Below are 57,671 nucleotides of genomic sequence, written 5' to 3'. Positions count from 1 at the left end.
CTCATCTAAAAATAAAAGCGGCGGGTTATGAATTAATGCCGCTGCCAATTCACAACGCATTCGTTGACCAAGCGATAATTTACGCACCGGTTTATCTAACAACGGTCCAATATCTAATGTTTCAATAACATGCTCCATATGTTCTTTATACTGGCTATCCGATACACCGTACACTTTCTTTAATAGACGAAATGATTCTTGCACTGCGATATCCCACCAAAGCTGAGAACGTTGTCCAAATACAACACCAATTGTTCTTACAAATTCTTCTCGCTGCTTATGCGGATTCATACCATTCACTGTAATTTGTCCAGACGTTGGTGTTAAAATCCCAGTTAACATCTTAATAGTGGTTGATTTTCCAGCACCATTTTCCCCAATATACCCAACCATTTCACCTTGCTTTATAGTAAACGAAACATCATTCACTGCTGGTACTATTTTATAGTTACGATTTAATAAATCGCGAAAAGCACCCTTTAAGCCCGAACGACTTGAATAGGTTGTAAATTCTTTACGTAATCCTTGTACCTCAATTACCGATTTCATAACCGGACCTCCTCCCTAAATATCACAACGAATAGTTTACCCAACTACTATCCCTATCACAAACAATACGTCTTTTTGAAAAACATGTTAAAATAATACATAGATTTTTGTAAGGAGATGAATTGTAGTGAATTTCACAAAGTCAGAAGCATTACATAAAGAAGCGTTAGAACATATTGTTGGTGGTGTTAATAGTCCTTCACGTTCTTTTAAAGCCGTTGGCGGTGGTTCACCTGTTGCAATGGAACGTGGGAAAGGTGCTTATTTTTGGGATGTAGATGGTAATAAATATATCGACTATTTAGCAGCATATGGTCCAATTATTACAGGGCATGCTCATCCTCACATAACGGAAGCAATTAAAACAGCTGCTGAAAATGGTGTACTATACGGAACACCGACAGCACTAGAAGTAAAGTTTGCAAAAATGTTAAAAGAAGCAATGCCTGCTTTAGATAAAGTTCGTTTCGTAAACTCTGGTACAGAATCTGTTATGACAACGATTCGCGTAGCTCGTGCTTACACAGGTCGCACAAAAATCATGAAATTTGCTGGTTGCTACCATGGTCATTCAGATTTAGTACTTGTAGCAGCTGGTTCAGGTCCTTCTACTCTTGGCACTCCTGATTCAGCCGGAGTACCACAAAGTATCGCACAAGAAGTTATTACCGTTCCATTTAATAATGTAGAAACATTAAAAGAGGCACTAGATAAATGGGGACATGAAGTAGCAGCTATTCTTGTGGAACCAATCGTTGGGAACTTCGGAATTGTAGAACCTAAACCTGGTTTCCTTGAAAAAGTAAATGAACTTGTTCACGCGGCTGGCGCACTAGTTATTTACGATGAAGTTATTACTGCTTTCCGTTTTATGTACGGCGGCGCTCAAGATTTACTTGGTGTAACCCCAGACTTAACAGCGCTTGGTAAAATAATTGGCGGCGGTCTTCCAATCGGTGCATATGGTGGTAAAAAAGAAATCATGGAACAAGTTGCCCCGCTTGGACCTGCTTATCAAGCTGGTACAATGGCCGGAAACCCAGCTTCTATGGCAGCTGGTATCGCATGCCTAGAAGTCCTAAAGCAAGAAGGCGTATATGAAAAACTAGATGAGCTTGGAGCAATGCTTGAAAAAGGTATTTTAGAACAAGCCGCAAAACATAGCATCGATATTACAGTAAATCGTCTAAAAGGTGCATTAACTGTGTACTTTACAACAGATACAATTGAAGATTATGATGCTGCTCAAAATACAGATGGTGAAATGTTCGGCAAGTTCTTCAAGCTTATGCTCAACGAAGGAATTAACTTAGCACCATCCAAATATGAAGCATGGTTCTTAACAACAGAACATACAAAAGAAGATATTGAATATACAATTGAAGCTGTTGGCAGAGCATTTGCTGCCTTAGCAAAATAAAATTGCAACGCATAAGAAAAGGAAGAAATAGAGGCTGCCCTCTATTTTTTTCTTTTTTCTATTTCATAAATCCCGCATTAATAGTATAATTATTCATAATTATCTGTTTTGTTTTCATCTATATTTGTTATTAATTTCGTATACAAAGCGCTTCACGCTTTGAATAGTAAGACTATTCTTAATGTTACATCTCAAAGGGGGGATTGACGGATGCTAAGTACAACAAATACATGGACACCGTCTTTATTTCGAAATTATGTAAATGCAGAACATGATGCGTGTGGAATCGTTTCCGTTATGGAAAAACAAAAAATTCCTACGAAAGAAAACATCGACCTTTGTATACAATCGCTTGTTAAAATGAATCATCGAGCTGGCTTCATTAATGGCGAAGGAGATGGAATTGGTATTCACATTGATTTACCAACAGCACTTTGGAAAGAGAAACTAAAAAAGAATGGATATAATCCAGCGATTGTGGATCATCCCCACTTTATCGTTGGACATTTTTTTCTAAGCAAAAAAGAAAATGTAAATCATTTAAAAAATAGCATTCGTACAAAACTAGAAAATGAAAATTTCACAATTGTCTTCGAGGATGAGGAGATTATAAATTCTGATGCACTCGGTCCTCTTGGTAAACAAGAAGAACCTTTATTTTGGCAAATTGCACTTATTGCAGAAAGCGAAAATAAAAATATTGACCAAATACTATTCTCTTTAACAATTGCAATCGAAGAAAATGAAGCGATTCATGTGGCGTCATTAAGTCACAATCATGTTGTCTATAAAGTTCTTGGTGCTGGCGATACACTTGTTGCCTACTACGATGACTTACAACATCCCCTTATCGCATCAACAATGACACTAGGGCATAATCGCTATTCTACCAATACATTATCAAATTTTTTTCGTGTACAGCCATTTAGTATCCTCGGACATAATGGTGAAATTAATACCATTGCCAAGTTACGTGATCAAGCTAAGATGATTGATGTACCACTTACTAACGGAGGCAGTGACTCTCAAGATTTAAACCGCACCTTAGAAACACTTCTCGTTCACTATAACTACAGCTTATTTGAAGCAATGGATATATTATTCCCACCAATTATTAATGAGATAAAATTATACGAACCTCACTTGCAAGATCTATATACGTATATTCGTGAAGCATGGGGGCATTTTGCTCAAGGACCGGCTGGCATTATTTCACGTTATAAAGATGAAGCTGTTTTTAGTGTTGATTCACTTGGTTTACGACCGGTTTGGAAAGTAGAAACAGAAACTTCCTATATCTTTTCATCTGAACCAGGTGTTGTATCTCCAACTGAATACGTAGCAGAGCCAAAACCACTTGCTCCTGGAGAGAAAATAGGTTTAAAGTGGAACGAACAAGATAACCTTGTTCTCTATGAATATGAAAGATACCAAGACGAAGTATATAAACGCCTAAAACAGCGAATTGATTTCACTGACTATCATTTTAATTTATCTATCCCATCTGTAGAAAAAATCGAGGGGTTATCAGATTATACACAAGTTGAAACAGAACAATACGTGGCTTTCGGATGGGATCGTGAACATATTCAGCTTCTTGAACAAATGGCGACAAAAGGCGTCGAACCAATCCGTTCTCTTGGGCACGATGCCCCCCTTGCAGCGCTTGATACTGATAGACGGAACATCGCTGATTTCATAAAAGAAAGTGTAGCAGTTGTTACGAACCCAGCAATTGATCGGGACAGAGAAATTGAACACTTTTCTACACGTACAGTGTTAGGAGAACGCCCAAATTTATGCCGGCCATCCCAATATCCTTTTGTCGCTGAACTTCTATCACCAATTATACTAGAGGGAAATTTAGCACAATCCATCGCTGAAAATTTAGAAACAATTACACTCGAACAACTTACACAACTATTCGTTACCCATAGTGCTGTCTACAAACTAGACATTACCTTTACAGCATCAGAGACTTTATATGATGCATTAAATCGAATTAGCTCTGAAGCTATAACAGCCATTAAAAAAGGAGCTACCCTTTTAATATTAGATGATGCGAAAGCACACCAAAATGAACAATTATGGATTGATCCACATTTAATTACAGCAAAAGTCCATCAAGTATTAACTGACAACAAATTGCGCCGGAATTGCTCTCTTGTTGTAAGATCTGGTGCTCTTCGCTCTTTACACGATATTGTTACGCTATATGGTTTAGGAGCAGATGTTATGAATCCATATTTAATGTTTGCAACTGTAAACGACGGCACTAAAGCAGCAATCGCTAATTTGTATAACGCATTAAACAAAGGACTAGAGAAAGTAATTTCAACAATTGGAATCCATGAATTACGTGGTTATGGTCGTCTCTTCTCTTCTATTGGCTTACACGAAGAAATCGCAAATATATTACAAATTACTAATTTCTTTGGATCAAACAATTTGGCTTTCTCACTTGAATCACTTACAGAGGATGCGAAAGCTCGGGCAATTGATTATAGTAATCCAAAAGTTAAAATGCGCAAAACATTCCATATATTCCCGCGGATTTGGAAAGCAATTGGTGATGTGGCAAAAGGCAATAACTATGATGATTACCGCGAGAAATTAACTGAGCTAGAAGACAAAAATCCAATGGCAATTCGTCATCTTGTCCAAATAAAAGAAGCGCAACAAACCGTTCCAACTGAACATGTTTCTATTGGAATTAAGAATCATGATTTACCATTTATTATTAGTTCCATGTCGTTTGGTTCTCAAAATGAAATCGCCTTCCGCGCCTATGCAGAGGCTGCAAATCGCCTGAATATGATTAGTTTAAATGGTGAAGGCGGAGAAATTAAAGATATGATTGGCAAATATCCACATACACGCGGCCAACAAATCGCCTCTGGTCGCTTTGGAGTGAATGCCGAACTACTCAACTCATCGAATTTAATTGAAATAAAAATCGGGCAAGGCGCAAAACCTGGTGAAGGTGGACATTTACCTGGATCAAAAGTGACTTTAAAAATTGCTGAAGCACGTAATGCAACAATTGGTTCGGACTTAATTTCACCATCTAATAACCATGATATTTACTCAATTGAGGACTTAGCACAAATGATTACAGAAATTAAAACCGCGAATCAACTCGCAAAAGTCGCTGTCAAAGTTCCAGTTGTCCCTAACATCGGAACAATTGCCGTAGGAATTGCCAAAGCGGGTGCCGATTTTATTAATATTAGCGGATTCGACGGCGGAACTGGTGCCGCACGTATTCATGCCTTGCAACATGTTGGTCTTCCTGTAGAGATTGGCGTCAAAGCTGCTCATAACGCCCTATTAGAAGCAAATATGAGGCACAATGTAGAAATTTGGGCAGATGGCGGTATTCGTAGTGTAAATGATGCACTTAAAATTATGCTTCTTGGTGCAAATCGAATTGGCTTCGGTACCCTATCAATGATTGCCATTGGTTGTACAACTTGTCGTGGCTGCCATCTAGATACATGTCATGTCGGAATCGCCACTCAAATCGAATCAGAAGCCCAAGCAAAAGAACATGGCCTGCGTCGCTTTGTCCCGCGCCAATTTGAACATGCTGTAAAAGGCTTATTACACTTATTCACTACTTTTGGTACAGAACTTAAACGTTTAACAGGACAACTCGGCCATACGAATTTACAAGAAATTGTTGGACGTTCAGATTTGCTAGAACAAACTCGTGGTACAGACCTATTAGACTTACACAATTTACTACAAATTTTAGAAAACTCATCGTTAACTTCTATAGAATCCGTAGAGCAAAAGCAACATAAAATAGCTGACTTTTTCCAATCAAAAGAATTAGTTGGTGTCGGTGTAGATCAGCGAGTGATGGGCGGTTTAGAGTCATGCTATCGCGTCCGTAGTAAATTGTATGAAAACACTAGCCTTGAACCACTTACATTAAAGTATACAAATGGTTCTGTTCCTGGAAATGGATTAGGTGCTTACAATAGCGAAAACTTATTTATCCACGTTAACGGCGGTGCACAAGATGGCATCGGAAAAACTTCATTTGGTGGTGGTATTTACATTACAAAAGCAAAAGGAAAAGATGGTGTATACTACAACGGCTCTGTCGGAAAAGGATTTGGATATGGTGCACAAAAAGGAGCTTTATATGTGCAGGGAAACGCTGATGCACGTGCAGGTATCCGTCTCTCTGGAGCAGATATGATTATTGGAGGTAGAGTCACAAAAGCACTTCGTGAAAAAGAACATGGAAACCTTGGTTCTCATTCTAATATAAAAGGCTTTGCCTTCGAGTATATGACAAATGGCCGCGCCCTTGTGTTAGGGGATCCTGGTCCATGGATTTGCGCTGGTATGACTGGCGGTGTCGTTTATTTACGTCATCAACCTGAACTCAGTTTAACAGAACCTGCCTTAAAAAGAAGAATTGCCAAAGGAGCCAATGTCACATTACAACCACTTAGCAAAAATGGTAAATCAGACGTTACAGAATTATTGTTAGACTATATTCGTATACTAAATGAGCATGAGCAATATGAAGAAGTCGCTCTCTTAACACCATTACTAGATGACATTCAGCTTCATTTTTATGAAATCATTCCGAAAAAAGAACAAGCAGATCCATCTGTTTCAACTGAATGATTTTACTACATTTTATAGCCACTGGACAGTTGACGAAGTGAGCATCACATAGTAATCTATAATAACAATTTGAAACCTGCTGAAATTCAGCAGGTTTTTTCACTAAAATAAGCAGTAAAACAGTAGGATGAATAGAGCCGAGCAGTTCGAGGCGCAGAAGTTAGAAGGGTACGGAGTGTAGATGAAACTACATGAATACCGAACTGGCGACGCAACGAATAAATCGGACAACTATCTTTATCGGAATTTTTGCACATCCACTAAAATATCACTTGCTAACATATTGTAATGGATGTATAGTATCATGTTGTACATTCATTATGACAAGAGAGAAAGGATATTAATAAGGGTATGAAACTTGGTGCTCGCATTTTAAAAACGGGTATTGCCATTACATTAGCTTTATTTGCTTCTACCTTGCTCCACCTGCCAAGTCCAGTATTTGCGGGGATTTCAGCAATTTTCGCTGTTCAACCATCTGTATACCGCTCATATTTGACAGCACTTGAGCAAATTCAAGCAAACGTAATTGGTGCGGTATTCGCTATCGTATTTGCTTTTGCTTTTGGAAATAATCCTTTTATTATTGGATTAACTTGTATATTAGTTATTGCTATCACACTACAATTGCGTTTAGAAAACACAATATCAATTGCTTTAGTAACGGTCATCGCTATTATGGAATATCAAGGAGCAAATTTCTTTGATTTCGCACTACTCCGCTTTGCAACTATTATGACTGGGATTATTGCTGCTTCACTTGTGAACTTAGTATTTATGCCGCCAAAATACGAAACCAAACTGTATCATCGCATCGTTGATGATACGGAAGAAATTGTGAAGTGGATTCGTATGAATAGCAGGCAAGCTTCTGATTTTACAACGTTAAAAACAGATATTGATCGTATGAAAGAAAAAATGATTAAACTCAATCATTACTATTTGCTTTATAAAGAAGAAAGAAGTTATACAAAAAAAATACAATTCGCCAAAATTCGTAAGCTTGTTTTATTCAGACAAATGTTAGCGACAACAAGTCGCGCTCTAAGTACATTAAAGTCACTACATCGAACTGAAAACGAATTACGGTATATGCCTGAATCATTTCAAGAATCCATTCAAAACGAGCTTGATTCATTAACGCACTACCATGAACAAGTTTTATTAAAATTTATTGGTAAAGCGAAAAAACAACAATCCGTTGAAATGCTTGATGAAGTTGAAACAGGTAAGCAGGAACTAATTGATATCTTTATGGATTATCAGGATAAAGATGATGAAGAGTCCTACGAAATATGGTTACATCTCTTTCCACTTATTTCTTCCATCATTAATTATAGTGAGGAAGTTGAGCATTTAGATTTACTTGTGGATAGTTTTTACACATACCACAAACCAGAAGACGAACTACAAATTGATGAAAAAAAAGAAGATGAATAAAAAACAACCCCTTTTACGCTAAAGGGGTTGTTTCTGCTACATGCTGAATTTGATACAAATTATAATACAATCCTCGTTTTTTCATTAACTGCTCATGAGAACCTTTTTCCTTTATTTCACCATTTTCGATATAAATAATTGTATCGACATGTGTAATAGTTGCCAATCTATGAGCAATAATAATTGTTGTTCGATCAGCCGCCAATGTTTGAAGAGCCTCTTGAATATATCTTTCGTTCTCCAAATCTAAAGCTGATGTTGCCTCGTCTAATATAAGCAACGATGGATTTTTTAGAAATACCCGGGCAATCGCGATACGTTGTCTCTGCCCACCAGACAACTTCACCCCTCGTTCTCCAACAATCGTATCATAACCATCTGGCAAACCGACAATGAAGTTATGAATCTGTGCAGCTTTTGCAGCAGTGACCACTTCTTCTTCCGTAGCTTCCGGATTTCCATATAAAATATTAGCTTGAATCGTATCGCTAAATAATAAATTATCCTGCAACACAATACCGATATGACTACGTAAATTTCTCATATCATACTCTCTTACATTTACACCATCTACATAAACGGCACCGCCAGAAATATCATAAAAACGTGGAATTAAACTAGCAAGGGATGACTTTCCGCCTCCACTTGCTCCAACAAGCGCAACTTTTTCTCCTGGGCGAATGGTAAACGAAAGATTATGCAATACATCTGTTTCATTGACATTATAACGAAATGAAACTTCATCAAATACTATTTCACCGTTTAACTTTTTGACCTGTATTGCGCTAGGTTCATTCACAATATCATATTTTTCATCTAATAACTCAAAAACACGATCCATAGACGCAAAAGATTGTGTTAGTGTCGTAGAAGAATTCACGAGGCGCCGAAGCGGACTATATAAGCTATCCATATACCCCACAAAAGCAACCATAGTTCCGAGTGTCAATGAACCTTGAATCACCTCATATGCTGCAAATGCAATAACAAGTAATGGTCCTAAATCCGTTAACGTATTCACTGCTGAGAATGTCTTTGCCGTCCAACTTGTATGTGTCAACGCTTTCGTCAGAAACTCATTATTTCTTTTTTTAAACTGCCCTTTTTCATATTCCTCTAATGCAAAACTGCGTGTTACTTGCATCCCTTGAATACGCTCATACAAATACCCTTGCATCGTTGCTAAAGCTTGCGAACGCTCTCTCGTCAATTTACGAAGACGTCCAAAAAAATATTTAACTGCCACTGCATAGATTGGTAAAATCAGCAATGCAACAAGCGTTAATTTTATATTCATAGAAAGCATAACTACAATCGCAATAAAAATCGTAGCTGTATCGAGCCAAACATTCATTAGTCCCGTAATAACAAAATCCTTCGTCTGTTCTACATCATGAATTACACGTGAAATAATTTCACCTGTTTTTGTGTTTGAATAATATCGTAAACTTAACTTTTGCAGATGGTCAAAAATATGTTTACGCAAATCATAAAGTATTGTATTACTAATACGCTGTGCAAAATATTGACGATAATATTCAACTGGTGGTCTTATTACTGCAAAAATAAAAAAAGTAATTCCAACTGCCGTTATTAACCCCGATGTTTTTTCCTGAAGAGATCCTCCTCCTTGAATCACATCATCAATAATATACTTTAATAACCATGGCATAATAAGTGGAATTCCGAACTTAACGAGTCCAATAATAATTGTGATGACAATAAGCCAACGATATGGTTTCACAAATTGTAAATATCGTTTGATTCCCTGCATGTAATTCCCCCCTCAATAGGACAAACCTGCCGGGAAATCCCCTGCAGGTTTGCTTTAATCTCTATACATTAAATATCGCTCATACCACATATCTACAAAGTCCGGTGCGAATGGCCCTTTTCTTTGATGAATCCACTGCGTTAAATACTCTACATTTCTTTTTAGAATCGTATCAATTACAGGAGGATACTTCATAATTTGGCTATGCTTCTCATACTCATCTTCATCTAAAAGAGTATATGTCATATCTGGATATACTTTAATATCCAAATCATAATCAATATACTTTAACGCTTCTGAATCGTATGCAAATGGAGAGCTTAAATTACAATAGTAGTATACTCCATCTTCCCTTAACATACCGATTACGTTAAACCAATAGTTTGCATGGAAATAACAAATCGCAGGTTCACGAGTAACCCATGTCCGGCCATCTGATTCTGTAACTACTGTCCGATCATTAGCACCGATTACAAGACTTTGTGTCCCTTTTAAAATTGTAGTCTCTTCCCACATTCTATGAATGGAGCCATTATGTTTATAACTATGTATTTGTACTTTTTCTCCTTCTTTGGGAAATCCCATACATACTCCCTTCTTTCACTGCAAATGCTCTTCTAAAATTGGCACAACTAGTATTGAACTGCATTCACTTTTTTTCTATTATAACTTTTTTGTCAAAATTTTAAAACTAAACTGATGGCATCCAGTTTTCGTAGCACCAGCAAAGGCTCTTCTCATTCCTATAAATTTGGTTCATCACCAAAAGACGGGGGTAACATATAGGTAATGTACACTTCACTCCGAGTGGACGCTTTCCGCGGGCGAGAGCGAGCCTCCTCGGCAAGCCTGCGGGGTCTCACTTTCCCCGCTATTCCCGCAGGAGTCGCCACTCTCCGTTCCGTGTATGAAAAATGATTCTTTTTCAAAAAATCAACCCCATGTTACGGTGATGAACCATAAATTTAAATTTCAACTATATATATCCATTTTGTTTTTCTAACATATAAGTCACGGCTATGAAGAACAAAAGGTGATCGCTACTTATTTTCTCTCTTTGTTTTCACTTGGCATGGGCAGGAAAAGGATCTGACCGCTTCTATGCATAGCCGGATGCTCTCTTCCACCTAAAAGAAAGGTTGTATGTTGATTTTTCAATTTGGACTTATATAGCGACTTTTTCTTCCCCACCTAACTTTTTTACTTTTGCTAGCAGCTAAGCGGAGAATATCACTAAACAATGTATGATGAGAAAAAACCCTTCTTCAATCATGAAGGAGGGGCATTTCTAACTAAATCATCCAAATACATCCCATCTTTAGTTAGAAGTAATTTTTTCTGTTTCAAAAGAATGAATCACTTCATTTGTTTGTTGCTCAAATTTTTCATGTAACAACTTTAATGCCAATTCTGTTTTATATATTTCTTGCCGAATAAAATACAATTCTTTTTTATCACACTTTTCTTGTTCACTCATTTCAAGCTGCTGGTATTTCTCCAAATGTGCTTGCAGTTTCAACAATTCATCCATTGTTTGTAACTGCTCCCCTACCAACTTATCAAATGAATTCATTACTTGCCCCCTTTATACCTTCCACTCATTAATACAAGATACATCTTCTACTAAATATTTTCTAATCTTTCACTTCTTTCTCCTTTGACTACATTTGTTGACTTATTAGAAGTTATGTCGGTATCTACAGTAAAATTACAAATGCTATCCTGCTGAGTTATTTCTCTTAGAAGACAATAATTCTCCATACAAAGAAAACACTTCTCTTGAACCGAGAAGTGTTTTTCTTTCGTTACTGATTTGTGCTAGAAGATTGTGATTTTTTTGCTGCTGATTGTGCGTTTTGCTTTTTCACAGCTTGTACATCTGTTTCAGTAGCAAACTCTGTACCATAGCTAGCATTTGCACTTTGAGCAGCACTAGAAGCTTGCGCTTTCTTTGCTTCTGATTGTGCGTTTGCTTGTTTTACTGCTTGTGCATTTGTTTCAGTTGCGAACTCTGTACCATAGCTAGCATTTGTGCTTTGAATGCTAGCGCCAGAAGTTGCTTTGTTGTATCCTTGTTGTTTGTTCATTTTTCTCACCTCCACAACCAATAATGTAACCAATCCTTCCAAAAGCTATCCGTAATTTCATTTTTTAATTCACGCATATATTTTTCATTGCTTATTCAAACTACATACGATGGAGGTGTGAACATGTACGCCGGACGTGATATGACAGAACTATCTATGATTTCGAAAGAAGAATGGAAACAAGATGAATTAGCTTATTTTCATCATTCCTTGCAGCAAATCATGCCTTATTTAAATGTAGAAGGCCAAACTATTTACAAAGAAATTATTAAAGAAATTGAGTCACGAGGTGGTTTACAAAAAAACGAAGCTATATAAATGCCAATTAAAAAACCGACATAAAAGCCCTTCTTTTAGGTGGAAGAGAGCATCTATTCATGCATAGAAGCGGTCAGGGCCTTTTTCTGCCACATGCCATGTTTAAAACAAAGGGAGTAAGTGAGTGCAGGTCATGTTGTATTCTGCATAGCAGCAACTTAGATGTCGAAAAATCAAAATGGATTTATATAGTCGGGTTCATGGCACAAGAGTTTCGTCCGATTAAAAAAACGTGTTCCTGAGCTTGGGAACACGTTCTCTCATCAATTATTTAACAGAGATTTTTTCAACACATTCTTCATAAATCGTACGATGCGATTTAGAAAAAGGTAATTTCTCAAATTCTTCTTTAGATACAACTTTTAATGTATCTGTTTCTTTAATAGCACTTGTTACTTTTCCATAAAATACAAATATATCCCATGTACGGTGCGTGAATGTATGTTGGACGTTCAGCGCGTATTCATCAACTGAAACAGAAAGAGAAAACTCCTCTTTCATATAATCAGTAAGCTGTTGTTTATGACTCCGAATCCCTTCACTTATTTCAACATTTGGGAATTCCCACATGTTTGCAAGTAATCCTGTACTCGGTCTTTTGTTAATTACATAATTCCCATCCGCTGTTTGAAGCACCCCTGCAACAAGCGGCACCATTTTAGGAGCTTTTGCCTTACTTTTAACTGGTAATTCTTTTTGCACACCTTCTGCATGTCCACGGCAATGCTCACGAACAGGACAAAGTAAACAAGCTGGATTTTTAGGAATACAAATCAGTGCACCTAATTCCATTAGCCCTTGATTAAAGTAGGATGGATTTTCTTTTGAAATGATTTCACGTACAATATCTTCAAATATTTTTCGTGTCTTCGGTTTCGCAATATCATCCCAAACTGATAAAATGCGAGATAAAACTCGCATAACATTTCCATCAACAGCTGGTTCAGGTATTCCATATGCAATACTTAAAATCGCACCTTTTGTATATGGACCAACACCTTTTAATTTTTCAATTTTTTTCACATCACTAGGTACTTTCCCGCCGTATACTTCTTTTACTTCTTTTACTGCTGCATGTAAATTCCGTGCTCTAGAATAATAACCGAGGCCTTCCCATGCTTTTAATACCTCTTCATCCTCTGCCGCTGCCAATGCGTCTAACGTTGGGAACTTTCCCATAAAATTTGCGTAATATGGTTTTACAGCTTCTACTCGTGTTTGCTGCAACATAATCTCAGAAACCCAAACACGATACGGATCTTTATTTTTACGCCATGGTAAATCGCGTTGCTCTTTTTCAAACCAACTAATTAAATCATTTTGAAATTGCTCTATGTTAAATTCATTTAATATTTCAAGTGTCAAACCGGGTCCCCCTCATTTTTTGCATATACGTACTATTATAAAGATTTTAGGAAAAAATTTAAGTAAGATGATGTAGGAAATAGAAGGCAAATGACTTGAGGTATCGAATAAAAAGAGTTACATTAATAAAAAAACGGAGGTGTGTTTTTATGGACACAGCCACTCACCTTGTTATGGGCGTCACATTAGGTAGTTTAGCAACATTAGATCCAGCCATATCTCAAAGTGATTTTGGACCACAAGCAGTTATGCTTGCAACGATTGCTGGCTCCAATATTCCTGATATAGATACTGTCTTGAAGTTGCGAAATAACGCAAAATATATACGAAATCATCGCGGGATTACCCATTCCATTCCTGCAGTTATTCTTTGGTCATTCCTTATAAGTGGAATTTCCTTTGCCTTCTTTTCAGAAGCTCCTTATCTTCACCTGCTACTCTGGTCATTTATTGCCGTCTTTCTTCATGTATTTGTTGATATTTTTAACGCTTATGGTACACAAGCATTGCGGCCTTTTACAAAAAAATGGGTGGCACTTGGCGTAATTAATACATTTGATGCTATCATTTTCTTTATCCATATACTCGCTATCGCCTGTATGCTTGTTGGCTCCGATAAAGGATATACTGCTTTAGCCGCATATATATTAATGTTTGTCTACTATGTCGGTCGATTTGTAATGAGACAAAATGTCAAAAGTGTAGTGTACAAACGATTTGAAGATGTAGAGGAAGTCATTATTTCTCCTTCCTATCGCTTTTATCACTATCATTTGGCTATTGTAACAAAAAAACACTATTATGTTGCTCGTTGGCACCGCGGCCATATTATGGTACATGATAAATTTGATCGTATTCCACTCCCAGATAATAAAATTATCCGGGCTGCACAAAAAGATGAAAACATTTCTGCTTTTTTATCTTTTTCACCCGTATACCGTTGGGATATTTTTGATTACGACAACTATTATGAAGTGCGCTTTATCGATTTACGCTACCGTAGTAAAGATTATTATCCATTCGTCGCAATCGTTCAACTAGATCAAAATTTAAATATCATTAATTCTTATACAGGCTGGATTTTCAGTGAAGAAAAACTTCGAAAAAAATTGGAATTGCTTCCACATTAAGAAAAGCGACCCCCTTTGGTCGCTTTTCTTAATGTTTTAAATGATCTTCTTGATTAATTAAATGGCTATATTTAGGATTATTTGTACGAATTTCATGAAGACGTTCACCATGATTATGAATCCACTTTCTTACTACCTGCTCAGTCATTTCTTCTCCTTGATAACGACCAGATTTTGCATATGTTACTTGAAAATCCTCCCATAATAATTCAACCCATGCGCGAGCCTGAGCATAAGAAAGAAAGTTGTTTTTTGCTAATAATTCTTTTGTTAATGTTTCATAAATATCATTCATGTTATATTCTCCTTTTATTCATTTCTGGTGCATCACCAAAAGACGGGGGTNNTGTATGAAAAATGATTCTTTTTCAAAAAATCAACCCCATGTTACGGTGATGAACCTCATTTCTTCCTTTAATTTCTAAAGGATATTTTCTTCTATTTTGCACATTCTATAATTGATACTTCTTAACAAGTATCAATTTATAATGAGGGGGCGTTCTTCTTGGGTAGACAAGCCGAATTTTGGTCTGAATCAAAAAACAACAGCAAAATCGAAGGTCAACCGAAAGCAAAGTCTCGCTTTGCTTCAAAGAGACCTAACGGCACAATTAACACGCACCCGCAGGAACGTATGCGTGCTGCAAATCAGCAGGAAGAATAGTCAAAAATAATATAACTTCCTACACGAGGTGATAAAGATGAGCTACCGTGATCATTTAGATAGTCGTTCTGAATTATTTAACCCTACGTGGGCACGTCCAAAACATGCGAAAGCACAAGTAAATGGACAAACGCAACAAACCCAGTCTCTCATTATATTGGCGAACGAAATGCGAAAACGCCAAATTTAAAATCTCCTATCTCCTTTAACGCCTACCAAAGATGAAAACCAGAGAGATATTTACTCTCTGGTTTTTATTTTTCTTGTAACAGTGAAATTGGAATTCCAATTTCCTCACTATCATTTTGTTTATGTCCCCAAGCAAATACCCCGTTGAAATACGTAATTGTAAATAATACACCTGGTTCTTCAATCAGTTCATATGTTTCACCAATTTGAAATTTATTAATATCTGTCATATAAGCACGTGCCATTGCCATTTTTCTCATTAATACATCAAATTCATTTACAATACCAAGCTGCTCCGCCTTCACAGCCTGCTCTTTTAAAATACCAACTTCTTCTCTTAGCTCATGCGGTGTCATTTCACTATAGCGTTTTGGCATATTCATCATATTTCCTCATCCCTCTTCACGTTTCATTTGTAAAAACGTCTCTATTTCATCAATAGAAAATCCTTTTCGATATAGCGCTTGCTTTATCTTATTTTCATATGTCCATCCATCATGCTTTTTATACTTTTCATGGTATTTATTCCCATGATATAACAATGCCTCCAGCTGCTGTGAGTCATCCTTTTCATCTTTCAACTCTTCAAGACAAATTTGAATTACATCTCGAAAATACCCTTTACGCACAAGCATTTCTTCTAATTTTTGTTTCATTTGTAAAAAAGAATGCTTTTGATAAGACTTTTTCTTTTTCTCTACAAGCGCAAAAGCATTTTCAATTTGCTTTTCTTTCGGATACTCTTGTAAACTATGAGTAATTATTACATCTTGAACCCCTTTACCAAGAAGTTCACGCCTAATCACAGTTGGTCCCTTTTGATTTACGTTACTATGAGTTCGCACGTATGAAATTGCATACTCTTTATCATTAATATGGCGATCATGTAATAATTTCGAAACAACTTCAGAGATGATGGCCTGTCCAATTTCTTTTTTTCGTAAATACTCTTCAACTTCCTGTTTTGTCCTCATTTGATAAGATAAATAGGAGATTGCTTGCAAATATGCTTTTTGCACTTCTTCATTGTACAAAATATTAGCTAACTCTACTTCATCAATTTCTAAGCCTTTTTGCAATCCGTGCTTAATTAAAACAATCTGATTTACACTAAACCCGTATTCTTCACCTTGTCCCTTATCAATATAAATATTAAATCGTTCTTTCGTTCGTTTTTGTACTTCTATTTTTGTAATGACAGCCATATTCTTCACCCCGCTACTATCTTAACATAGTTACGGAGCAAATTTGCTTTCCATGAATAGATATAATGAGGAGGAAATTTTTTTGAAAATCGCGATTTCTGGAGGTACTGGTTTTATTGGTAAACAACTAGCTCAATTTTTAAACTTAAAAGGACATACAATTTACATTCTTACCCGGCAAACGATAGAAAATTCTCCTGATTCCAACATTCAATACTTGCAATGGACTGCTAATTCACATACGTTTCCTCTCTCCTCTGTTGACGTTGTTATCAATTTAGCAGGAGAATCTATTAATAATGGACGCTGGACACAAAAACAAAAAGAGAACATCCTAAAAAGTCGTCTTCATACGACAAAAGGTCTCATTAGACAATTACAGTCATTACAAACGAAACCCCATACTTTTATTAACGCTAGCGCTATTGGGTATTATGGCACATCCATCGAAAAGACTTTTACTGAACAAGATACAGAACATGGAGATGATTTTCTAGCAAATACAGTACATTTATGGGAAAAAGAAGCCTCTCATGCTATTTCTCTCGGCATTCGAACTATCTATGCACGATTTGGAGTTGTTTTAGACGCAGAAGGAGGTGCTCTTCCTAAGATGTTACTTCCTTATCAATTATATATTGGTGGTACAATCGGTTCCGGTAAACAGTGGTTATCCTGGATTCATTTACATGACGCTATTCGTATGATTGATTTCGCAATACAAACAAAAGAAATAGAAGGTCCTCTTAACATTACAGCTCCAGAACCTATAACGATGAAAGAATTCGGAAAAACACTTTCAAATGTCATCAGGCGTCCGCATTGGCTTCCTACTCCAGCATTTGTACTACATACTTTACTCGGGGAGATGAGTATACTCATCTTACAAGGCCAATATGTATTACCCCATAAAGCGCTCGATTATGGATATAAACACTCATTTCCAACATTAAGCCATGCATTACAAAATATACTATCGCATACAATGTAATACTTCTAAAATAAATTGCAACAGTCATCAGGAGCGGTTCTTCATTCCTACTGATTTCAGCCCTATCCATTCAGAATTTCACGCACTTATTCCTTATCTAAACTTTGAAACGAGGGGGATATTATCATCCTTTAATATGGGATCAATCTTTCAAATTGTTTTTATTTTGCTCCCCAAAACAATATAAGACAATGGAAATGAGGTACCTATGAAAATACTGCTCAAACAAGCAATTGTATACCCTATTACATCTCCAAAGTTTCAAGGGGATGTATTAGTTGCAGGAGACAAAATCACTGAGGTAAAACCACATATTGAGTCAACTCAAGATATGACCATTATTGATGCGAGGGCTCTTCATCTGTTACCTGGATTTATCGATGTTCATACTCATCTTGGTCTATACGATGAAGGAACCGGTTGGGCTGGAAATGATGCCAATGAAACATCTGAAGTATTAACACCACATATCCGCTCTTTAGACGGCATACACCCCTTTGATATAGCTTTTCAAGATGCAGTCCAAAGTGGCATTACAACCGTTCACGTTATGCCTGGAAGTCAAAATATTATTGGCGGTACGACATGCGTGATAAAAACAGCCGGAACTTGTATCGATCATATGATCATTCAAGAACCCGCTGGTTTGAAAATTGCCTTTGGAGAAAATCCAAAACGCATTCATAGTAATGGCACAAAGGAATCCATTACTCGCATGGGTATTATGGGCTTACTTCGCGAATCTTTCTATGAAGCACAACACTATGGAAACGATGCAGACTTTCGAATGCTTCCCATTTTAAAAGCATTACGCCGAGAAATTCCTGTACGTATCCATGCGCATCGTGCAGATGATATTAGTTCCGCTCTTCGCTTTGCACAAGAATTCAATCTTGATTTACGTATTGAACATTGTACAGAAGGACACTTCATTGTTAATGAACTAAGTAAGCACAATTTAAAAATTTCTGTTGGTCCGACCCTCACACGCCGCTCAAAAATCGAACTGAAAAATAAGTCTTGGGACACTTACCATATCCTATCAAAAAAAGGAATAGAAGTTTCCATCACAACAGACCATCCCTATACGCCAATTCAATATTTAAATGTCTGTGCAGCCCTCGCTGTTCGAGAAGGATTAGACGAGAAAATCGCCTTGGAAGGAATTACTATTTTACCTGCTCGCAACTTACGTTTAGAAAATAGAATTGGGAGTATTGAAATTGGAAAAGACGCCGATCTTGTTTTATGGACTCACCATCCATTCCATTATTTAGCCAAACCTGTATTCACTATGATTAACGGAAAAATAATTTACAAAAAAAAATAAAAAACTAGTTTATTTTTTTGATTAGATAAAGTATTATACGATTATAAACTGAATGAAACCATAATCAATTTGTGTCGTGATTATTCATTTCAAATTGATGAATGGGGAAGGCAAATGGTGCGCCACCAGCGTTATAGACTGGTTCTAGTGGGTTCGATTCCCACCCCGAAATTTTTTAAAGATTGATATAAAAATTTCGAGGGTGGGGTGTTTTTTCGTCATGCTACCCTCGTGTGAGGAGGAGTTAGTATGTTAAAAAAACGCGACTTACACGACAGCCACGTTCTATACGATTTAATGGTGGATCCTGCTGTCTTCCCTTTTGTGCGTCAAAAGGCTTATTCATATGAAGAATTTTTATTTTTAACAAAGCAAACAATCGAAGCTGAAGAACGCGGTGAATTGATTTCACGTACAATTTTAGATGAATGGGGAAACCCTATCGGTACGATTACTTTATTTGATGTGCAAGAAAAAGCTGGATTTCTTGGTACATGGCTTGGTAAACCTTATCATGGTCAAGGATATAATAAATTAGCAAAAGATGCTTTTTTCAGCGAACTTTTCTATGAATTAGATATTGAAACAATCTTTATGCGCATTCGTAAAGTTAATATTCGTTCTATTAAAGCAGCCGAAAAGCTTCAATATGTAAACCTAGCCAACGAAACAAGAAAGGCTGTTTACGATCAAATTAATGCACACGAAGAAGTATATAATTTATATGAAATTTCGAAAGACCAATATACACTTGCTACAATGCGCGACAATACATTCCAAGATACACATCATTTAAAAGAAGCTTAAAATGAAGCTTTAATCAGTCCTCACCAATCGGACTTTTACAAGCAGTAATACTAGTTTATTATGTATATCACCTCCTACCATTGGAAACGATAGATAGTGACTTTATGATACGAGGTGAATGGTAATGGATAAAAAGAAACGTGAAAAATTGAGAAATACATTATCTGGTACACAAGAAGTTCTCTATCAAAGAGAATTTAAAAAAGCAGACCGTGCAGCTGGTTATCGTCCAAAAGGCGTATAATGATATGAAAAGATCCCTTCTCAAGGAGGGATCTTTTTCTGTGGAAAACTTTATCCACAAAATTAATAGAATTGTGTATAAATTCAACCATTATTGAGGATAATCCTGTATTTAATCACATATAGAGTTTTTTGTTTGTGGATATTTTTTCTAAAAATTGTGGATTGTGTGGATATCATTGTTAATATTCTGATTTTACCCTCTATTGAAAGCGGATTCTCTTGTGGATAAAATGCGGGATTTTCAACTATTATCACCTACTCTCTCCTACTGAAAAGATAGAAAATTTATTATCAATATAAAGTGAAACTTTAATAAAATAACAAAAAACCCTCCTTCAAAGCAGAAAAGAGGGTTTCATCTTACGTAAAAGATTGGGCAAGAACTGTTGATTTAATTGGCATATGACTAGGTTGTACATGATTTTCTTCTAAAATGATATCCACAATGTGACAGGCTGGTTCTGGACGATAAATACTTTTCATTGCTTCTTTCATTTGTAAAAGTTTCATGTCATCCTGTAATAGAGCTTCCGTTTTCACAAAAATTTCAGCATCTTCACGAATTACAATCGCCGCTCCTTTTTTTTCAAAATACAGTGCATTTTCATTTTCTTGTCCTGGTACAGGTTTGTATAAAATGACAGGTACTTGTAAAGCTGCCGCTTCACTTAATGTGATGCCTCCCGGCTTGGTAATCATACAAGAAGTAACACGGAATAACTCATCAATATTTTCTACATAACCAAATACTTTTAGCGCCTCAGGATTCTGCTCCTGTAGTCCTAACAATTCCTGTTTTAAAGTATCATTTTTTCCGCAGACAACAGCTACTTGCAGGTTAGGAACTGACATAAATGATTGGCATAATTCCTTTACATTTCCTAATACACCGTGGGCTCCCGCTACAATAAGTAAAATCTTTTTCTCTCGAGATAACTGATATTTATTATATATGATTTCCGGATTCATAGTTAACTCGAAATTGCTACGAATTGGAATCCCTGTTTCTACAATTTGTTCTGAAGGCACACCGATTTCAACCATTACTTTTTTCACATGATCTGTTGCGACAAAATAACGATCTACTTCACGATGAATCCATATTTTATGCAAACAGAAATCTGTTAGCACATTATACACAGGAATTGAAAAACCCGTTTGTTTTTTCAATTCTGGTACGGCAATAATCGGAAATGTATTAATAACAATATCTGGTTTTTCCGCATGCAAGAGTGCTTTTAAACGTTTTCTTCCAAAGTTTGCGTACCACGATGCGATCTTCTTATCATAAATTTTTTCTACACCGTAATAAAACAAACGATATAACTCTTTACCTATTGTATAACTTTTTAAATATAAATATTTTGTAATATCCGTTATAACCGGATGCGACTCTCCAAATAGATCACACACGATCACATCTTCGATTCCTTTTTGACGAAATGTTTGTTCTAATGTTTTTGCTACTTGCACATGGCCGTTCCCGTAATGTGCAGTTAATATTAAAACCTTGGGGTTTTTTATCAAACAAATCCACTCCTAGCTTTTTCGCTTCTCCATATTGCATATACGACAATAGGAAAAACATTTTCCTTAAAAAAATTACATATTTGGATTCCAACACTTTCATGTTAGCTATGTACCTGTCGTGGATATGCAAAGCATATAAGATTGACCCCTTAATCCTATCTGTGCTCATATCTTTACATTATACTTTCCTATAAGAGCTTTCGCAATAACTTACCAGTATTCTATATTCCATAATACTCATCCTAATACTTCTTAATTCTTTTTACTATTTAAATTTCCCTTTACAATTATGCAAATTTATTCGCTTATTTCTTTACAAAAATATGGATATTCTACTTTTAGTATACTCTTTTCTTTGCATATACTCTAGGTTTTATTAGAGTAAAACAAAAAGTCTAATCCAATAGTTGGATTAGACTGCTTGTAAAATACGCTTTGCATTTTGAACATTTTTTTCTGTCGGAGGCTCTACTCCCTCAAGTGGATACTTATGTCCAAGTGCTTCCCACTTATATACACCAAGTTTATGATATGGTAAGACTTCTACTTTCTTTACATTAGATAGACTTTGAATAAAGCTAGATAGTCGCTGTAAATCCTCTTCATTGTCAGTAACACCAGGAACTAATACGTGTCTTACCCATATAGGTTTCTTTTTATCCGATAAATAACGAGCGAATTGTAAAATATGTTCGTTCGGTTTACCAGTTAATTTACGATGCTTTTTGGAGTCAATATGTTTTAAATCTAATAAAACTAGATCTGTGTAGTCCATTAAAATATCTAATTTCCTTTGAAATTCTGGCTCTTCAGAATAACATCCTCCAGAAGAATCGATTGTTGTATGAATTCCCGCTTCTTTACACTTTTTAAATAACTCGATTAAAAAGTCTAACTGTAGTAACGGCTCTCCACCACTCACTGTAATGCCGCCTCCTGAAGCCTCAATAAAGGGAAGGTAACATGTAACATCCTGCATCACTTCTTCAACTGTTATTTCTTTTCCTTTACCAATCTCCCATGTATCAGCATTATGACAATATTGACAACGTAATAAACACCCCTGTGTAAATATGACATAACGAATTCCTGGGCCATCAACAGTACCACAAGACTCTACAGAATGAATTCTTCCTTTTACCATGTTACTTCCTCCTTTATTGAAACAGCTTCCCCCTGCTTCTTATTAACAACAGGGGGAAACCTTTTTACTTACATGCTTTCATGCATTGTACGGTTAATTACATCAATTTGTTGCTCACGAGTTAATTTAATAAAGTTAACAGCGTAACCAGATACACGAATTGTTAATTGTGGATATTTTTCAGGATGTTCCATTGCATCCATTAATGTTTCACGGTTAAATACGTTAATATTTAAGTGATGTCCTTCTTTTACTGCATATCCATCAAGCATAGATACTAAGTTGCGAACTTGTACATCATCTTCTTTACCAAGTGCTTTTGGAATAATTGAGAATGTATTAGAAATACCATCTTGTGCATCTTCATATGGTAATTTCGCAACAGATAATAATGATGCTAGTGCCCCTTTTGTATCACGGCCATGCATTGGGTTTGCACCTGGTGCAAATGGTTCTCCAGTACGACGACCATCTGGAGTATTACCAGTTTTCTTACCGTATACAACGTTAGATGTAATTGTTAAGATTGACATTGTATGAACAGAATTACGGTATGTTTTATGTTTACGAAGTTTATTCATAAATGTTTTTACAAGATTGACTGCAATTTCATCTACACGATCATCATTGTTACCGTATTTAGGGAAATCCCCTTCAATTTCAAAGTCAACTGCGATACCATTTTCATCACGGATTGGTTTTACTTTCGCATATTTAATTGCACTTAAAGAGTCAGCTACTACAGATAATCCAGCAATACCTGTTGCCATTGTACGAAGAACCTCTGTATCATGAAGTGCCATTTCAATGCGTTCATAGCTATATTTATCATGCATATAATGGATAACATTTAATGTGTTTAAATATAAACCTGCTAACCATTCCATTGTCACATCAAATTTACGCATTACTTCTTCATAATCTAACACTTCAGAAGTAATCGGTGCATATTCAGGTCCAATTTGTTCTTTTGATTTTTCATCTTTGCCACCATTAATTGCATATAATAGTGTCTTAGCTAAGTTTGCACGAGCTCCGAAGAACTGCATTTGCTTACCAATTCTCATTGCAGATACACAACAAGCAATACCGTAATCATCACCGTACTCTGGGCGCATAATGTCATCATTTTCATATTGAATTGCAGATGTTTTAATAGACATTTTTGCACAGTAGTTTTTAAAGCCCTGTGGTAATTGTTTAGACCAAAGAACTGTTAAGTTTGGTTCTGGAGCTGGTCCTAAGTTGTCTAATGTATGCAAGAAACGGAATGAGTTTTTCGTTACTAATGGACGACCATCAAGTGCAATACCACCGATAGATTCTGTTACCCAAGTTGGGTCACCAGAGAATAATTCATTATAATCAGGTGTTCTTGCAAATTTCACAAGGCGTAATTTCATAATGAAGTGATCAACAATTTCTTGTGCTTCTTCTTCTGTTAATGTACCGTTTACTAAATCTCTTTCGATAAAGATATCTAAGAAAGTAGACGTACGGCCAAGACTCATTGCTGCACCATTTTGTTCTTTAATTGCTGCAAGATAAGCAAAATATAACCATTGGAATGCTTCTTGTGCATTTGTTGCTGGCTTAGAAATATCAAAACCGTGAGAAGCTGCCATTTGTTTTAATTCTTGAAGGGCACGAATTTGCTCAGATAATTCTTCGCGTAAACGCATTGTATCTTCGCTCATTACACCGCCAGTTAAATTCAAATCTTCTTTTTTCGCTTTAATTAAACGATCGATACCGTATAATGCAACGCGGCGATAGTCACCAATAATACGACCACGTCCATATGCATCTGGAAGACCTGTAATAACGCCTGATTTACGAGCTGCTCTCATTTCAGGAGTATAAGCATCGAATACACCTTGGTTATGCGTTTTACGCCAGTCTCTGAAAATACGGCTTAATTCTTTGTCCATTTCATATCCATAAGATTCACAAGCTTGCTCTGCCATACGAATACCACCGTATGGTTGTAATGAACGCTTAAATGGCTTGTCAGTTTGGAAACCAACTACTTTTTCAATATCTTTATTTAAATACCCTGGGTCATGTGATGTAATAGAAGAAACAATTTTCGTATCCATGTCAAGGACTCCGCCATTGTCACGTTCTTGTTTCGTTAAATCCATTACTTGATCCCAAAGTTGTTTCGTCGCTTCTGTTGCTCCAGCTAAGAAGGATTCATCACCTTCGTATACGTTTACATTATTTAAAATGAAGTCGCGGACATCAATCTCTGCTTTCCACTTTTCACCTTTAAATGTTTCCCATGCATTCTTTACATTTTCTAATACTTCAGTCATCCTAATCTCCTCCATTTTTGATTAGTACAGGACTAAGATTTTTTATATAACAGCTTACACATTTAGAATACTACTTTTTTTGAAAAGTGGACGAAATAGTTGTGACACATTTGTGAAATATTGAGCAAACTAATATAGACATAGTGTTAATTACACTTAAAACTCTTTTAAATTCACTCTTTCCTTAATTGTATTTTTTTGGTATCCTTATAAGCGAATCCTATTCTGTAGTATAAGAGTCACACCCATTGTAAACTGTAATACCCTTACCTCCTATTCTGTTACATTATTTTGGTAACAGAATAGACAGAAGTGTACCTGTTTGGTACACTTCTACTCTTCCTCTTTATACAAGATCATGCAGATAACACAAAATAGCATTTGACATGTTTTTTAATTTTTAAAATTTATAATTGCAGCTACAGCATAATATACCTTTGGGTGTAATTCCGCTTGTTCCGCTACAGATACTGTAACAAGTGATCCCCCACTTGCAGAGAAATATTGAACCGCTTCTAATGGGATCCCGTCCTCTTTCACATCAATATAAGTTCCATCTCTCCAATTTCCCTCCTGCAATGTCGCGGATAAATCTCCTGTAATTTTTCCAATTTCCTCCCCGTTTGCTGATAAAAAACACCATTTCCATTTCGTTAAACTTAACAATTGATTCAATTCACCAATTTTTTCTCCTGTTACGTTATAAAATGAATATGAATTCCTTACGCCTCTTTTCTTCTTGACTACTAGCAACTCTTCTTCAAATTCATTACATAAATAAAACTGTTGCTCATGTATTCCATTGAAGAGGAACGACAGAATACATTTCCACATCTTTTGAATCTGGGAATCATACCTTTCTTTGAGCATCCCTATTGTATTTCCGTCTAATCCAAAATATGTAATCGTCTTGAATATACCTGTTTCCTTGCGAACAACAAATCTCCGCTGCTCCAACAATAGGGATATCCCTTTATCTTGAGTTATCCTTTCTATCCCTTTCGCTCTGCTTCTTTCTATTAAACTATAAATCAGTAACATACATGCCGGTAACACAACACTGATTAGTTTTAGATTATCCTTTTCCAAACTAAAAAGTGTTCCTTTCCAATACTCCACTACAAATCCAATCGCAATAATAACCCATACAATAATAGCTACAAATAATATTCGTCTCGCATTACGTGCATGATGCTTCTGAATGCTCATAACGGCCCCCTTTGTCCATTTTAATTTTTCGACATCTAACTCCCTGCTATGCAGCATAAAAAGTAACCTATACTCGTTTACTCTTTCTGTTTTTACTTCGCATGTGGCAGAAAAAGGCCCTAACCGCTTCTATGCATGGCCAGATACTCTCTCCCACCTAAAAAGAGGGGTTTTATGTCGGTTTTTTAATTGATGTATATATAGATATACTATCCCTCAAATTACCCCTAAAAAAAGACCATCTCAAAAGATAGTCTCTCACACTTCAATATGCTGTAGCATTGTATAAATGTCATTATTAACCTTACCAAATGATTTAATATTGTTTTGAATGTTAGATAGTAAAACAACATATACACTTCCATTTTTACTAAATCCATTTAAGCAATTCCAACCAGGCATTACACCATGATTAGAATAACTTCCTGGATTCACATACCAACCAAATCCATAATCTTTCTTGAAGGCTGTAAACATTTGATCATAGCTCTCTTTTGAAATGAGTTTTCCAGAAAATAGAGCCTCGTTAAATAAATATAAATCATTTGCGCTCGTATATATATCCCCACACCCATAGAGTTGCGACATACTTGGAATAGCAGGCGTTGTCATATTATTATTTACGATTTTATAACCAGTAGAAGGATATTTTGTTTGCTCTAATGCCCTTCCAAAACCTGATTTTTTCATACCAATGGCATCAAAAATGTGCTGTTTAATATATTCTTCTAATGGTTGTCCACTCACTTTCTCAACAATATACGCAAGTATGGAATAGTTAGAATCTGAATACTTCCATTTCTCTCCTGGATTCGCTAAACGTTTTTGTTGTCCAATTCTCTTTAACAATTCCTCATGAGAAATATCGTCCGCTCCAGCTTCATATTCCGGAATTCCTGATGTATGAGTTAGTAGATGCACTAACTTAATTCCATCACCTTGCGGAAAATCTGGAATATATTTCGCTACTGTATCGTCTGTTTGAAGTTTATTTTGATCTTTTAACTGCATAATCGCAGTTGCTACAAACGCCTTTGAAATGGAGCCAATATAAAATGTTGTTTCTGAATTATTCGGTATTTTTTTCTCCTGATTTGCCAATCCATACCCTTTATTCAAAAGTACTTTACCATTTTTCACAACAACCGCGGTTCCACTAAAACCTTTACTCTGTAAATACTGGTCTAACTCAGCATTTTCGTTAATTTCTTGTGGTGGACCTTCAGCAGGTTGTTCTGCTACTTTCGTTTGCTCTGCTTGTTCCTGGTGCTGCTCTGCTTGTTGCTCTGGTTTCTTGTTAACCTCTTCCTTCTTTTTCACTTCTTTTGCTACTTTTAATGTATTCTCTTTTTTATTATGTGACATAATCTTCGTATATCCGAAATACACAAGCGAAAACAACAGAATGAGAATAGCCGTTCTTTTTATGTATACAATTGGTCTACGAGCTTTGTTACCAGTATTATCCTTTTCTTGTTCCATAGTTACTTTTTTCCCCTTATTTATCAATAATTTAATCAAAATATGAAAGATACACTCTACAATCTTTTCCTAACTAATGGAAATTTTGTTTTATACCCTACTTACTGTATCATGCGATGAACCTATTACCAACCAATATGTCCAAAAAAGAAAAAGAAAATTTTCGAATGTAAGATCCCCTGTAAAAAGTTTATTAAAAAAAGAGGATATCCCCTAAAAGATTAAGTTTTATCAATCTTTTTTGGATATCCTCTTATCTAATTATTTATACGTATTTTTTCATATCATCAGCAACTGATTCAACGTTTGTACCTACGATAACCTGTACACTTGTGTTACTTAATTTCATAACACCTTTTGCACCGACACGTTTTAAAGCTGGTTCATTTACTAAGTTCGCATCTTTTACTTGTAGACGTAGACGAGTTGCACAGTTATCAATAACTGTTAAGTTGTCTTTTCCGCCTAATGCTGCTACGTATGCTTCACCAATAGAACCTGCAACTGGTGCTTCACCTTCTTCTTCTATTTCTTCATCATCTTCACGACCTGGAGTTTTTAAGTTGAATTTCTTAATTAAGAAGTAGAATACTACAAAGTAAATTGCTGCATAAATTAAACCAATTCCCGCTAATAATAACGGTTTTGTTGCAATACCTAAGTTTAAGAAGTAATCAATTGCCCCGGCACTAAATGAGAAACCATCATGAATGCCAAGTGTTGTTGTTACAAATAATGAAATACCTGTTAATACAGCATGAATACCATATAATACTGGAGATAAGAACATGAATGAGAATTCAATTGGTTCTGTAATACCAGTTAAGAATGATGTTAATGCAAGACCTGCTAACATCCCTGTAACCATTTTACGTTTTTCAGGTTTAGCAGCTGCAATCATTGCGAAACATGCTGCTGGTAAACCGAACATCATGATTGGGAAGAAACCAGTCATAAACATACCCGCTGTTGGGTCTTGCGCAAAGAAACGAGCAATATCACCATGAACAATATCGCCTGCTGCATTTGTAAAGTCACCTAGTACAAACCAGAAATATGTGTTCATTACATGGTGTAAACCAATTGGAATTAATAGACGGTTTAATAAACCAAATATACCAGCACCAATTGCCCCTAAGTTTACAATACCGTGTGCTACTGCATCGATACCACTTTGAATTGTTGGCCAAATTTGACCGAATACTAATCCTAAAAGAAGCATGACAACAGAAGTAATAATTGGTACAAAACGTTTTCCTGCAAAGAATCCTAACCATTCTGGCAATTTAATTTTATGGAATTTGTTATATAATAATCCGGCAACAACCCCAGCAATAATACCGCCAAGTATAGCCATATTTATCTTCGGCGTTAAAGCCGCTGCTTTTGAAACTTTTGTCATTGTATCTGCTAACTTACTTGGATCAACTGAACCTAGTAGGTCTTGAACACTTTTTAATTTATCATTTAATTCTGCTGTTGAATAGCCAACACTTAAAGTATTCGTTGTATTCTTCATAACTAGATAACCAATCGCACCTGCAAGACCTGCGGCACCACTACCATCAACAGATAAACCGATTGCAACACCAATTGCAAAAATAAGTGCTAAGTTATCAAAAATTGCTGCACCGGCCTGTGCCATAACAGGAATATCGAATACGTCTGGCTGTCCTAAACGAAGCAATAGTCCTGCTGCTGGTAGCACTGCGATTGGAAGCATTAACGCTTTACCAATACGTTGTAAAAACTGCAACATTATAATTCCCCCTATTCAATTTATGAAATCGTTACCATTATAAATATATTTTAGAAAACGCTTTCTATTCCAAATTCATAATAACATATAGTTGTATAGATGTGTAGTTTTTATTTTCGAACTTTTCGTGGATATCTTTTCTATTTCCAAACTGTTATACATAAGGAAAATTCTCCTTACCAATAGCGAATATATTGAAAAAAAGGGAACATAACATATGGAAGTTTCATTTTATCATTCCACTTTTTCATGTTATTATTTATTTCCGGATATACATGGGAACAGTAAACTTAGTGAATTAGAAATAGGAGCGTTGGTACTATGCAGTGTGTTGAAACAAACAACTTACAACAGTTGTTAGAACAAGTGAAACCGTATACAAAAAAGGGGAAACTTGCTACTTATATCCCAGAACTAGGAAATGCAAATCCAGATGATTTAGGAATTGCTATTTATCATAAAGATACAGAATATGTCCATGCTGGTAACTCACAAACCCTTTTTACTCTTCAAAGTATTTCAAAAGTAATTACACTTGCTCTTGCCCTTTTAGATCGTGGCGAAGAATATGTATTCTCTAAAGTTGGAATGGAACCAACTGGTGATCCATTTAATTCAATTATTAAGTTAGAAACTACTAGTCCTTCTAAACCTCTTAATCCAATGATTAACGCTGGTGCGTTAGCTATTACAAGTATGCTTACAGGGAATAGTAATGAAGAAAAAATGGAACGGATTCTTCAATTTGTACGTGAAATAACAGATAACCCTTCCATTAACTATTCTTCAAAGGTTGCGATTTCTGAATTAGAAACAGCTTATTTAAATCGTTCACTTTGCTACTATATGAAACAAAACGGCATCATCGATAGTGATGTTGAGGAACTAATGGATTTATACACACGTCAATGTGCAATCGAAGTAAACTGCATTGATTTGGCACGCATCGGTTTAATTTTTGCAATGGATGGCTATGATCCATATAAGAAAAAGCAAATTATCCCGAAACACATTACGAAAATTTGTAAAACATTTATGGTAACTTGCGGCATGTACAACGAGTCTGGAGAATTTGCGATTCGTGTTGGAATCCCTGCAAAAAGTGGTGTAGCTGGCGGGATTTTCGGGTGCGTAAAAGGAGAAATGGGAATCGGAATTTTCGGACCAGCTCTAGATGCAAACGGAAATAGTATTGCTGGTTTTAAAATATTAGAACTACTATCCGCTCAAGAAGGCTGGAGTATTTTTTAAACAGAAAGTTATCCTGCTCTATTTTAACAGGATAACTTTTTTATTATGCATATTTACGCTCCTCTCGAATAATATAGTACAACCTAGCGCTATACGGTGGAGGTGTTAAAGATGAAACTTATATTCCAAATGGCAAAGCAGCCTGTTCTTGAAAAAACAATCCTTCTTTTTATACTGAGTATTGTAGAAAGCTTGAAGCTAAAAGTTGTTTCGCTCGATGAGGCACATCGATACATATTTAATTTAGAGGTGTTAGAATTATTAATGGACCGGAATATTGATGATCAAGTATTAGAACTCATTCATTCCGGAATGGGCCTTGAGGATATTCTCCATGTACTCCCGGAAGAGCTTGAACAAAGTATTGAGGAATTAAAATGGCGATGCATTCAAGTTTTAGGTGAATATGGTATGTATGAAGAATCACAGCATTTAATTGAGGACATACGTTAAAAAAGCACCTATCCAGGTGCTTTAATGTTTCTTTAAGCTATTTTTATACGTTTCAATATTAACAGGTAATTCTTCCTCTTCTAGTGTATGCTCATTTACATCTTTATGAACATATGCTCCTTTAGGTGGCTGATGATCATGACCCTTTTTCTTATGATCAAATGCTTTACCACGTCCCATATTCATCCCCCTTTCCATAAAAGAAATCAATGTTAGTATGAATAAAAGCTCGTCGATATATGCAATGCTTTGTTGTATTTCCAAGGAAATACCCGAATATTGTTGTTCCACACTCTCATTACATCAACTGGTCGATTCCAATAAGAATCAGTAAAATACCAGCAATAATTGTTGCCCATTTCCCTAAGTATTCCGCTAAAAATCTTTTCCCTATATAGGAAAAACCACTAACACAAATAAAACTAAATACACCTGAGACAATTGCAGTCCACCAAAGGTTTAAATTAGTTATCCCTGCATCAAATCCCCCTGCAATATTATTAATTGATAATGCAACCCCTAGTATAAGTGCTTCAGAAAAACTGATTGTTTTAGAACCATCGAAATCAGCATTTTCTGGATTACGTAATATTCTTATAAACATATTGGCATTTTTCTCTGGTGCTTCTTCCTTGCTAAGTAGTGGCTGACATAAAATAAATCCCCCAATGATACCAAGTACAATTGCCCCAATTAAATTTGCCATAAAATCTGAAATAAACAATGATATCCAATTGCCAAAAAAACCAGCTAATAAAGTAAAAAGAAAACCAAAAAGGGCAATAATAAAACTATTAAGCCAAGAAATTTGAATTTTACGAATTCCATACGCAATACCTACACCTGCATTATCTAAATTAGAAGCAATCCCAATTAGAAAAATGGAAAATAAGCCTGCTGTGCTCATCAACATTCTCTCCTTCTTTTGACTTTTCCATGCATCTTATGAAAATGTTGAGCAACTGTGCCTGTCAACTTCATATACTTGTAATAAACGCTCAACATTTTTTCAACACTTTTAAAAGAGAAGGAGTGCCTAAACCATGTCCACTCAAAATCCAAATGACCAGCTTGGTACGTTAATAAAAAAATTGTTAAAAGAGCGTGCCTTATCAATGCGTCAATTGGGAACACTGACAAACATTGACCCTTCAACAATTTCACGGATTATAAATGGTAAGCAACAAGCAAAGCAAAAACACCTTCAAAAGTTTGCAGAGTGTCTGCAAGTTCCACCGCAATTGTTATATGATGCGATGTACCCTGATTCTCCTCACACAAAAAGAGAAAAAACAGATATGTACACATCACTCGACGCAATTCAACATACATTACAATCATCTAACCTATTCGATTACGATTACACAACAACTCGTGTAAAACAGGAACTCGAAAGTTATGAGCGGTATGCTCAAACAACAGAAGGACAAAAACGTATTCATGAAAGTTTCTCAACAAAGCTAGAACAAATTGACAGCACAGGACCTTTCATTGAGCAATTAACAGATATGTATCATCAATTTTGCAAAGAATCTACTCCCCTTCAAGAACGCGCTATCATTGGGAGTGCCTTATTGTATTTCGTTTTATCAACAGATATTATCCCAGATTATATATTTCCAATTGGCTATTTAGATGATGCTATCGCAGTGGAGTTAGCAAAAGAGAAGTTGGTTGAAATGAGAAAAAAAACGTAGAGGATTTCTTAGAAAACATACGGAACTATTTCGGAAGCTTAGCTTACCTAGATTTTGAAATAGTTCCTACTAAAAAAATCGTACAAACATTAAAGCTTGTACGATTTCACGACAGGTACCTTTCATATTACAGAATACCCCTTATTTTTTTATTATAAATCTTTAAAAATCAACCTTCTCCAAATGTAATCCGCTCGCATCCGCAAGACAATTAATTTGATTTCGTTGTTTCGCTTCTAAAATTTGAGGAATCGTATCAGCATCTAACTGACCTAACCCCACTTCTACTAATGCTCCAACGATTTTTCTCACCATATTATGAAGGAATCCGTTTCCACTCACTCTAATTTGGATGAAGCCTTCACTTTCCACGATATCGAGCATATATACTTCACGAACCATAGACTTCTTCTTAGATTTCGCGTTTGAAAAAGCAGTAAAATCATGTGAACCAATTAAATATTGCGCTGCTTTCTTCATATTTTCAACATGTAACTTTTTACCAACGTGCATGCTGTATTTACGCATGAATGGATTCGTATGTTCCTCATTCCAAATCTTATATAAATACGTCTTCGCTTTCGAATTGTAACGAGCATGGAAACGTTCAGAAACTAACTCCACATCCGTAATACTAATATCGTTTGGTAAGTATTGATTTAAATACTTTTTAACTTTAAGTTCTGGTAAATTCTCATCAATCTTAAAATTAGCTATTTGATTAAGGGCGTGGACACCAGCATCTGTTCTGCTGCAACCGATAATTTCGATTTCTTTTCCGACCATTTCTGATAATACACTTTCGATTTTTCCTTGAATCGTATTATCATTATTTCCAAGACGTTGCCAGCCTTTATAGCGGCCGCCGTCATATTGAATTGTTAATTTGTAGTTGTTCATTGTTTTCTGCTATTAAAAACATAGACATTTGCCTATTCATGTTTTTATTAACAGACTCACCGCCTTTCTTTTTCCGTTACATAAAACAAAAATTTTAAGCATTCTATGATGTTTTTCGTAATCTTCTTTTCATAGTAACACAAGAGAGCTCACTTCGTGGCTATATATACATCAATTAAAAACCCGACATAAAACCCCTCTTTTTGGGTAGGAGAGAGCATCTGGCCATGCATAGAAGCGGTCAGAGCCTTTTTCTGCCACATGTATACTTCTGCCAATGTATTATGCGCATCGACTATACATATTAAATCAATAGTGTCCAATCTCCCTTTTCTAGTTCACGGACGCCACCCATGTTCCTGTAAAAAATTCTGTAGCTCTTCTTCAGACGGTACGTTTTTCTCCCACTCTTCGCACTCCTTTAGAAACTCCTCAGTCTCATAGGCAACAGACGGTTCCTTCTTCCGAAACCTCACTGCCGCTTTCTCTACTTCACTCAGCTTCGTATATCCTTTCTCATGCCAGTCCCGTAAAATTCCCTTCACATAAGCAAGCGTATGCTTGTTGTTTTCATGAGCAATCTGGAGTGCTTTCAATACAAGTTCATCTGACAGATCTGCAATCCATTCACTTAATTCATCCGCAGTATAAGGCGACAAACTACCAAAGTTTTGTTCATAAAACAGGAATACACTGCTCCCCGGCTCCACTTCTTCTACTTCTCCATCCGTTTCATCACTTTCAAAAGTCTCTTGAGGAATAACCACAGGCTCTTCATCCGGCATGCCAAAATGCTCTAGTAATAGCGGAACATTCAGCCCTTCCTCCAAACATTTTTGAAGGAACATATGTACAAACTTTTTGCTTTTCACAGTCTTTAGCTCACGCAATACGCATTTCTCAACGTTCGTATTCGTAACGGGGTTATAGCGCACCCAGTTCTGAATGTATAGCTCCTTCGTTTCTGCATCATATAATATTTTTCCATAGTCAATAAACCGCTGCAGCAACTTCTCAACAGTCTCCCAGTTATAGCCTGTTTCCATTTCCGCTAAACGCTTCGGCAGCGGATAAATGCCGCATTGCGTAGTTTTAGAGCATGTCAGCAAGTATATGTAAAAGTATCGTTCCTCCGGTGTTAAGTCCAATACAAAATCATCCTGCCAAAAATTCACCTGTACATTCCGGTATACCGCCATATATATTCCTCCCGTCTTTGACGACAAATATAAAATTGCCGCTGCTTTCATACATATAGAGTTTTGGGAGGAAATTGGGTAATTAATTTGAAAATTTTTTTACTACTACGATGTTATTTCTTTTAGTGAATTGTTGTAGTAGTAGTTTTTTGTTTTGTTTTTGTAATGATTTATTACTTGTAAGGGGCTTTTGATGGGCTTACAAGGGGTATGGAAGGGGCTATTCATTGTGAATCTAAAGGATTTGGCTATCATTTAAAGAACTTTTTGGGGTATACAATTTTATGTATCATTCTCTGTGTGCTACAAAATAAGCCTGTTATATGTAGGACTGTTATGTGCTCCCCTTTCTTCCTATCGCTCGGTTACGTTTAACGAGGCTGAAAAGTTCACTTTAGGCTATTAACGTGTTCATTCTATTGACCAAAATCCAACTTTGGCCAATTCAACACTGTAAAATCTGGTAAAAAAATAATGAAAATTTAAGAATAATAAGGTAAACTAATCAATGGTTTAGTATGTAAATACACTAGTTTAAAGTCGATTGACGTTGATGTATATGGAGGAATGGTTTATGAACAACAACACAATAAATGAATCAGTTGAAGAAATTGATAAAAAACGGGTAAACTCAAGCAAACGTTTTACAAATGGGAAGTTTATCACAATAGGTGTCGGCGTTATAATTGTACTTCTAATTGCGGGAATGAGTTATTATCAAGCAACTCGTTTCAATTCACAGGTTACGATTAATGACACAAAAGTGGGCGGTCTGACTGCTGATCAGGCACTAAAGAAATTAAAAACATCTGGATTAGAAAACAAAGTCTATGTCGGCCAACAACAAATTTTAGATGAAAAAGATACGCAAACGGAACTTACGAATGAGGATTTGCCTAAAGTTAAGAAACTATTAAAAAGCCAGTGGACATTTTTCCCTTCCTCAAAGGAAAAAAATTATTCGCTGCTACCGGAAAAAGCTGATCACTATCGAAGTGAGACCATGAAAAAACTTGTAGAAGAAAAGCTCTTATCTATGAATAAAGATTTAAAAGCGCCTCAAGATGCTATGGCGAAGCTCGAACAGGGCAAAGTTGTTATCTCAAAAAGCAGTGACGGAAAACAGTATGATGTCGCTAGTCTATTGAAGGATTATGACAAGCAGAAGTATAAAAGCGAAATCCATTTGAATCCTGTATACATACAGCCTATTAAAGAAAACGATTCAATTATCAAAAAAGAAGAACAAGCGCTACAGGATCTTCTTCAACAAACCATTGATTATAAGGTACAAAATGAAATTTACTCTTTAAAGGCTAAAGATCTAATTAAAAATGCCTCTATGTCAAAGGATATGAAGGTTACAATCGATGAGAGTGATATTAAGAACAAGATTGCTGAAATTAATAATTCTAAATCAACATTAAATAAAGACTTCGCATTTAAAACCCATTCTGGTTCGGTCATATCAGTAAAAGGACAAGGCTATGGCTGGGCAATAAATGTTGAAAAAGAAGCAAAACGAATCCAAGAAGCCTTCGAAAAAGGGGAGAAATCGCTTTCTGCTTCTAATATTTACGGAAACGGCTGGAATAATGAAGGCATCGGTTATGAAACAACTGCAAATAATGGCATTGGAGACACGTATGCTGAAGTGTCAATTGCAGAACAGCAAATTTGGATTTACAAAGATGGGAAATTGGTAGTCTCAACGAATGTAGTAACTGGTAAACATAGCACGAGTGAAGATACATCACCGGGAGTGTGGTATATTCTCTATAAACGAACACCGTACACCCTCAAAGGCAGCGCAGTCGGTAAACCTGATTATTCCGTTAAGGTAGATTACTGGGCTCCGTTTACTAACAGTGGACAAGGGTTCCACGATGCGGGCTGGCGGACAAACTGGGCAAATAATGCCTATTTAACGGGAGGTTCAGGCGGATGTGTCAACCTCTCTCCTAGTGTTGCGAAAACTGTGTATGATAATCTAAGTACTTATGAACCGGTTGTCGTATACTAGCAAATAGCAGTATAAAAACAAAGAAGCAGAAAATCCTAAGTGATTTTCTGCTTCTTTATTTTTATTATTTATGCTTTGTATTTCTCCTGTGCAGGGTGGAAAACAGTTGTATACTTATATTCAACTTCCATAAAAAAACCATTTAGTTATGATACGGTTCAGCGTGATAGATCTAAATGAGGTTTTAATTAAAATACTTATTTCAGTGACAAAATAAATATCCCTACAAAAAAACACTCACAGGTTTAGACCAAAACAATAAACCGTATATATAAAAGATTTTCCAAAAAGGGTTGGCCCCATTTAATCTAGTTTATTATAAAAATGCCTGTCACTGCCTGGAATACCGAAAGTTCGATCAATTACCAGGAGTACAGGCATTTTATTTAACTATTTAATATGCATAGGAATTAATCTTTGTCCAAATACCTACACTCTTAATTTCTTTATACTCAGGTTTCCACATAGCATCTTCAATAGCATTTTCAACATCTTGAATATCTATTTTTGCAATTCCTTCGTGTATTGCAGCATGTGCTACTTCAATTGCTACGTATTTTGAGACTTCATGAAGCTTTTCAATGGATGGCAGCAGGGATGCGCCTGATGTGCTCGTATCTGACATTTTGGCAACTGCATTTGCTGCTGCTGCGAACATTCCTTTTGAGATGATTTCAGCTTTTGCAACAATTGCTCCAAGTCCAAGCCCTGGGAATACAAATGCGTTGTTTGACTGCCCGATTTCATAAGTAACACCTTTGTATTTTACATCAGCAAAGGGGCTGCCAGTCGCAATTAACGCCTTGCCATCTGTCCATTTGATTAGGTTTTCTGGCACTGCTTCAGCCAGCGCAGTCGGGTTGGACATTGGCATGATGATTGGACGTTCAACGTGCTTGGCCATCTCTTTTATAATATCCTCAGTGAAGGCACCGGCTTGTCCGGAAGTACCAATCAGGATGGTTGGCTTCACTCTTCGAACTACTTCCATTAATGAAATGATCCCTTCCTCATTCTTATCCCAGTCCTTAACTTCATCCACCTGTCTTGTATAAGGCTTCTGGAAGTTCAGAACATCTGGTGTTTCATCTGTTAGTAGACCCCGATAGTCAACAGCCCAGAAACGATCATAGGCTTCTTCTCTAGTCACTCCTTCTAGAACCATGGCATCTGCCATTTGGTCTGCGTTACCAATGCCGGCAGCCCCTGGTCCAAAGACAACAATGCGCTGGTCCTTCAGGGATTCTCCTGTTACTTTCAAAGCAGACATAATAGCAGCAAGAGTAACAGCACCTGTTCCCTGGATGTCATCGTTAAAGGTAAGGATTTTGTCACCGCATTTGTCCAAGATTTTTCGCGCATTGACGTTGCCAAGGTCCTCCCAGTGAATGAGAACCTCTGGAAAGAACTCTCTTGCAGTCTGAATGAATAAATCAATGAATTGATCATAACGCTCACCGCGGACACGTGCGAATTTGTTGCCGATATACATAGGGTCTGCAATCAAAGTCTGATTGTTCGTGCCAACATCCAACACAACTGGCAGAACACGGCTCGGATCAATCCCAGCTGCAGCCGTGTACACGGCAAGTTTACCAATCGCAATATTAATACCGCCTATCCCTTGGTCCCCAATACCAAGAATACTTTCAGAGTCGGTAACGACGATTAAATCAATACCATTTTTGGGCTTTCCTAGATTATAAAATGCCTTTTCAATGCCCTTAGGATCATCAATGGAAAGATATAGGCCACCTGGGCGACGATAGCTATGGGAGTATGACTGGATTGCATCACCGACAGTAGGAGTGTAGATGATAGGGAGCATTTCTGCCAGGTGTTCTTTCAAAAGACGGTAAAACAAGACAACATTGCGGTTATATAAATCATAAAGCAACCCGTTTTTAAACAGATTCGTCGTCTGCATCGAATATTGTTCATAGATTCTATTAACTTGTTCATCAAGGGTGAGTACTTGTGGAGGTAACAGACCTTCAAGTCCAAGATCTTCCCTTTCCTCCTTCGTAAAAGCTGTTCCTTTATTCAAAAAAGGATTGGAGAGAACTTCTTTTCCTTTTATTGTAGTAATAATAACATTCTCAGGTACATTCATGGTGTTTCCTTCCTTCCATCTTAAAATAGTTATTCCGACAATACCGCAACCATGTTAATAAAATTTTCCTTATCCCACTAGTTTTTTAACTTAATGACCCTTTTTGTAACTAAACAAAGTAGACAGTGAAACCGCTGACTGCTTTATCTTTGTTTCATTTTCAAATTGGCTTAAAAGCTTCAGCAGCATGATGGCCAGGATAACAGTAGATTTTTACTTTATTGTCATGCTGCCCCTGTAATTGATTTTTCAGCTTTTTTCTTTTCGGACCTTTTAAATGCATAACTAACAATAATCGGACAGACTACTGCAGATATTACACATGCTGCTGCAACTTGTGCAGTAGCTCCTGGTGCTATTGAAGCTAAGGTTGGATCTGCTGCTGCAACAACAGCTGGTGTAGCTACAGCATTTCCTGCAGTTGACCCTGTTGCTAAACCAACGATAGGATTTTCTTTAAATAACTTCAAAAGTACGTAAGCTCCAATTCCAGTCAATGAAGCTACTAATCCTAGTAATATGCCAGGACCGCCCGCTTTTATAATAGTTGAAAGATCCATTCCTGCACCTAATGGGAATGAGAAGAATGGAATTAATAATAATTTACTGCTTCCAAGGAACTTTCTCATATCAGAATCAATATTTCCTAAAATCATTCCTATTACGATTGGAATTAATACTCCTACAAGTGTTTGAAAAGGAATTGTGGCAAGTCCGGATGCACCTAATGCAACTAATGTGAAAAATGGACCATCTTTTAAAGAAAATACAGCATATGCGCCTACATCAGTTTCGTCACCATACGATGAAGCAAGAGATGCATATAATCCACCATTAGCATTTAATAACGCTGCAAGGATGGCTAATGGTGATAATCCTAGTACTCCGGCAGGCCCAAAAATCATTGCTACAGTTAACCCTATACCAGCACCTATTATAAATTTTCCTGTTAATAATATTGCACCTTTTTTTATTGCCTTTGGTGCTAATTTGAAATTAATTTGTGAACCAATTAAAAACATAAAACATGCCAAAATGGTAGATGATGCTTCTTTACTGAATAATGCCGTTGTAAAACTTCCAATTTTTAAAATTTCCGGGAAAAAGGTATTCGTTAATACTCCTAAAAAAAGTGGAACAACCATCATACCACCTGGAATTTTATCAAGTGTTTTCTTAATTGGAATTTGCATTTTTAACCCTCCTAAAGTAGTTTTTATAATCTCGAAAGGAATCCATTATTTCTTCATTTATTCTAATAATCGAAGAAATCGGTTCCAATTTCCTTGCATCTTGTACTATGTTTTAATCTCCTTTTGTTTTGTTACATGTCTATCATATTCGCAAGGAAAGCGTTTTCATAGTTTATGAAAGTTTAATAATCCTTTTGGTAAATAAAAAAAGTAAGCAGTTTCAAAAACTGCTTACAAAAAGTTTTTTATTAGGTGTTCCTTATATTGGTTATATTCATGCTGATACACAGGCCGTCCGATTGTTCCATAGATGACTTTGACTTCAAGTATTCCTAAGTCCTTTAGGAAGTTAAGATACTTTCTTGCTGAAACCTTTGAAATGCCTACAACATTAGCTACTTCATCAGTGGAAAAAGGCCCCCGCTTCAACTCTTGAACCGCATCCCATATCTGCTTTAAGGTATCCTTGGTTAATCCCTTTGGGAGTTCCTCTGTGATTACGGCTTCTTCTCTGTGCAAAAGTAAGTGATCGAGCTCCTGCTGACTTACCGAATCCTGTTTATCAATTAACCGAGTTTGCTCAAGGTAGGCAGCAAGTGCAGCATTAAACCGATCAAACTCGAAAGGCTTAATTAAATAGTCGACAACACCATACCTTAATGCCCTCTTAATTCGTTCAAGATCTGAGGCCGCTGAAATAATGATGACATCAATTTCAAGATCATTTTTCCGAAGGTACGATAACAGCTCCAGGCCCTGTTTCCCCGGCATAAAAATATCCAAAAGAATGAGCTGAATATCATTCTTTCCTAAAAGTTGGATGGCTTCAGCAACTGAATTGGCTATTGCAACTAAACGGAACCCGGCAATTTTAGAAAGGTACTGCTTATTGATTTTCGCTACCATCGGGTCATCTTCAACAATCATTACATTAATCATTTTCATACATCCTCTGCTTTATAAGGTATATATACACCAAAATTCGTTCCCTTTCCAGGCTTGGACGAAATAATCAGATCCCCCTCCAGTCTTTCAATTGCCTGCGCCAACAGGTATAATCCGAATCCACGGTGATTTCCTTTCGTTGAAAAGCCTTTATTCAATATTTTGTTTTGGAGTGAATTCGTCATTCCCACTCCTGTGTCTTTAACCTCTATTGTTAAAATATCCTCTGCGTAATCCAGTATAAGGTCGACTTTTTTGTTTGGACTGTCTGCAATTGCCTCCATTGCGTTATCGACGAGATTTCCAATTATCGTTATTAAATCATGTGTAATTTCCGAGTTGGCAGGCTTGGGAAGTGTATTTGCGCTATCAAATGAAAGTAAGGCCCCTGATTCTCTTGCAAAGCTTAGCTTGCCAATCAGAAACCCGGCAAGAACCGGATCTTGGACTTTTTTCGTTACAAAGCCCACTTCCGTTTCACGGTGGTTAACGACTTCACTTACATAGTTAGCAAGTGTATCGTATTGTTCAGTACGAACCAGGCCAAGAATGACATGAAGTTTATTCATGAATTCATGAGTCTGAGCACGAAGAGCTTCCGCATAATTGCGTACACCTGTAAGCTGTTCAGCCAAAACTTGAACCTCGGTTTTATCACGGAATGTTGCGATTGCTCCCACCGGCTGATTTTGCACAATCACTGGTACCCTGTTTACTAGAATGGTAACCCCATGCAGGTTCTGTTCTTGGTCGAGCTCTGTCTCACCCGATTTGATAATGCGACTTAACCGGGTCTCTGGCAAATAATCTTCAATGTTCTTCCCTATAGGATTCTCTCCAAGTCCGGCTTTTTTAAAAAGCTTACTGGCTGCCCTGTTTACAAGTGTGATATTCCCTTCTTGGTCGATGGCTATGATTCCCTCACGCACAGACTGAAGCATGGAACTACGTTCTTCAAGCAGCTTAGCAATAGCGATCGGCTCGAGCCCTAAAAGGATTTTTTTGATGTATCTTGCTAGGCACACTGCACCGATTACACCTATTAGGATTCCGATTAACGTCCCTATAACGACCGCCAGTCGTCCTTTCTGTACCGCCTTTGTAACGTTCTCTAAAGTAATTCCTACAGCAACCGCACCCACTTGTTTTCCCTGTGAATTTTTTATTGGAGTAAATGCCCGCATGGATCGACCAAGAGTCCCCTCTGAAATGGACACATACTCCTTTCCTTTAAGAACTGGCCCTTCATCTTCTCCCATGAAGGGCTTTCCAACCAATTCAGGGTCCGGATGGGATTGACGGATTCCTTTCATGTTCATAACAACAACGAAGTTGACATTGATCTTTTCTCTAATTTGATTACTAAAAACTTGGACATTTTTCTCGTTTGCTTTCCCTTCAAGGGCTTCAATCACTTGCGGACTAAGGGCTACCATCTTTGCAGTATTGAGGGCCTTTTCTTTCTCTGTTTCTTCCACACTGGAAGTAATTTTTTGGCTTATTATTAAATCAGTTATTCCAAGTGATAATACGACGACAATGCAAACGAATATAATAATAATGGCTTGTAAACTAAATTTGCCCTTCTTCATAATCTCCTCCAGGTATTATCAAAATTATAGTATGTATAAGACTTATCCCAAAAATGACAAAAGGCCGCTAAGCTCATAAAAAAGCTGGAAGCAGCCTTTATCATTAATCATCGAATTAGCAAAATGGCACCTGCCATAATTAAGGTGAGAACCATTGCATTTTTTAAAATTGACAGTTGAACATCCTCCGCTCCCAATAAACCCCAGTAATAACATAGTAGGTGTGAAATTCAAAGATGTCGCTCCCGAATACACTTTCACTTCATAAAAAGAAATTTATCCAATTATATTGTAGTACTTGAAAATGGCAGGACACTTTTTGTAATTAAAAAAAGTGTGTGGGCAAGGAAATAAAACAGGTTTTCAAAAGCAAGGAATAGCTAAAAAAATTATGGAGTTTTTACTTGAGCACTTCCTTTCACTCCCTGATAAAACATCCCAAATAAAAATTAGGCCTTATCGATTTTTCGATAAGACCTATCTCTCACTGCTACACCTTTAATTTTCTTTTCTAACAAGCTTCACTACATTCTCCACATGCGCCGTATGCGGGAACATATCAACCGGTTGCACATATTCCACTTCATAGCTCTTCATTAATGCTTTTACATCACGAGCTAACGATGAAGGGTTACAAGAAACATATGCAACTGTTTTTGGTTTTACTTTTAAAATTGTTTCAAGCAATTTATCGTCACAGCCTGTGCGAGGTGGATCAACTACGATTACATCTGGGCGCCAGCCTTCTTTCACCCATTTCGGTAGCCATTGTTCTGCTTTACCAGCTTCGTACTTTGTATTTGTAAATCCGTGACGCTTTGCATTTTTCTTTGCATCTTCAATCGCTTCTGGAATGACATCCATACCGCGCACTTCATCGGCATCATTTGCAAGCCAAAGGCCGATTGTACCAACGCCGCAATATGCATCAACAATTTTTTCCGTACCTGTTAACGCAGCAGCTTTTTTCGCTTCGTTATATAGGACAACTGTTTGTTCTGGATTCAACTGGAAGAATGCACGTGCTGATAATTCAAATGATAAATCACCAAGCGTTTCTTGAATCACTTCTTTTCCAGCTAAACGGAATGTTTTGTCCCCGAAGATAACAGATGTTTTACGCCAGTTCACATTTTGCATAATTGATTTAACAGTTGGCATCTGCTTTTGTACTTCTGCGATAAACTGTTCTTTATTTGGTAATTCTTCTTTTGTTGTAACAAGTGTGACTTGTACTTCCCCTGTTTGAACTGCCGTACGTGTCACAATTGTGCGTACTAAACCTTTTTGTTTCTTCTCATTGTAAATAGAAACATTTAATTTTTCTAATATACGTCTTACAACTTTTGTCGCTTCATTCGTTGCTTTATGTTGAATCATACAATGAGAAATATCAATTAACTGATGTGAGTTTTGTTTATATAATCCTGTAATAACCTTTTCATCTTTACGTCCCACTTGTAATTGACTCTTATTACGATAATGCCATGGATTTTCCATACCAAGTGTCGGACGAATTTTCTCCTCCATACTATTCTTCATGTACTTCTCGAATGCTTGTACAACGATATCACGCTTTTGATTCAATTGTTCTTTATAATCTAAATGTTGTAGCTGACAGCCACCACACTCCTCATATACTGGACATGGTGCTTTCACACGGTGCGGTGACGCTTTACGAACTTTTTTTACTTTTGCTTCAGCAAAGCCACGCTGAATCTTCGTTGTTTCCGCAACAACTTCTTCTCCTGGCAATGCTCCTGGAATGAAAACAACTTGTCTCTTAAAATAACCAACGCCTTCTCCGTTAATCCCAAGACGCTTAATTGTCACAGGAAACGTTTGACCAACTTCCAACTTACTCTCGTGTTGCTTTTGTATCATCCTTACACCTCTACTCTATACTTTTCCATAAATATAACGCTGCATAACTGCAGTATGGTTCGCACTCTTGTTTCACTTGTTCTAAAAGTGCATCATCTGGTTTATTCTCCAATTGAAATATCCCTTGAAGTGCACGCTGAATCCCGATATCTGCTTTCGGAAACATGTTTTGCCGCCCAAGTCCAAATAATAAAAAATTTTGCACTGTCCATGCACCAATACCTCGCACTGGTAACAATTGCGCTGACACTTCTTCTTCTGTTTGTTTTTCTAGTTCCGCTAAATTCAACTTACCTTCCACTATATGTTTTGCTAGCCCTACCATATATTCAGCTTTTCGTTGACTAAACTTCTGATTTCTAAGCTCTTCTATTGAAATATTTGCTACCCTTTCTGGTGTAGGAAAAAAGAAAACACCATTCTTCTCTGCTCCATACCGTTTTACAAATTGTTCTGTAAGTGCAGTAGCAAATTTCAAATGTACTTGTTGATGAATAATACAACGAAGAAGACAAGCAAAATAATCAAACTCTAAAATAAGTGGTGTATAGGCATATGTTTCAAAAAGCGGACGTAATGATGTGTTTATAAAATGGGTTTGTATATCTTGAAAAGATTCATTCCATTGAAAAATGGAATAGATGCGTTTCACAACTTTCTCTTGTTCCCCTGTTTGGCTTGAAATCCAAAATTGTGGATTTTGAAGCGTGCCAATCCCTTGCACGCGAACAACAATTTGTTCTTCCTCTATAAGAAGTGGAACATAAACTATTTTCTCTTCTAACTGGACAACATTTAGTGGATCAAAAGATAGACGCCTTAATACTTCTTCAAAGTGGTACGGATTCTTTAACGTAACATGTTCGCTCCACATACGTTTCCCCATCCTTTTTACACATCATTATAGCATGAGAAAACCGCAAGCATACATGCTTACGGTTGATTGCTTTTTACTAAATCATCTAGGCTTTTAAAATGATACCCTTTCTCGCGCAAATCATCAATGATTTTTGCAAGTGCTTCTGCATTATCTTTTGATATAGCATGAAGTAATATAACGGACCCTGGATGAATCATATTCATAACATGATTATGAGAATATTGCCATCCTCTTTGCTGATCTACTTTCCAATCTAGAAATGCAAGCGACCAAAACACGTTATAATACCCCATCTCTTTCGTAAGAGCTAGCGTACGCTCACTAAAAATCCCACGCGGAGGACGTACATATTTCACTTCTTTTTGTCCGGTTATTTTTTTAATTTCATCCGTTACACTTTGCAATTCTTCCCGAAGTTTCTCATCATTTACAGTTGTAAAATCAGGATGACTTCGAGAATGGTTTCCAATAATATGCCCTTCATTTTTCATTCTTAATAATAAATCTTTTTGCGTCTTTATATAATGACCTGTTACAAAAAATGTTGCTGGTACTTTCTTTTCTTTTAACACATCTAAAATTTGTCCAGTATATCCATTTTCATATCCATTATCAAATGTTAAATATATATCTTTTTTACTTGTATCACCTAAATAAAAACCACCGTTACCCCGAAGTAAATCAGTAAATTTTTTCCCCGCATCTGGTGGAGTCTCATTTTTAGCTCGTGGAATTCCCCAGTGATTGGGCGCGTTCGTATACGCGAAAGCAGAAACTGGAACAAGTGCCATTATAATTGAAAAAATGAGACCTATATATAACCATTTATACTTCATAAATAGTCTCCTTTCCATATATCATCGTACCTGTAGTTTCTGTTTTCAATATCCCTTTCATCCTAAACAAGTTTTTCTATATGTACCAAAAAATGCACCTCGAATTGTTCGAGGTGCATTTTTTTATTTCATTTACTTAAATACTGGCTCTTTAAAGCTAGCCAATTTTTCAAGTGATGTTTTATCTACATCTGCATGTAGACTATTACCATGAGAGTCCATTGTTACAACCGCTTTAAAGCCATCGATGCGTAAGTGCCACATTGCTTCTGGAATACCGAATTGTAAGAAGTCAACGTCTTTCACTTCTTTAATACATTCTGCATAATACTGTGCAGCACCGCCAATCGCATTTAAATATACACCACCATGTTCTGCTAGTGCCGCCAATGTTTTCGCTCCCATACCGCCTTTACCAATTACAGCACGGATACCAAATTTCTTCATGATATCCCCTTGATATGGTTCTTCACGAATACTTGTCGTTGGACCTGCTGCTTTAATCTTCCAATTGTCATTTTCATCCTTCACTACAACTGGGCCACAGTGATAAATAATTTGTCCATTTAAATCTACTGGGCAATCATTATCCATTAAATGCTTATGAATTGCATCACGCCCCGTGTACATCATGCCATTAATTGTAACGACATCACCAACACGGAGTTCACGAATTTGCTCTTCTGTAATTGGGGCCTGTAATACAATTTCACGCTGTTCATTTTCTTCTTGTGTCGCTTCTTGCTGAAGTGTGTCTTCTCCTTCTTGATATAACCAATCAATAATTTCACCTGTTTCAGGATGAATTGTTACACCAAGACGACGATATGCCCAGCAATTATACGCAACAGACACATAGAAACTAGCTGGTAAACGATTGTACACTCCAATTTTACAACCAAGTAAAGTTGTTTCTCCACCAAATCCCATCGTACCAATGCCAAGTTTGTTGGCATTCTCTAGTACGTATTCTTCAAGCTTTTGTAATTCTGGAATTGGATTCACATCATCTAATGTACGGAACAATTGATTTTTTGCTAATTCATAACCTGATGTGCGGTCTCCCCCGATACCAACACCGATTACACCTGCACTACATCCTTGTCCTTGTGCTTGATATACTGCATGAAGAAGGCATTTACGAATTCCTTCTAAATCGCGGCCAGCTCGTCCAAGTCCTTCTAATTCACAAGGTAAGCTATACTGGATATTTTTATTCTCACAGCCGCCTCCCTTTAAAATTAAACGAGCATCGATATAATCTTTCTCCCATTGTTCAAACTTAATCACAGGTGTACCTGGCCCTAAATTGTTTCCGCTATTGTCTCCGAAAAGAGAATCAACGGAATTCGGACGAAGTTTCCCATCCTTTGTCGCCCGCTCAAGCGCACTATAGATGGCTTCCTTCATTTTCAATTGATTCACACCAACTGGTGTATAAATTTTAAACGTTGGCATCCCTGTATCTTGGCAAATTGGCGAGATGTTGTCATCTGCCATTTTAATATTATTTGTAATCGTGCCAAGTGCCATTGCTGAACGAGTCCCTGCATTTTCTCGCTCTTTCGCTTGCTGAATCGCACGGCGAACATCTTTCGGTAAATTCGTCGACGTTTCAACGATCAGTTGATACATAGTTTCTTGAAGCTTTTCCATTGTTACTTCCCCCTCAATTGTGAACGCTATCAAAAACGTTATGAGATGAAAATTTCATCATTAAATCTCTATTTATTTAATGACTCTTAAGATTGAATGAAATTTTTCACAACTTGATTATACCCTTTTTTCCATATTCCTTCTATTTTAATAAATCCGCATATTTTATAATAAGGCAGCGTACTTACAGAAAACGGCTGCCAATACATCATTGACAGCCGCTTTAATATATTATTCGTCTTTTTTAAATTGCTCACATTTCAGTTCTAATTCATCTAACATTGCAAGAAGACGATCTACATCTTCTAGTTCTACTTCTTCTGGCTCAATTGTATCAATTACTTCAATGAACATATTTAAACGTTCTTTTAAATATACTAGTTGTGAATCTTTATCATGAATTGCTTTTCCCACGAAGGCACTCTCCTTTTTATTCGAGTTGCTTTTATTATACCGCAAAAACGAGTGTCATGGACATGAATTTTCATCAATTTTGCCCTAGGATTCCATTCTATGCAAACAGAAATATAAGACGCTTTCTTTTTCTTTTAAAGCGAAATAAACAAATCAAGAAATTCTCGTTACAAAAAGTTTCACTTTATAAAAAGTCCATATTCTTCTATTATAGAGGATGGACAAATTGTTATTTCAATAGTCAAAGGAGTATTTCAGATGAGTATATCACAAACAATGAAGCCGATTACTCCTTCTTACGATCCATGGGAAGCGTATATGGACCTTGAAGAGTACGGCAAATTACTATTAACAAACGTTGAATTTACAACAACAACGTTATGCAATATGCGCTGTGAGCATTGTGCTGTCGGTTATACATTACAACCGAAGGATCCAAATCCGCTTCCGATGGAGCTTTTATTAAAGCGGTTAGATGAGATTCCTCATTTACGTTCTTTAAGTATTACTGGCGGAGAACCTATGATGTCAAAGAAATCCGTCGATAACTATGTAACACCACTCTTAAAATATGCCCATGAACGAGGCGTTCGCACTCAAATCAATTCAAATTTAACTATAGATTTAGCCCGGTATGAACAAATTATTCCTTATTTAGACGTGTTACATATTTCACATAACTGGGGAACAATCGATGACTTCGTTGAAGGCGGCTTTGCGATGATGGCTCGCAAGCCTACTTATGAACAACGTGCCAAGTTATTTGAACGAATGATTACAAATAGCAAAGCTTTATCAGATGCAGGTGTTCTTGTGTCAGCAGAAACAATGTTAAATAAACGTACCCTACCACATATTGAAAACATCCATCGTCAAATTGTTGAAGAAATGGGTTGTAAACGTCATGAAGTGCATCCAATGTATCCAAGTGATTTTGCTAGCAACCTTGAAATTTTAACAAAAGCTGAAATTCGAAGTGCAATTGAGCATTTATTAGATATTCGTGATGAAAACGTATGGATGTTATTTGGCACATTACCTTTCTATGCATGTAGTGATGATGAACGTGATTTAGCTACATTAAAGAAATTACATGAGAGTAAAAACGTGACCGTTCGTAATGATCCAGATGGACGTTCTCGTTTAAATGTGAATATTTTTGATGGAAATATTATCGTGACAGATTTTGGTGATATTCCTATTCTCGGTAATGTACAAACAAATACATTACAAGAAGCATATGACAAATGGGGCAGTTCAAAAACAGCGAAATCATTAAGCTGTCATTGTCCAGCTGTGAAATGCCTTGGACCAAATATTCTTGTGAAAAATAGCTATTATCCAACTGAAAATTTCTTAACAAAAAAAACCAATATTACACTATAGTTAAAAACGTCAGCATATGGAGCTGACGTTTTTAACTATTACTATCATTGCGGTTGTAGTGACGAAATAAATTTAAAAGACAAGTGATCTTGAATCGGAATAGCCGCTCCAATTCCTTGCGATGTAATATTTTTAATAACGAGTCTTTTTTGATTTCCTTTCAAAACAAGATACACTTCTCCAAATGTGACTTTTCCTTTTTCATTTACTGCTGGTGTATAAGCATATAAGTACCCCATTTGTTTTGGACTAATATTATATACACGCTCATGACCTGTACCGTAACCAATTGTTGTTTTAAAAGAGAGTGGTAATTGTACTTTTTCCAACGCCTTTAAAAGCATCATTTTTTTCACATCTGTTGCATCTTTAATATCTGCTGTTAGATTACCTTCTACAGTTCTTTGTGTTTCTTGTTTATAGCGAAGTGGATATAGTCGTTCTACCCCTCGATTATCGTATACATTTCGATTCACTTGTTTATATTCCCAATTAATTGTTGTGTCTGTCGATTCATAATTTAACGGCCATTGGCCTAAATAAATTTTTGCCTTATACCCTATTGCAAGAGGCGCATTTGAAATCGAGGTTTCATTCAACATCCGAATTAAATCTGGATTTTCAATTCTAATCGTTGATGTTTTTAACAATTCTTTTGCAAATTTACTCGGTTGCAAACGCGGTAAATCTTGTGTTTCATTTGGATACGTATTGTCTTTTGAAATATTTAAAACAGATGAGGGCACCTTTACTTGTATTGTTGTCTTCGCAAGACTTCTACAAGGAAATAATAAAATAAGTGTGGCTATAATTAAAAGGCATATACTGTACACTCTTTTCACCTGTCTGGCTCCTTCCTACATAACAGTATGTAAATGATTTACTTTATCTATTGTTTTCCCTCCATCACATTGTTATCCCACTTTTTTCATAATAAGTAAAAACCAATTCCCATAATAAAATAGGCCGCTAATAATGTGCCTCCTTCAAACCAATTCGTATCTCCGTCATTTGAAATCGCGATTGTCAAAAAGACCGCTGTGATCATAGATATAAGCTCTGGTATCGTGAATATTAACGGCATTTTTACTGTAAAAAACATGGAAAGGAGTACCAATACAGGGGCAACAAACATTGCAACTTGCAATGTAGAACCGACCGCTATTTCAACTGCAATATTTACCTTATTCTTATATGCCATAATAATTGCAGAAGCATGTTCTGCGGCATTACCAACAATTGCAACGATGATAACCCCTATAAATAATTCTGACCAGCCAAATGATTTGGCCACCGTTTCAAATGTATGAACAAGTGCCTCTGAAACATAAGCTACTGCAACTGTTGCAATTGCTAAAATAAGCAGCGCTTTTCCTTTTGACCATTCAGGTTCTTCCTCATGCTCTACCTCATCACTTTTATGCTGATACACACCGCGATGTGTGACTAATTTAAAGAATAAGGCCGCTAAATACATAATAATCATGATAATAGAAACACCAATACTTAATTGATGTGTTTTTCCTATATCCATCTTCATTGAAAAAATCTCAGGAATAACAAAAGCTACTACAACTGCAAATATTAATAATGCGGAATTATGTCTCGCATCATAAACATTGAAACTTTGCCGTTTGTACTTAAGCCCCCCCACAAAAAAAGAAAGGCCTCCTACTAATAATAAATTCCCAAGAACCGAACCTGTTAAAGAAGCTAACACGACTTCTATTAACCCTGCTTGTAAGGCAAAAATTGAAATAATCAGCTCTACCGCATTACCGAAAGTCGCGTTCAATAGTCCACCAATCCGTGGTCCAGAAACAATCGCTAAACTTTCTGTTGCCCTTCCCATAAAAGCGGCTAGTGCAATAATTGTAATACAATATACAACAAACATAATTGTCTGTGGCCAATGCATTGTTTTTCCAAGAATAGAAAGTGGCACTCCAACAAGTGCAAGTATTAGAAAAATTTTATTAAACATGTATTCCATCCTTCCATATGTGTTTCTTCTCACTATTATCATTATTCTTCTCCTAACTTGTCCCATTTCATCACAATTACGTTTAAAAAATGCAATTGAAGAAAAAAGTATAAAAGATCTCAAGAAATTCAAAGTTCATACTAAACAAATTATGAATAGTGAAAAGGAGCAAAAAAATGCACTTAAAAGAAAAAATCGCAACCATTATTCAAGGACAAAAAACTGGCGTATTTGCTACTATACGCGACAATAGACCTCATAGCGCTTTTATGATGTTTTTTCATGAAGATTTTGTACTATACGTTGCAACAGATCGTAATTCAAAAAAATTAACGGACATCGAAAAAAATCCAAATGTACACGTATTACTTGGACGCGAAGGAAAGAATTTGGATGAAGATTATATTGAAGTCGAAGGCATAGCTTCAATAGAAGAAGATCAAACGCTGAAAAACAAATTTTGGAATAATAGCCTAAAACGTTGGTTACTTGGAGCTGAAGATCCAAACTATGTACTCATTAAAATTAATCCGAATACAATTTACTACATTGATCATGCTGGTACGACTCAGCCTGAGTTTTTACGACTTTGAGATGAAAACAAGTCCCTTCAAAGGGACTTGTTTTGTCGAAAAGTTCTTATCAAAAATATATAAAAAATATGGAACTTTCTAAAGATTCTGTTATATAATACTATTAACTTAAATAAACTGTATTAAAACAGATTGAGAGGAGAATGAAAGATGATGAAAAGAGAAGAACGGAAAAATATGATTGAATTTATTGAAAAGAAAAAGGGAATTGAACGTGAAGAATTGTTATTTATGACAGATGATGAAGTAGAACACATTTATAATGTAACTTACTTTCTATATGAGGAGATTGCAGAATAAAATATGGAAAGCCCACCTTATCCGAGGATACGAGGTGGGCTTTCCATATTTCTGCGATAAACATTTCATTCAAACATCTTTCTAATTACAGCTGATGTTTTATTTATTGCTTTTAGCTAAAAAAACCGCTTATATTAGCGGTTTTTCTTCCTTTTAATATAGAGCCATACAATGAATAATACCACTGCTGAAATAATTAAAATCCAGATTCCATACTGGTGTAAACTATATTCAACAAGGCGCCACTTCTCTCCCATTTTCCAGCCAAGACCAATGAAAACACTAATCCAAATAAAAGCACCACTATATGCATATAAACAAAATCGCCAAACTGTTAAATTTGACATTCCAGCAAAATACGCCGTTAAATGGCGCACTCCTGGTATAAAGTATCCAACCATTAATAGAAAAGGACCATATTTTTCAAATAAAATATGTGTTTTTTCAATTTGTTTTTCTTTAATTAGAATTTTCGGACCATATTTTTTCAATACAGGTAGTCCCAGCTTTAAGCCAAGTAAATAACTTAATGTAATTCCAAGCATCGCACCTGCCATCCCACTTAGGAAAGCACTTGTTCCTGACATAATGCCCTTCGAAATATTATATCCAACAAATGTTAGCAAGAATTCATCTGGTATTGGTAGACCGACAATTCCACCAGTTAGTGCTATAATAATTCCAAAATATCCATAGTGTGCGATTAACTCACCAATATGTTGTTCCATTCGGATGACACATCCTATGCACGATCGTTATTCCATATTGTGCCCTTTCTATCTTTGCAGCAAACATGGTATACATGTTCACTATACATGGTTTTTATAATGAACTCTACTCCTATTCATCTCATTCTTTTAGATACATCCTATAGTTCACAAAAGTGATAAGAAAAAATAAAAATTCACGAGCGTTTTTTTTTGTTACAATAAAAGAAAGTTATTTTTAGCAGCGGTTTAACGCTCAAGAAAAGTGATTTAACTAGCAAAGAACATATTTTGATCTATAAAATGCAGTTTTTATCCAGTAGGGTAATATGCGCCCTTTTACATAAAGTAGAATTTCCATTAGTAGATATTTTCTTTATCCTCCACTGATGGAAAGCGCTGCTTTTACGAGCATTTATCCCCCATCCATCGTCCTAGCTCCCTCTGAACCTTGAGGTAGGGGATCTTACTGCCCGCAAATAGCGGGATAAAAAGTCATTTTTCTAAACTATACAGGGGGGAAAAACATGACCATAGAAAAACAATTGATACAAAAGGTATACTATGAAACATTTTTAATGGAGCAAGCCTCCACCCAAGCCCCAGAGATTCTTGGGGAAGCATATGTAAATGAATCCGAAAATGAATTTTCCAATATATCTAACATTCGCTTCGCACAAGGCGAAGTGTATTTCCAACATAAAGACTTTGAAGCGGCCATCTTTAAATGGGAAAAAGTAAATAATGAACTCGCTTCATGGGCAAAGAAAAATATAGCAGACTCTTATTTCGAATTAGGATTCCTTTCAACAGCAGAAGAAATCTATAAATCTATAAAAACGGAAGATACAACACTTACAATGGAAGTCTCATTACAACTCCTTTCTCTTTATATTGATCAAAACCGTTTAGGGCTAGCTTTTAAAACGATTAGCGAAGCAGTTTCATTCCAACCAGATTATCCTAATATCACTGCCATTGCTCGTTCCTTTTATGAGAAACAAAAAGATTGGAATAACGCTATTGAACTTGCAGTCCAGGAAGGGATTCGAACAAAAGCATTACATTGGTTTGATATTTTAACAAACTATGTAAATCAGGGATTTACATACAAAATGAACCCGGAATATTTTTATGAATCGTTAAAAGCTTTATATACAATTGATCAAGTTCAATTTAAAGAACTCGTTTCAGCATTTTGGAACAGTTATCAAAAAGAACCCGCTTATCTATCTTGGATTCAAACAATCAATCATCTATTTTTACATATCGAGGCAGATACTTACGATGAATGGAACGAAATTGCTTCTCTTTATCAAGAAACTTACTGCGAGTTAATTACAGGGCAACATTTCATGCATGAGTTACAGGAACTGATTCCGAACTTGTTAACCAATTGGTTTAGCTTAACAAAAGCAGAACATTCTTTATTTGTTTCCGCAGCAGTCTTAGCATGGAATGAAATCTCACCTACAAGTCTAGAACCATTACTCATAAAAAGCGCTGAAGCCCTTCTGTCTAACTCAGTAGTATATGAAGGGATTGATATAACCAATATTTCGACTCTCTTTGAAACAATTACTATATGGGCCGAAAAAAATGACGTAGACTTAGGACATCAATTTACATTGCTCGTTCGTGAACTTTCTGATTTAAACGTTACACAACTCCTCATAGCAGGAACTAGTAATCATGATAAATCATCCTTTATCAATTCGATACTTGGAGATAATATACTCAGTAATTCCCAGGCAACTGCTATTGTGTTTAAAGATAATGCCCATACTGAAATTACAGAGTTCACAGATTTAACAGTACAAAAGATTCCAACCTTCAATGAATTTTGTGATATGATGGCCGTTCCTTCAAAATCAGAAATCGAGAAGAAATGTATTGAATTTAAATTACCATGTAGATTTTTAAGAAAAAATAAACTCTCATTCATTGTCACACCAGAGTGTAATGGAAAAGTTGATAAAAACGATACAATTTTTGAATATTTACATGCAACAGATAGTCTTATCTATGTAATAAATGCAACTTCACCATTACCAGATGAAGAGCTCGATACATTGTTATATATACGAGAACAAGTCCCAAATTTGCAGATTCATTTTGTTTTAAATACCATCGATGAAAGTGGCAACAATGGTATTGCAAATAAAATAATAAATGAAGTAGTGACTAAAGTGCGTGTACATTTTCCAAATGCACAGGTATTCCCTTACTCACCTTTACATGAAAATAGCCAGCAACTGAGTGATATAACAGAGTCTATTCTCTCTAACATCAATCAACGGAATATAAAGACAGAGCGCATGGAAAAACTATTATGGTTCATTCAAAAGACCATTACATATCTTTTAAGTGAACGTGTAGAACTAGAAAACACATTAGTAAAATCAATTCGTTGGAATAAACACATTTTAGTAAAACTAAATGGTTTTATTAATAACCTTACTGCAATTGAAAAAGATAAGATTCGCTCCATTACAGATTCTTATCGTTTAACAAAAGAAGAAATCACACACGATATACATGCCCAAATTCCTGAATTATTACAGAGTTGCTCGGACCTCGTTCAAGAAGATAGTGATTTTAAATTAGTTCATGAAGAATTAAATATGGCAATGAATGAACGAATTCAAAAACATTTACAGCAAGTGATATTACCTAAATTTACTCAATCCATTCAAGAATGGATTGAAACTGCACATAATGAATTCATTCAAAGTCAGTCTTATTTAGACGAAATGAGCGAAACTTTTAATAAGCTATATGAAGATGAACGCATGAAATTACCATGTGACTTCCAACTACTTGATGATTGGCGTAGAGATGTAGTAAGAATGACAAACAGAATCAAAGTTGACGACATCAATATTTTATTACGCTTTACACCAACACAATTTTTCTTAAAAAGTGCAGGAAAACTATTTGGTAACATGCAAAAAAACCAATCTATACTCTATAACAAATATAAGCAATATATTGAAACGGAAGATTATACAGATGTTGCTACAACTGTATCAAAACAATTTTTCCTTCAATTTGAGTTATTTGAGAGTGCATTAGAACGTGATATTATGATGTTCTTTAAAGACCCTCTTAGCATACTAAAACAAACTGTAGAAGCCGCACATCTTGAAATAAAAGAAGATGAAAGTGCGTTAACAAAATTAAGAACAAATCCAGAAACTTATCACGATCCTTTAACACTATTTAAATTACAGTTATTACAATACAAATTCATGCTAAACATCAATCGAAAAAACGATGAGACTTCTCCTTCGAAAGAAGAGAATAATGAAACACCCACTGTGTAAATCATAAAAAAACCAAGCAATTCTTAAAAATTGCTTGGTTTTTTTCATTTCTATATACATCAACATGAAACCCCTCTTTTTAGGTGGAAGAGAGCATCTGGCCATGCATAGAAGCGGTCATGGCCTTTTTGTGCCACATGCGAAGTAAAAGCAGAAAGAACAAACNNCGAGTGTAGGTTACTTTTTATTCCGTATAGCAGGGATTTAGATGTCGAAAAATTAAAATGGATTTATATAGCATTCTACATAGAACATATCACTATATTTCACATATCCCAAATCACTTCTTCAACCTTCGCCTCAATTTTCACACGCTGTATGAATTTCGTTCTTTCTTCTGTATGAATTAACTTATGTATATATCTGCGCTTACTTAATAGATCTCTATACACTTTGTTGCAAAGCATAACTTCCTGACAGCGTTTATCCTCATATAAAATCTTAAACCACGCATATTGTTTTAACTTTTCTACATGCCGATTTATTCTTTTCTTTTTTCGTTCTTCTCGTTCACTGAATCTTTCTACTGCTTGCTCGACTACTTCATCTAACAAAAAATCCCCACCAACTTTTATAATGCTTGCAAGACCTCGTCCCATTTCTACTACAATACGCCATGAAATATCCTCCATAATCCACCTTCTTTCTAATTTACAACTTTCATATGCTCAAATGGATAATAAATCGCTGTTAGTGTTCCGAGTACTTCTGTTCTATCGATCAACCCTAAACCAT

At 36.2% G+C, this 57,671-nt stretch carries 52 protein-coding genes (2 of these 52 cut by a window edge); 19 read left to right on the top strand and 33 right to left on the bottom strand.

The genetic code is table 11. The features are described 5' to 3' along the window. Window positions 1-549, bottom strand: the 5' portion of a protein-coding gene (locus tag COO03_RS19655; protein ID WP_097898777.1) for an ABC transporter ATP-binding protein. Its footprint begins 465 nt before the window's first position; 549 of the gene's 1,014 nt are visible here — the first part of the coding sequence; the start codon lies at window positions 547-549; its stop codon lies beyond the left edge, outside the window. A gap of 121 nt (window positions 550-670) precedes the next feature. Here COO03_RS19655 and hemL point away from each other — a divergent pair, with 121 nt between their 5' ends. From hemL to COO03_RS19640, 3 genes are all read left to right on the top strand, one after another. After that, window positions 671-1,969: a glutamate-1-semialdehyde-2,1-aminomutase gene (hemL, locus tag COO03_RS19650; RefSeq protein WP_097898776.1), complete on the top strand. Its 1,299-nt coding sequence runs from the start codon at window positions 671-673 to the stop codon at window positions 1,967-1,969. A gap of 210 nt (window positions 1,970-2,179) precedes the next feature. After that, complete coding sequence (locus COO03_RS19645; RefSeq protein ID WP_097898775.1) at window positions 2,180-6,616, top strand: glutamate synthase-related protein; 4,437 nt, start codon at window positions 2,180-2,182, stop codon at window positions 6,614-6,616. A 351-nt stretch (window positions 6,617-6,967) separates the two neighbouring features. Beyond that, complete coding sequence (locus COO03_RS19640; RefSeq protein ID WP_097898774.1) at window positions 6,968-8,056, top strand: aromatic acid exporter family protein; 1,089 nt, start codon at window positions 6,968-6,970, stop codon at window positions 8,054-8,056. 13 nt (window positions 8,057-8,069) lie between these two features. On the opposite strand, the gene COO03_RS19635 is transcribed toward COO03_RS19640, so the two are convergent. From COO03_RS19635 to COO03_RS19620, 4 genes are all read right to left on the bottom strand, one after another. After that, complete coding sequence (locus tag COO03_RS19635) at window positions 8,070-9,830, bottom strand: ABC transporter ATP-binding protein (RefSeq protein WP_097898773.1); 1,761 nt, start codon at window positions 9,828-9,830, stop codon at window positions 8,070-8,072. A gap of 54 nt (window positions 9,831-9,884) precedes the next feature. After that, window positions 9,885-10,415: a nucleoside tri-diphosphate phosphatase gene (gene ntdP, locus COO03_RS19630; RefSeq protein ID WP_097898772.1), complete on the bottom strand. Its 531-nt coding sequence runs from the start codon at window positions 10,413-10,415 to the stop codon at window positions 9,885-9,887. 733 nt (window positions 10,416-11,148) lie between these two features. After that, on the bottom strand, window positions 11,149-11,403 hold the full coding sequence (locus COO03_RS19625; protein WP_097898771.1) for a YgaB family protein: 255 nt from the start codon (window positions 11,401-11,403) through the stop codon (window positions 11,149-11,151). Between the two features lie 232 nt (window positions 11,404-11,635). Beyond that, window positions 11,636-11,932 carry a gamma-type small acid-soluble spore protein gene (locus tag COO03_RS19620; RefSeq protein ID WP_170958180.1) on the bottom strand — a complete coding sequence of 99 codons (297 nt, stop codon included), beginning with the start codon at window positions 11,930-11,932 and terminating at the stop codon, window positions 11,636-11,638. Between the two features lie 108 nt (window positions 11,933-12,040). Here COO03_RS19620 and COO03_RS19615 point away from each other — a divergent pair, with 108 nt between their 5' ends. Beyond that, a complete protein-coding gene (locus tag COO03_RS19615; protein ID WP_141523295.1) occupies window positions 12,041-12,235 on the top strand; it encodes a hypothetical protein in 195 nt (64 codons plus the stop codon). A gap of 267 nt (window positions 12,236-12,502) precedes the next feature. Here COO03_RS19615 and mutY read toward each other — a convergent pair whose 3' ends face one another. After that, window positions 12,503-13,600 carry an A/G-specific adenine glycosylase gene (gene mutY / locus COO03_RS19605; protein ID WP_097898767.1) on the bottom strand — a complete coding sequence of 366 codons (1,098 nt, stop codon included), beginning with the start codon at window positions 13,598-13,600 and terminating at the stop codon, window positions 12,503-12,505. Window positions 13,601-13,749: 149 nt separating this feature from the next. Between mutY and COO03_RS19600 the strand changes: the two genes are divergently transcribed. Next, window positions 13,750-14,730 (top strand): metal-dependent hydrolase, encoded by a 981-nt coding sequence (locus COO03_RS19600; RefSeq protein ID WP_097898766.1) that lies wholly within the window; start codon window positions 13,750-13,752, stop codon window positions 14,728-14,730. Between the two features lie 28 nt (window positions 14,731-14,758). Here the strand turns inward: COO03_RS19600 and COO03_RS19595 are convergent, their stop codons facing one another. Then, a complete protein-coding gene (locus tag COO03_RS19595) occupies window positions 14,759-15,025 on the bottom strand; it encodes a YfhJ family protein (RefSeq protein ID WP_097898765.1) in 267 nt (88 codons plus the stop codon). Between the two features lie 210 nt (window positions 15,026-15,235). On the opposite strand from COO03_RS19595, the gene COO03_RS19590 reads away from it, so the two are divergent. Both COO03_RS19590 and COO03_RS19585 read left to right on the top strand, forming a co-directional pair. Continuing rightward, window positions 15,236-15,394, top strand: a complete 159-nt coding sequence (locus COO03_RS19590; RefSeq protein WP_002113845.1) for a small, acid-soluble spore protein K — start codon at window positions 15,236-15,238, stop codon at window positions 15,392-15,394. Between the two features lie 37 nt (window positions 15,395-15,431). Further along, a complete protein-coding gene (locus COO03_RS19585) occupies window positions 15,432-15,584 on the top strand; it encodes a YpzG family protein (RefSeq protein ID WP_097898764.1) in 153 nt (50 codons plus the stop codon). A 64-nt stretch (window positions 15,585-15,648) separates the two neighbouring features. Here the strand turns inward: COO03_RS19585 and COO03_RS19580 are convergent, their stop codons facing one another. Both COO03_RS19580 and recX read right to left on the bottom strand, forming a co-directional pair. Next, window positions 15,649-15,966, bottom strand: coding sequence for a YfhH family protein (locus COO03_RS19580; RefSeq protein WP_097898787.1), 318 nt, complete (start codon window positions 15,964-15,966; stop codon window positions 15,649-15,651). 9 nt (window positions 15,967-15,975) lie between these two features. Next, window positions 15,976-16,788 carry a recombination regulator RecX gene (gene recX, locus COO03_RS19575; RefSeq protein ID WP_097898763.1) on the bottom strand — a complete coding sequence of 271 codons (813 nt, stop codon included), beginning with the start codon at window positions 16,786-16,788 and terminating at the stop codon, window positions 15,976-15,978. Between the two features lie 82 nt (window positions 16,789-16,870). Here recX and COO03_RS19570 point away from each other — a divergent pair, with 82 nt between their 5' ends. The 4 genes from COO03_RS19570 (at window position 16,871) to COO03_RS19555 (ending at window position 20,160) form a co-directional block, all read left to right on the top strand. After that, complete coding sequence (locus COO03_RS19570) at window positions 16,871-17,779, top strand: TIGR01777 family oxidoreductase (RefSeq protein ID WP_097898762.1); 909 nt, start codon at window positions 16,871-16,873, stop codon at window positions 17,777-17,779. 208 nt (window positions 17,780-17,987) lie between these two features. Continuing rightward, entirely contained in the window at window positions 17,988-19,109 is a 1,122-nt protein-coding gene (locus COO03_RS19565; RefSeq protein ID WP_097898761.1) for an amidohydrolase, read from the top strand. A gap of 249 nt (window positions 19,110-19,358) precedes the next feature. Beyond that, complete coding sequence (locus tag COO03_RS19560) at window positions 19,359-19,916, top strand: GNAT family N-acetyltransferase (RefSeq protein WP_097898760.1); 558 nt, start codon at window positions 19,359-19,361, stop codon at window positions 19,914-19,916. A 124-nt stretch (window positions 19,917-20,040) separates the two neighbouring features. Further along, complete coding sequence (locus COO03_RS19555; RefSeq protein WP_097898759.1) at window positions 20,041-20,160, top strand: YfhE family protein; 120 nt, start codon at window positions 20,041-20,043, stop codon at window positions 20,158-20,160. A 362-nt stretch (window positions 20,161-20,522) separates the two neighbouring features. Here the strand turns inward: COO03_RS19555 and COO03_RS19550 are convergent, their stop codons facing one another. From COO03_RS19550 to nagE, 6 genes are all read right to left on the bottom strand, one after another. Further along, window positions 20,523-21,689: a diglucosyl diacylglycerol synthase gene (locus COO03_RS19550; RefSeq protein WP_097898758.1), complete on the bottom strand. Its 1,167-nt coding sequence runs from the start codon at window positions 21,687-21,689 to the stop codon at window positions 20,523-20,525. A gap of 415 nt (window positions 21,690-22,104) precedes the next feature. Continuing rightward, window positions 22,105-22,836: a pyruvate formate-lyase-activating protein gene (gene pflA / locus COO03_RS19545; protein WP_097898757.1), complete on the bottom strand. Its 732-nt coding sequence runs from the start codon at window positions 22,834-22,836 to the stop codon at window positions 22,105-22,107. Window positions 22,837-22,904: 68 nt separating this feature from the next. After that, on the bottom strand, window positions 22,905-25,154 hold the full coding sequence (pflB, locus tag COO03_RS19540; RefSeq protein WP_097898756.1) for a formate C-acetyltransferase: 2,250 nt from the start codon (window positions 25,152-25,154) through the stop codon (window positions 22,905-22,907). Between the two features lie 393 nt (window positions 25,155-25,547). Beyond that, window positions 25,548-26,363 carry a sugar ABC transporter ATP-binding protein gene (locus tag COO03_RS19535; protein ID WP_097898755.1) on the bottom strand — a complete coding sequence of 272 codons (816 nt, stop codon included), beginning with the start codon at window positions 26,361-26,363 and terminating at the stop codon, window positions 25,548-25,550. A gap of 258 nt (window positions 26,364-26,621) precedes the next feature. Next, window positions 26,622-27,845, bottom strand: coding sequence for a serine hydrolase domain-containing protein (locus COO03_RS19530; protein ID WP_141523239.1), 1,224 nt, complete (start codon window positions 27,843-27,845; stop codon window positions 26,622-26,624). Between the two features lie 265 nt (window positions 27,846-28,110). After that, window positions 28,111-29,604, bottom strand: coding sequence for an N-acetylglucosamine-specific PTS transporter subunit IIBC (nagE, locus tag COO03_RS19525; RefSeq protein ID WP_097898754.1), 1,494 nt, complete (start codon window positions 29,602-29,604; stop codon window positions 28,111-28,113). Window positions 29,605-29,925: 321 nt separating this feature from the next. Between nagE and glsA the strand changes: the two genes are divergently transcribed. Together glsA and COO03_RS19515 are read left to right on the top strand one after the other, a co-directional pair. Then, window positions 29,926-30,855 (top strand): glutaminase A, encoded by a 930-nt coding sequence (gene glsA, locus COO03_RS19520; RefSeq protein WP_097898753.1) that lies wholly within the window; start codon window positions 29,926-29,928, stop codon window positions 30,853-30,855. Between the two features lie 111 nt (window positions 30,856-30,966). Beyond that, a complete protein-coding gene (locus COO03_RS19515) occupies window positions 30,967-31,308 on the top strand; it encodes a DUF3969 family protein (protein WP_097898752.1) in 342 nt (113 codons plus the stop codon). Window positions 31,309-31,329: 21 nt separating this feature from the next. Here the strand turns inward: COO03_RS19515 and COO03_RS27160 are convergent, their stop codons facing one another. Beyond that, on the bottom strand, window positions 31,330-31,488 hold the full coding sequence (locus COO03_RS27160) for a hypothetical protein (protein WP_097898751.1): 159 nt from the start codon (window positions 31,486-31,488) through the stop codon (window positions 31,330-31,332). A 118-nt stretch (window positions 31,489-31,606) separates the two neighbouring features. Beyond that, entirely contained in the window at window positions 31,607-32,215 is a 609-nt protein-coding gene (gene ytaF / locus COO03_RS19505) for a sporulation membrane protein YtaF (RefSeq protein ID WP_230322543.1), read from the bottom strand. A gap of 136 nt (window positions 32,216-32,351) precedes the next feature. On the opposite strand from ytaF, the gene COO03_RS19500 reads away from it, so the two are divergent. Then, window positions 32,352-33,005, top strand: coding sequence for a helix-turn-helix domain-containing protein (locus COO03_RS19500; RefSeq protein ID WP_097898749.1), 654 nt, complete (start codon window positions 32,352-32,354; stop codon window positions 33,003-33,005). A gap of 162 nt (window positions 33,006-33,167) precedes the next feature. Here the strand turns inward: COO03_RS19500 and truA are convergent, their stop codons facing one another. Next, a complete protein-coding gene (gene truA, locus COO03_RS19495) occupies window positions 33,168-33,905 on the bottom strand; it encodes a tRNA pseudouridine(38-40) synthase TruA (RefSeq protein ID WP_097898748.1) in 738 nt (245 codons plus the stop codon). Window positions 33,906-34,243: 338 nt separating this feature from the next. Next, complete coding sequence (locus COO03_RS19490; protein WP_097898747.1) at window positions 34,244-35,104, bottom strand: DnaD domain-containing protein; 861 nt, start codon at window positions 35,102-35,104, stop codon at window positions 34,244-34,246. Between the two features lie 574 nt (window positions 35,105-35,678). Here COO03_RS19490 and COO03_RS19485 point away from each other — a divergent pair. Then, window positions 35,679-37,127 (top strand): L,D-transpeptidase family protein, encoded by a 1,449-nt coding sequence (locus COO03_RS19485; RefSeq protein ID WP_097898746.1) that lies wholly within the window; start codon window positions 35,679-35,681, stop codon window positions 37,125-37,127. A 394-nt stretch (window positions 37,128-37,521) separates the two neighbouring features. Here the strand turns inward: COO03_RS19485 and COO03_RS19480 are convergent, their stop codons facing one another. The 9 genes from COO03_RS19480 to COO03_RS19440 all read right to left on the bottom strand — a co-directional run bounded on the left by COO03_RS19480 (window position 37,522) and on the right by COO03_RS19440 (window position 48,640). Further along, on the bottom strand, window positions 37,522-39,240 hold the full coding sequence (locus COO03_RS19480) for an NAD-dependent malic enzyme (RefSeq protein WP_097898745.1): 1,719 nt from the start codon (window positions 39,238-39,240) through the stop codon (window positions 37,522-37,524). Between the two features lie 224 nt (window positions 39,241-39,464). Then, entirely contained in the window at window positions 39,465-40,433 is a 969-nt protein-coding gene (locus COO03_RS19475; RefSeq protein ID WP_097898744.1) for a 2-keto-3-deoxygluconate permease, read from the bottom strand. A 231-nt stretch (window positions 40,434-40,664) separates the two neighbouring features. Beyond that, a complete protein-coding gene (locus COO03_RS19470) occupies window positions 40,665-41,372 on the bottom strand; it encodes a response regulator (protein ID WP_097898743.1) in 708 nt (235 codons plus the stop codon). A 2-nt stretch (window positions 41,373-41,374) separates the two neighbouring features. Further along, the gene (gene dcuS, locus COO03_RS19465; protein ID WP_097898742.1) at window positions 41,375-42,970 is read right to left on the bottom strand and encodes a DcuS/MalK family sensor histidine kinase; all 1,596 of its coding nucleotides are present in this window, start codon (window positions 42,968-42,970) and stop codon (window positions 41,375-41,377) included. 498 nt (window positions 42,971-43,468) lie between these two features. Then, window positions 43,469-44,854, bottom strand: a complete 1,386-nt coding sequence (rlmD, locus tag COO03_RS19460) for a 23S rRNA (uracil(1939)-C(5))-methyltransferase RlmD (protein WP_097898741.1) — start codon at window positions 44,852-44,854, stop codon at window positions 43,469-43,471. A gap of 10 nt (window positions 44,855-44,864) precedes the next feature. Beyond that, the gene (locus COO03_RS19455; RefSeq protein WP_097898740.1) at window positions 44,865-45,728 is read right to left on the bottom strand and encodes a DNA-3-methyladenine glycosylase family protein; all 864 of its coding nucleotides are present in this window, start codon (window positions 45,726-45,728) and stop codon (window positions 44,865-44,867) included. 59 nt (window positions 45,729-45,787) lie between these two features. Further along, on the bottom strand, window positions 45,788-46,570 hold the full coding sequence (pdaA, locus tag COO03_RS19450) for a delta-lactam-biosynthetic de-N-acetylase (RefSeq protein ID WP_097898739.1): 783 nt from the start codon (window positions 46,568-46,570) through the stop codon (window positions 45,788-45,790). Between the two features lie 132 nt (window positions 46,571-46,702). After that, on the bottom strand, window positions 46,703-48,226 hold the full coding sequence (gene fumA, locus COO03_RS19445) for a class I fumarate hydratase (RefSeq protein ID WP_097898738.1): 1,524 nt from the start codon (window positions 48,224-48,226) through the stop codon (window positions 46,703-46,705). Window positions 48,227-48,457: 231 nt separating this feature from the next. Further along, a complete protein-coding gene (locus COO03_RS19440) occupies window positions 48,458-48,640 on the bottom strand; it encodes an SE1561 family protein (RefSeq protein WP_097898737.1) in 183 nt (60 codons plus the stop codon). A gap of 258 nt (window positions 48,641-48,898) precedes the next feature. Between COO03_RS19440 and yfkAB the strand changes: the two genes are divergently transcribed. Next, a complete protein-coding gene (yfkAB, locus tag COO03_RS19435; protein ID WP_097898736.1) occupies window positions 48,899-50,026 on the top strand; it encodes a radical SAM/CxCxxxxC motif protein YfkAB in 1,128 nt (375 codons plus the stop codon). 44 nt (window positions 50,027-50,070) lie between these two features. Here the strand turns inward: yfkAB and COO03_RS19430 are convergent, their stop codons facing one another. Beyond that, entirely contained in the window at window positions 50,071-50,868 is a 798-nt protein-coding gene (locus COO03_RS19430) for a YfkD famly protein (RefSeq protein WP_097898735.1), read from the bottom strand. Between the two features lie 86 nt (window positions 50,869-50,954). Continuing rightward, complete coding sequence (gene cax / locus COO03_RS19425; RefSeq protein ID WP_141523238.1) at window positions 50,955-52,010, bottom strand: calcium/proton exchanger; 1,056 nt, start codon at window positions 52,008-52,010, stop codon at window positions 50,955-50,957. A gap of 176 nt (window positions 52,011-52,186) precedes the next feature. Between cax and COO03_RS19415 the strand changes: the two genes are divergently transcribed. Together COO03_RS19415 and COO03_RS19410 are read left to right on the top strand one after the other, a co-directional pair. Next, the gene (locus COO03_RS19415) at window positions 52,187-52,603 is read left to right on the top strand and encodes a pyridoxamine 5'-phosphate oxidase family protein (protein ID WP_097898732.1); all 417 of its coding nucleotides are present in this window, start codon (window positions 52,187-52,189) and stop codon (window positions 52,601-52,603) included. 153 nt (window positions 52,604-52,756) lie between these two features. Beyond that, complete coding sequence (locus COO03_RS19410) at window positions 52,757-52,903, top strand: BH0509 family protein (RefSeq protein ID WP_026008701.1); 147 nt, start codon at window positions 52,757-52,759, stop codon at window positions 52,901-52,903. A gap of 134 nt (window positions 52,904-53,037) precedes the next feature. Here the strand turns inward: COO03_RS19410 and COO03_RS19405 are convergent, their stop codons facing one another. Then, window positions 53,038-53,631: a DedA family protein gene (locus COO03_RS19405; protein WP_097898731.1), complete on the bottom strand. Its 594-nt coding sequence runs from the start codon at window positions 53,629-53,631 to the stop codon at window positions 53,038-53,040. A gap of 506 nt (window positions 53,632-54,137) precedes the next feature. On the opposite strand from COO03_RS19405, the gene COO03_RS19400 reads away from it, so the two are divergent. Next, window positions 54,138-56,936: a GTP-binding protein gene (locus tag COO03_RS19400; protein ID WP_097898730.1), complete on the top strand. Its 2,799-nt coding sequence runs from the start codon at window positions 54,138-54,140 to the stop codon at window positions 56,934-56,936. A 266-nt stretch (window positions 56,937-57,202) separates the two neighbouring features. Here the strand turns inward: COO03_RS19400 and COO03_RS19395 are convergent, their stop codons facing one another. Both COO03_RS19395 and lepB read right to left on the bottom strand, forming a co-directional pair. Further along, window positions 57,203-57,568 carry a hypothetical protein gene (locus COO03_RS19395; protein WP_097898729.1) on the bottom strand — a complete coding sequence of 122 codons (366 nt, stop codon included), beginning with the start codon at window positions 57,566-57,568 and terminating at the stop codon, window positions 57,203-57,205. A gap of 14 nt (window positions 57,569-57,582) precedes the next feature. Further along, a protein-coding gene (gene lepB, locus COO03_RS19390; protein WP_097898728.1) for a signal peptidase I crosses the window boundary here: on the bottom strand, window positions 57,583-57,671 show its final stretch. The gene runs 445 nt beyond the window's last position; 89 of the gene's 534 nt are visible here — the last part of the coding sequence; its start codon lies beyond the right edge, outside the window; it ends in the stop codon at window positions 57,583-57,585.

Source organism: Bacillus sp. AFS098217 (assembly GCF_002551815.1).
In the GTDB taxonomy this organism is placed as follows: Bacteria; Bacillota; Bacilli; order Bacillales; family Bacillaceae_G; genus Bacillus_A.
Note: the sequence above shows the minus strand (reverse complement) of the source record. Positions and strands in the feature narration are given on the sequence as shown.

Excerpts from the sequence above, each read along its gene's own strand:
- COO03_RS19395 (WP_097898729.1), bottom strand. The coding sequence starts at position 57,568 with ATGGAGGATATTTCATGGCGTATTGTAGTAGAAATGGGACGAGGTCTT.
- COO03_RS19405 (WP_097898731.1), bottom strand. The coding sequence starts at position 53,631 with ATGGAACAACATATTGGTGAGTTAATCGCACACTATGGATATTTTGGA.
- glsA (WP_097898753.1), top strand. The coding sequence starts at position 29,926 with ATGCAGTGTGTTGAAACAAACAACTTACAACAGTTGTTAGAACAAGTG.
- cax (WP_141523238.1), bottom strand. The coding sequence starts at position 52,010 with ATGTTTAATAAAATTTTTCTAATACTTGCACTTGTTGGAGTGCCACTT.
- COO03_RS19535 (WP_097898755.1), bottom strand. The coding sequence starts at position 26,363 with ATGAGCATTCAGAAGCATCATGCACGTAATGCGAGACGAATATTATTT.
- pdaA (WP_097898739.1), bottom strand. The coding sequence starts at position 46,570 with ATGAAGTATAAATGGTTATATATAGGTCTCATTTTTTCAATTATAATG.
- COO03_RS19615 (WP_141523295.1), top strand. The coding sequence starts at position 12,041 with ATGTACGCCGGACGTGATATGACAGAACTATCTATGATTTCGAAAGAA.
- COO03_RS19585 (WP_097898764.1), top strand. The coding sequence starts at position 15,432 with ATGAGCTACCGTGATCATTTAGATAGTCGTTCTGAATTATTTAACCCT.
- COO03_RS19470 (WP_097898743.1), bottom strand. The coding sequence starts at position 41,372 with ATGATTAATGTAATGATTGTTGAAGATGACCCGATGGTAGCGAAAATC.
- COO03_RS19410 (WP_026008701.1), top strand. The coding sequence starts at position 52,757 with ATGAAAAGAGAAGAACGGAAAAATATGATTGAATTTATTGAAAAGAAA.
- nagE (WP_097898754.1), bottom strand. The coding sequence starts at position 29,604 with ATGTTGCAGTTTTTACAACGTATTGGTAAAGCGTTAATGCTTCCAATC.
- rlmD (WP_097898741.1), bottom strand. The coding sequence starts at position 44,854 with ATGATACAAAAGCAACACGAGAGTAAGTTGGAAGTTGGTCAAACGTTT.
- COO03_RS19515 (WP_097898752.1), top strand. The coding sequence starts at position 30,967 with ATGAAACTTATATTCCAAATGGCAAAGCAGCCTGTTCTTGAAAAAACA.
- COO03_RS19500 (WP_097898749.1), top strand. The coding sequence starts at position 32,352 with ATGTCCACTCAAAATCCAAATGACCAGCTTGGTACGTTAATAAAAAAA.
- ntdP (WP_097898772.1), bottom strand. The coding sequence starts at position 10,415 with ATGGGATTTCCCAAAGAAGGAGAAAAAGTACAAATACATAGTTATAAA.
- truA (WP_097898748.1), bottom strand. The coding sequence starts at position 33,905 with ATGAACAACTACAAATTAACAATTCAATATGACGGCGGCCGCTATAAA.
- ytaF (WP_230322543.1), bottom strand. The coding sequence starts at position 32,215 with ATGAGCACAGCAGGCTTATTTTCCATTTTTCTAATTGGGATTGCTTCT.
- COO03_RS19475 (WP_097898744.1), bottom strand. The coding sequence starts at position 40,433 with ATGCAAATTCCAATTAAGAAAACACTTGATAAAATTCCAGGTGGTATG.
- COO03_RS19555 (WP_097898759.1), top strand. The coding sequence starts at position 20,041 with ATGGATAAAAAGAAACGTGAAAAATTGAGAAATACATTATCTGGTACA.
- COO03_RS19565 (WP_097898761.1), top strand. The coding sequence starts at position 17,988 with ATGAAAATACTGCTCAAACAAGCAATTGTATACCCTATTACATCTCCA.
- COO03_RS27160 (WP_097898751.1), bottom strand. The coding sequence starts at position 31,488 with ATGGGACGTGGTAAAGCATTTGATCATAAGAAAAAGGGTCATGATCAT.
- fumA (WP_097898738.1), bottom strand. The coding sequence starts at position 48,226 with ATGGAAAAGCTTCAAGAAACTATGTATCAACTGATCGTTGAAACGTCG.
- pflB (WP_097898756.1), bottom strand. The coding sequence starts at position 25,154 with ATGACTGAAGTATTAGAAAATGTAAAGAATGCATGGGAAACATTTAAA.
- COO03_RS19490 (WP_097898747.1), bottom strand. The coding sequence starts at position 35,104 with ATGGCGGTATACCGGAATGTACAGGTGAATTTTTGGCAGGATGATTTT.
- COO03_RS19560 (WP_097898760.1), top strand. The coding sequence starts at position 19,359 with ATGTTAAAAAAACGCGACTTACACGACAGCCACGTTCTATACGATTTA.
- COO03_RS19640 (WP_097898774.1), top strand. The coding sequence starts at position 6,968 with ATGAAACTTGGTGCTCGCATTTTAAAAACGGGTATTGCCATTACATTA.
- COO03_RS19595 (WP_097898765.1), bottom strand. The coding sequence starts at position 15,025 with ATGAATGATATTTATGAAACATTAACAAAAGAATTATTAGCAAAAAAC.
- COO03_RS19580 (WP_097898787.1), bottom strand. The coding sequence starts at position 15,966 with ATGAATATGCCAAAACGCTATAGTGAAATGACACCGCATGAGCTAAGA.
- pflA (WP_097898757.1), bottom strand. The coding sequence starts at position 22,836 with ATGGTAAAAGGAAGAATTCATTCTGTAGAGTCTTGTGGTACTGTTGAT.
- COO03_RS19455 (WP_097898740.1), bottom strand. The coding sequence starts at position 45,728 with ATGTGGAGCGAACATGTTACGTTAAAGAATCCGTACCACTTTGAAGAA.
- COO03_RS19530 (WP_141523239.1), bottom strand. The coding sequence starts at position 27,845 with ATGGAACAAGAAAAGGATAATACTGGTAACAAAGCTCGTAGACCAATT.
- dcuS (WP_097898742.1), bottom strand. The coding sequence starts at position 42,970 with ATGAAGAAGGGCAAATTTAGTTTACAAGCCATTATTATTATATTCGTT.
- COO03_RS19480 (WP_097898745.1), bottom strand. The coding sequence starts at position 39,240 with ATGAATGTACCTGAGAATGTTATTATTACTACAATAAAAGGAAAAGAA.
- COO03_RS19635 (WP_097898773.1), bottom strand. The coding sequence starts at position 9,830 with ATGCAGGGAATCAAACGATATTTACAATTTGTGAAACCATATCGTTGG.
- COO03_RS19415 (WP_097898732.1), top strand. The coding sequence starts at position 52,187 with ATGCACTTAAAAGAAAAAATCGCAACCATTATTCAAGGACAAAAAACT.
- yfkAB (WP_097898736.1), top strand. The coding sequence starts at position 48,899 with ATGAGTATATCACAAACAATGAAGCCGATTACTCCTTCTTACGATCCA.
- COO03_RS19645 (WP_097898775.1), top strand. The coding sequence starts at position 2,180 with ATGCTAAGTACAACAAATACATGGACACCGTCTTTATTTCGAAATTAT.
- COO03_RS19600 (WP_097898766.1), top strand. The coding sequence starts at position 13,750 with ATGGACACAGCCACTCACCTTGTTATGGGCGTCACATTAGGTAGTTTA.
- recX (WP_097898763.1), bottom strand. The coding sequence starts at position 16,788 with ATGGCTGTCATTACAAAAATAGAAGTACAAAAACGAACGAAAGAACGA.
- COO03_RS19400 (WP_097898730.1), top strand. The coding sequence starts at position 54,138 with ATGACCATAGAAAAACAATTGATACAAAAGGTATACTATGAAACATTT.
- COO03_RS19485 (WP_097898746.1), top strand. The coding sequence starts at position 35,679 with ATGAACAACAACACAATAAATGAATCAGTTGAAGAAATTGATAAAAAA.
- COO03_RS19625 (WP_097898771.1), bottom strand. The coding sequence starts at position 11,403 with ATGAATTCATTTGATAAGTTGGTAGGGGAGCAGTTACAAACAATGGAT.